We start from the raw sequence: 57671 nt of genomic DNA on the forward strand, positions 1-57671 counted from the left end.
GCGCCGCATCTTCCGCTGCTGTCGCGGCTCCCCTTACTGCTTCTACAGGCGAATCCAGCTCCAACACATTCGCATCGACACGACTGGAGGGGGCAGGCTGGACCTGATCCTGAACCGCACTGGCTACACCATCATCCGCCAAGGTGTTTTCCAGCACCGTCGCCGGGCCAAAAAACTCATAGTGAATGCGCTCACGTGCCACACCCAGACTACGCAGCACACCATAATTGCTCTGCATGAAGGCACTGGGCCCACACAGGTAAAACTCGTAATCATCCAGTGGCAGCCAACGCTGCAACTGCTCACGTGTAATCAGTCCCGCCACATGATGCAAACCGACTTGCTCATCATGTTCAGTCGGGTTGCGATAACAGAAGTAAAGCTGCACACCTTCGTGTTGTGCCACCAGCTCACGCATCTCATCGGCAAAGGCATGCACCGCGCTGTTATCGCACGCATGAATCACATACACCTTACGCTGGCCGCGTTTAAGTAGACGATGCAGCATGGCCAGCAAAGGGGTCTGGCCCACGCCACCGCTTAGCAACACCACAGGCCGCTGGCTGCTCTCGTCCAGCACGAACTCGCCCATAGGGCCGGCCGCATTCAACACATCACCTGGCTGCACGTGTTGATGCAGCCAGGTGGAAGCCACCCCATCGGCCACGTTCAAGCCTGCCGGAGCCTTCTCGTGTTTGACGGAGATACGCAGACGATCCGTGCAGTCTGGGTCCCCCGACACGCTGTAATTACGCAGCACAGTTTGCCCGTCAATCTCCAGACGGAACACCAGATACTGGCCTGGCTGATAAGGTGGCACAACACCGTCCACTGGCTCCAGCACAAACGAAGTAATCACGTCGCTTTCGCGCAGCTTTTCCAGTACCCGATAGTCCCGAAAACGGCGGTTGGCCGCGGCTTCGGTGGACACAGGTGATGCAGTCGTATTCATCGCGCTCAAGCCGTTGTTGTCTCGCTGGCGACAGCTTGTTCGGCCTGGATCATCTGGCTGATCTTGCGACGGAAGCGCAAGGGGCCTGAATCCAAGGGCAAATCCAACGCGGCAGGACGCTCTTTCAGGGCTTTGTGCACTTCTTCCAGAACCACCTTGTCTTCGAGGAAAGCGTGGCGCACGTCTTCGTTGAAAATCTTGGAGATGGCCTCGTCATCCGGGCTGAAATTGCGCAGCTGGAACCAGAAGTAACGGGTGTGTTCTTCGTCGATAGGCGTCAGGAAGTTATAGGAATCCATCAGGAAAACGTCCTGGTGGTACTCGCTAGGCTCCTCGGTAGCGGCACCGGCGGGCAGAAAGATGGCCTTGATCACGGCCAGCGACGGGAAACGCACTTCGTATTGCTGTTTGCGGTCGCAATTGCCTTCAAATTTCACAAACTGCTTGTAAAACGGCGCAACTTCCACATTTTTTGACCAGCGCGAGACCGTTACGCCGTTGTCCTCAACCTTGACAGTCAAGGGCAGACCAATGATGTCGGGGCTGCCAAACGAGCTTTGGTGTACCCAGGACACGTGCGAGGGGTCCAGCAAATTGTCGGTGACGTACAGGTAATTGCAGTCCAGTTCCATGGCGTCGCCACGGTTTACACCCCACTCGGGATTGTCCCACTCGGGAATGTCGATCAGTTTGGACGGATCAGCCAGTTCAGGATCACCCATCCAGACCCAGACCAGGCCAAAACGCTCCGTACAGGGGTAGCTGCGCACCACCGCGCTTTTAGGGATTTGCGCCACACCGGGCGCCTTGGTACAGGAGCCGCTGCAATCAAATGTCAGGCCGTGGTAGCCACATTCCACCTGGTCGCCAATCAAGCGGCCTTTGGACAAAGGCAGGCGACGGTGCGGACAGGAATCTTCCAAGGCCACGGGCTGGCCGTCTTCGCGGCGATACAGCACCAGGTTTTCGCTAAGCATACGCACGGGCTGCAAGCTGCGACCGAGCTGTGTAGCCAATGCGCCTACATACCAGGCATTGCGTACAAACATGATTTACCCCCAACTCTGAATACGGTGCATGATGGCTGAACGAGCCCATTCATGTTCTCTTGTTTGTCATGATAGTCGCAATCAAATTCAGCCTACTATCCATATCGTTTAGAATTTCTAAAGTTAAATTACTTTTCAGGACGGGGTCTGACCATCATGGATACCTTGCCTCCCTTACGTGCATTGCAAGTCTTTGAGACGCTGGGCCATAGCCAAAGCCTGCAAGAAGCCGCCCGTCGTCTGAAAATTACCCCCGGTGCCATCAGCCAGCAATTACGTTTGCTGGAAGACTCGCTGGGCTGCAGCCTGACCTACAAAGAAGGCAAACGCTTGCGGCTGACAGCGGCGGGGGTGCGCTTTCATGAAATCTGTACCCAGGCATTTGAGCTATTGCGCGACGGCCAGCAGGAAATGGAGCGGTCGCGCAACACCAGCCTGCTTTCGATCAGCGCTTTGCCGTCCATGCTTAAAACCTGGATGGCACCGCTGGCATTTCAATGGCAGGAACAGTACGACCCGGAGCTGACACTGCATCTGAAAGGCAGCCATGCCGAGCCCGATCTGGAAGCCGAGCAAATCGACTTTCGGATTACCTACGGTCAGGCCGCCGCCCGCCCCCGCAGCTTTACCGAGCTGTATACAGACCGTGTCATTCCCGCCTGCAGCCCGACCCTGCTCCAAGGGCAAGCCGCTTTGCGGCATCCCCGTGACTTATTGAGCTATCCCTTGCTGTCCTCGGACTGGCAGCCACGCTTTACCTCGCCCCCCTCCTGGCGCGACTGGTTTGAGTCCTTGGAGATAGATATAGGCGATACGCCACTGGACCGCTTCCGGGTTTTTTCCCTGTCGCACATGGCGCTGGAGTCTGCAGTGGCCGGTCAGGGTTTTGTATTGGCGCAATGCTCGATGATAGAAAAGGAAGTGCGCAGCGGGCAGTTGATCCTGCCCTTCTCCCATTCCTTGCCTCTGCCCTGGCCCTATGTGCTGACTCGACGAGCGGGTGCATTTGAGTCACCTCATAGCCAGGATTTCCATCGCTATTTATTGAACCGGGCGCGGCAGCAAGAACAGATCAATCAGGAACTGCTGCTGCAAGCATTAGCCTGAGCAATGTCGCAATACGACGAAATACGGTCAGCTTACCGGTTGACCTGCTTGCCTGACCATGGCTAAGCACTAATGAACCGTTGAGTGCTTCGGCTATGTAAGCGCAGGGCTATTCAATGGTCTAGCTCGACACTGTTCCGCTTTTCAGTTCAGGTTCAAGCCCCCAGCCAAGTGGCCAGAACAAGTCGAACGCATCAATCAGACAGGTACGTATAAGCGGCTTCCACCATACGATCAACGCAGCTGCGGATGCATTTTCAGCATTAAAAAAAGCGTGTTTACCGCCCCCGAAGGGGCCATAAACACGCTCTTTAATTCTGCGGGAAAGACCTCGGCGTCTTAGGCCACGACAGCAGCCAGCGACTCCGCAAAGTAATCCACATTGGACTGATTCAGGCCTGGCACGCTGATGCGGCCCGACTCCAGAACATACACGCCAAAATCGTCACGCAGTTTCTGGATCTGCTCTTTGGTCAGGCCGGTGTAGCAGAACATGCCTTGCTGTTTGACGAAGTAGCTGCTGTCGTACTGAGGAGCCAGCTCTTTCAGACGATCGTGTACACGCTTGCGCATGGCAGCGATACGCTGACGCATGGTTTCCACATCTGCCGTCCACTCGGCCAGCAAGGATTCATCGGACAAGATGGTGGCAATGGCCTGACCACCGTGCGATGGCGGGTTCGAGTAGATGCGACGCACCACGGCCTTGAGCTGACCCAGAACACGATCGGCTTCATCCGCGCTCTGGCACACCACCGACAAGCCGCCGCAACGCTCGGAGTAGTAGGAGAAGTTTTTGGAGAAGGAGTTGGCCAGCAAGAACGTCAGACCAGCATCGACCATGGCGCGCACGGCGAAAGCGTCTTCATCCAGGCTACGGCCAAAACCCTGGTAAGCCATGTCCAGGAAAGGAATCAGCTTGCGCTGTTGCAGCACAGGGATCAGTTGCAGCCACTGCTCGTCGCTCAGATCAGCCCCGGTGGGGTTGTGACAGCAGGGGTGCAGCAAGACAATGCTGTGCTCGGGCAGGACGGAAATGTCTTCCATCAGGCCGGTGAAATCCAGACCGCGCGTGGCTGGATCGTAGTAACGGTAAGTGTGGGTAGGAATGCCCGATCCACGGAAGATGGAGTGGTGATTATCCCAGGCTGGATCGCTGATCCACATTTCGCTATTGGGGTAGGCTTCGTGCAGGAAGTCGCCACCCACTTTCAAGGCACCCGAACCGCCCAGTGTCTGAATGGTCGCAACACGACCTTCTTGCAGCACTTTGCTGTCGGCACCAAAAACCAGTTTTTGCACGGCGCTGCGGTAGGAAGCCAAACCTTCAATAGGCAGATAGCCACGGGGCTGGCCCTTGGCCGCCCATTGTTCTTCAGCCCGGCGAGCCACATCCAGCAAAGGCAGACGGCCTTGATCGTCGTAATACAAACCAATGGTCAGGTTGACCTTGCGATCGCGCGGATCGGCGTGAAATGCCTCGTTCAAACGGAAAATCGGATCGCCACCATAGGCCTGCAAATGCTCAAACATGCTTGTTCCTTGAAAAATTACGGTTGTGGGCCGCCCGGGCTGATCGCCGGTCTATTCAAATAACCATTGACCTTATACCTTGGGCCTACTTTAGCCAATATCCTGGGGCTCTTTTTGCAGCACATGAGCACGCGAGCGCTGCGTGAATGCGTCATCAGACTTGTCCCCCCTTGGCTCGGCACGGCACCTGTTCTTGTCTAGTCGGTGCAGGCTGTCAAACGCCAGCGTCACCTTGAAGTCTTTTCACATTTTCAGCAAACCGAAGCCTCAAGAACGTGAACGCGGTGTACCAGCCTGTCTGCCTGGGCCTTGCCAGCAAAGAATATACATGGCTTTCTGAGGATACAGAACCGTGCACTTGCATTCATTGTGCTTTCGGTCCTCCCGCACTCCCCAGCTGTCACCGCATTGTCATATGCAGATCCCGTCCAAGACCGTTAACATGGGACTTTCACCGTTTCAACAGGAGTCCGCCGTGTCCGTATCGCCGCTGCCCAGTTCCCTATCCTGCCCTTTAGAAGGGGCCAGCAACTTCCGTGATATTGGCGGCTATGCCACAGACTCCGGCTCCTTTCGTAAAGGTCGCGTCTACCGTTCGGACCATTTGGCGGATTTAAGCAGCCAGGACCTGGACACCCTGCAAGAGCTGGGTATTGCCTGCTCACTGGATTTCCGGGGTGCACATGAGCGCAAACGCTCTCCCTACCAGTACAGTTTTCTGACCAGTCATGCGCTGACTGTCGAACCCACCGTATTGCCTGATTTTCTGGACATGCTTGCCAAAGGCGAAGTGGACGTCAAAGCTGCCTACGGCACCATGAACAAGACCTACACGGAATTCGTGACTGGTCATGCCGCTACGTTTGGACGGGTCTTTGACCAGTTGCTGGAAACCGATACCCCTGTCGTCATGCACTGCACGGCGGGGAAAGATCGCACCGGCTTTGCCGTCGCCCTACTGCACCGCGCCACTGGCGTACACCCTGATGATGTGATGCACGACTATCTGCTGACCAATCAGTTCTTCCGCCGCCCCAATCTGCCCGATAACCGTGGCATCAGCGAGGAAGTGCTGGATATTCTCTGGGGCGTCCAGCCCGAGTTTCTGGAAACCGCCTTCAAGACGATTGATGAAACGCATGGCAATCTGGAGAACTTCCTCCAGAACGCCTTGAAGCTCAGCCCCGCTCGACGCGAAGCCTTGCTGGAACGCTACACCGCTTAAACCACGCCTACGGAGGTCGCTGGTAGTTCCCAGTGACCTTCCAGGCTCAGGGCCGGTCCCATCACATTGCGCCAGGTCGGCAAATCATGCATTTGCGTGAACAAAGGCATGCAATAGCGTGGCTGCACCATGTCCACCAGCCAGCGTAAATCCGTCAAACGCGGATGCACATTCCAGCACAAGGTATGCGTGCCACGTGGTGCATGGGGAGCCACATAGCCGGTGTGAATCAACAAGCGCTCGCCAGACTGGGCATTGGGGTCCGCAACCCGCGCCTGGTGCTCGCGAATCAACTCCCCTGCCTTGCCCTGACAGCCGTCCGGCTCACCGGCCAGCAGCAGGTGCGCTTGCGGATCAAACGTAGCCGCACGCGGCATCAACTCACGCAAGGATTGCTGCACACCCGGCAACAACAAGTCACTGCTTTGGCTGATCATGCGGGTCAGGTTTTCGTAGCAGGACGCGTCCATGCTCCAGTCCTCAAAACCTTGCTGCTGGCGCCACAAGGCAATCTCTATCGCCCGACCTGACGGCGGCACGGGCAACAAGGCAGGATGCGACTCCAGCAAAGACTCCAGAATGCTCCAGGCCACGTGATGAGACTGATCGTACAAACCGTAAGATGCATCCAGCAAAGCCAGATACGCAGGTGGTGGCAAATCGAAGGGGAACAACAGGGATTCGCAGGAAAAGTCCCCGCTATAAAACAGGCCGCCGCCCACATCCAGATGCAACCAGACACCACCCAAAGCATGGCCGGACAAGCCGGTACGCACGGCAATATCGCCGATATAGGTCGTGCCACGGGTTGGCAGCTCACGCCAGATCCGCCCAGCAGGCAGGCTGCGCGCCGTAGAGGGCGTGGCATATATAGGTATGTGTTCAGGCAGCTTGGACAAGGAGCCAATATGATCCTGATGATCGTGCGTCACCAGAATGGCGTCTACCTCCAGCCCTTGATACCAGTCGCACACCTGTCCAGGATACAGAGGCCCGCCGGCATCCAGCAGCAATCGCAAGCCACATGCCTGCACTAGAATGGCGGCTGGCGCTTTGCCACCATAGCCGCTTAACACCGTCACCAGGGTCTGGTTCATGCTCCGTCCCCTACAAGGCATTCAGGCCAGTACATCGCCAAGCCACACCCGGCATCCTGCTTTGCGGCACGGCACAACACCGGGCACAAAAGCAAAGCATCAATAAGCGCAATGGGCCGCAGCGCACGCTGCCGGACAGAAAAAGGCATCAACTTAAAGAACCAGAGTCACCGAAGTGCCCTGCCTTAAAAAGACTACGACAGGCTCAGGTTAAACAAGTGTTCTTTCAGCCCTGTTACAGTTTTATGGCAGTTCGATGGCAGTCACCACGCCTGGAGAAAACAGACAAAATAAAAAAAGAGCGCCAACATCAGCGCTCCTAAAGTGGGGGAACTACAAACAGGAACTCAGACAATCAAAGGCGTGAGAAACACAGCCAGTACCACTGCCGTCAACAAGCGCATCACAATGCCCAGAACGGCGGCCAGCATGACTTCTTTTTCATTCAGATCCGAGCATTCAGCCCAGACCACCGGAATCTGTCCAAAGACAGCCGATAAGGGCAAACCGGACGACGCCAGTACAAATGAACCCACTACCAGAGATGGATCCAGTGTGGAAGCCATCGCCTGCAACTTGCCCATTGCCAAAGTGGGGCTGACCAGCATCGCCAGCACGCCCGTTTCAGGGTGAATATTCAGCGCAAGCAAACCGCGCTCAAGCACATCACTGATAGGTGCCCAAATGCCGATATGTTCAAGCAAACCAATGACACAGAACACCAGGGCCACAGCCGGGATCAGGACCAGTAGCAACAATTCCACCCCTTCGCGGGCGGCCTTGAACAGCATGGGCGCAAAATCGATATTCGGTGTGAAACGGGGGGCTGCCAACAGATCCACCGAGCGAACATTGCGGTAAACCAGCCGCGACAGCAATAAGGGAGACAGCAACAAGGGGCCGAAGATCGCAATCAGCACCACGGCAAAAACATTCACTCCGGCAAAGGTCAAAGCCATCATGCCCAGCATGAATGTCGAGAACGACTGCTGAGACTGCACCATCGTGGCTACCGCAATCTTTTGCTCGTCCTTGGTTGCACCAGCCTGCCGCAACAAAGGCCCCGAAATACGACCAGCGGCGTTGATATCACCAAAAATGTTGTACACGCTGGGAATAATGACGGCCGGATTGATTCCAATGGCCCGCATCGCCGGCATGAACACTCGCATCATGGCATCGGTAAAACCCAAACGCTCCAGCAAGCGTCCAATGATGACGCTGATAATGACAGCCACCCCAACCTGCCCGGTCAAAAATACATCCACCACCACGGGCTTGACCTTGTTGAGCACCGTATCAAACGCGCCCGACAAGGTAGCGGGAAAGAAAAACAGCGTCAGCATGGCGAGCAGCAGCAAGCCCAGGCCCACCGCCTCGATACGCTCCATGGGCCGACGGCCCGCAGGCGCTACATGCACTACTTTGTCTATTTCTATTGTTTTGTTATCCATGTCTCTCTCCGTTCAGGAAGCTGGACCTACTGGAAGCTCAACACGTTCTTGCCCATCAAATGAGCCGTCGAAAAATGCTGGGCGTATTCACGCAGGCGGGCCCCGCCCACCTGGTGCACAGGCGTGGACGTCACCCGATCACGGAACATGACCACCTCGACGCCATCGAGCAAGGCACTCAAGGCATAGGCCAAGGGCAGGCCATTCTCCAGGATCTCCAGCACGTGGCTATTGCCCACCAGGAAATTCAGACCCAATTCACGAGCACATTCGATAAGCGCATGACCGTCGTAGACCCGGCTGATAGAGGCCAGCACCGTGTCAACGCCCGGGTTCTCGGCCACCGCCTGACGCAGATGGTCGGGGCTGAATCCCGTATGCGGAAAAATGTGCAAAATACGACCGACGCGACTGTTGCGCTCCCCTAGCCGAATCGCACCACGCGTCAAGGTGCTGGTCTCCAGAATGTGTTCATTGCCCTTGATGCGGCGTTCGGCCTGCAAGACCTGATCCTCCAGATCCAGCCCCATGAAGCCGTCAAGCCGATCCAGCATGTCGCCCAAAGTGCTCACCCCATCCAATGGTTCGCCCACGAACATCACATTGCCATGAATGCCTCCATAGGCAATATCGCTTTTCGCTACTTTGTGGCCATGCAGATACGCGATGCCCGGATGCAGACCATGAAACGCCTCATGACATTCCAGGGCAGCCACCCCATACAGGTCCAGGTAATCCTTCAGGGTCACGCCCCCGCAACTGGCGGCATCGGCAATCGGATGATGCGCAACAATGGCATCCACCCCGGTTGCGCCCGCCAGCTCAATGCTCAATTCGGACATGGTCATGCACACCGCCACCTTGCGCACTTCCTGGTTAGGGTCCCCATGAATCAGCCCTGGAATTTCCAGTACTTCCTTGCCGTAAATTCCAGAGGACTTCCAGATCACGAAGGGATGGTGGCCGCATTTGACCTCATCCATACAGGACACCATGCGTCCCCCCGTAATTACGTTCAATGCATCCAGCAAATCGGCTACATAGGCCATGATTTTGTCTCCAAATAAAAAGCCGGCCTCGGGCCCTGGGAAATCCCAGAGTCCGAGGCCGGCGGTATGCGAGCACTTCCTGTCGGCAACTTCCCCAAGCGGACCTGTCAGGGCCTGAGCTTGGCTCCAAAGCAAATTGCACATCCGGCAATCCACTTCGGACGGAAGGACAACAAGACTGTCTACCAGTCAGCTTCTTTTTATCGGTTCGGAATTCAGGGCAACGGTTCTCACCAATGCCACTGCATTCACACTCCTTTTTGCAACAACACCATGGTGGAAGACAATTGCGCCGCGGCGTCGTAGTCCTTGAATATGGCCACCACATCCAGGCCATACTCATCCACCAAAACCTGCTTCATCTCCTTTTTGAAGGCCTTGATCAGATACAGATCCGCCAGATCAGCAATATGTGTATTTTCACGGCTCAACGTCTGCAAGGCAGGCTGGCGTTTATGAACCGCCAACATGCTGATCCGATCCTCCAGCACATCAATCTTCAGCGTCACGACACCTGATGCAAAAATACTGCTGTTGATGCGGTTGTAGTCCCGGGTCAGTGCCTGCTTGAATTCGCCTAAAGAAGAAAAGCCTGCCATCCCCATTGCCTACCCCCAACATGCTTGAATTATTGTCGTTTTCAGTGTGCGGCAAGCGCCTCCTGCGCTGTCTTGCCAAGCTGATGGCGGCGATACGCCAACCCAGCGACGGCAATATCTTCAATCGCCACACCCACTGATTTATACACGCAAATTCCCTGTGCGTCGTAGCCTTGTCCCCGGTCTAATTGCAACCAATCGCTTAACTCGCACAACTTGTCCGAAACGCCGCAATCGGACGCGGCCAGAATCAGGTCCCCCGCCTCCGCAAGAGTCTGCTCACCCCACTCCACCACAATCTTGCCTGCCCGCTGCAGGCAGGCATCATCCAATTCCCGCGCTGTTGGCAAACTGGAGCCAACGGCGGCGACAAAGCAGCCTGGCTTCAGGCTGCGTCCATCAAACAGGGGGTCGCGACTGCGGCTGGCCGTGACCAGAATATCCGCCTGTGCGGCGATCTCTTCCGCTCGGGCGGCTCGCACAGGCACACCACACTCCAGCTCCAGCTGGTGGCAGCGCTTCTCATCGACATTCGGGCTCCACACCAGCACACGTTGCAAATCAAAGGTCTGGCAAAACTGCAGGGCATGCGCCATCCCCTGGGCACCCAGACCCAGCACTCCCAAGGTTTGCGAATGGGGATTGGCGCCACGCTGTGCTGCCAGTACCGAGCAGGCTGCAGTACGCCATTGCGTGATCGCGCCAGCATCCAAGGTGGCCAAAGCCTGTCCGCTCAGTGCATCAAACAGCACAATGACAAAATTGAATGCGCCATGCACGGTCGTATAAATCTTGGCACCCGCCACTTGCTGGCCTGGGATGACCGCGCCCAAGGTCGACAAGCGGGTATCGCCCACCTGCGTGCGCACACGACGCTGCTGGGCTGCCTGACCCTGTCCAAACTCGATGAAAGCCTGCTCCAGCACCTCTTGTACGGCAGGCGCATCAAGCAGCTCGTGTAGTTGCTGATCGGTCAAATGCAGCATGGCCGCTCCTTTTACCAGCTCACCGTAACGTCACCACGAACAAAGGTCTGGCACGCCATACGAAAACCCTCTGCCAGATCCTGCTCGGACAAATGCTTGTGTTCCTTGGCCTTGACCTCATCCGTATTGCTCAGCCCTTCCGTAATTCGGCACTTGCAGGTGCCGCAGATCCCGCCCCCGCATTTGAACGGGATGCCACCGCGCTCGCGGATGGAAACCCGCAGCAAGTTACTGTTCTCGGCGGCAGACACCACCAAATCATTATTCGACGCAAATGTAATCTGAACCATATTCTGCTACCTCAGGATTGCTGCTGTGCCGGGGTCTGTGCCCCTGCCTGGTGACCGTCAAGCTCACACTGACGCAATTCGGCTTGTATGCTGCCAAAGTGCGTCAATCCGGCCAGTTCTTCATAAGCCTGTTCGACTGTTGCAAACTTTTCCATTTGCCGGGTAGGGATGTCATTGACCGTGCCATTTGGCGTCTCTTCCACAATGCGAACGCGCGAGCCTTCCTGAATACGCGCAATGGCAAACACCGCCTTGAAACGACCCTGAAAATGGTATTCATAGGCCGCCACCATCTCCACGCCCACGCCCGGTTCCGTGCGGTATTCCCCTGGCTTGCTGGTCAGCACCACATACATCACTGCACCTCCTGTGTTTCAGCTTGCTCCAGAACGATGTCCTGATTAATCCATAGCTGACAGGCCAGCCGCCAGCCCTGATCGAGTCGCTCGCCCAATTGTTTTTTCTCTTTCCAGTTGGCCGCTGGCAAATGCTCGCCCCCCTCCAGAACACGGCAGGCACACTTAGCGCACTTGCCCATGCCACAACCGTAGGTCAAATGCGGAAAGGGAAATTGCTTGATACCCGCCCGGACCACCAGATTGGTGTTCTCCTGCACCTCACCCACATGCGTCTGGCCGTTTTTATGAAAAGTAATGGTTGGCATGAAACCTCCTGCTGGCTGCCAATAATGCGACCGGATTGCGAGCCCTGACCGCCTGAAAAAACCAAGAACGGTATACCAAGATAAAAACCGCAACCTTCAAGCAACAGTTTTTCTTGTTTTTAGACACAAATATCCGTCAATTTGAGTAGAAACCCCTATTGCGGTATACTTAATTCAATTCAAACCCATTAACGAGATCATCATGAAAACCCCCGTCGAACTTCGCTATCTGCAGCGTCCCGTCGGCGAGCAGTTGCTGCCACACTTGGCCCAGCGCAAGCATCTGCGCCGTCGTATCCCGCTCATCAATCTGCCTTCGCTGACTGAACTGTTTGGCGGCCGCAAGAAGCGCGACCCCGAAGCCGGTCAGGACCAACTCCCACACCGAGCCTAGACAAGAGAAGGCTCTGCCGAGCTGGGATCAGACTGAAAGTTGAAGGCGTCGGCATACATGAACTGCTCATTGGCGCCATGCTCCTTGAACAAACCACGGGCCTGCTCAATCATCACGGGCGAGCCACACAAGTAAATGGCATGCTCTGACAGGTCAGGTTCATCCCGGCACACCTGTTGCTGCACATAGCCGCGCGCGCCTTGCCAACTCTCGTCAGCATGGGAGAGCACAGGGACAAAACGGAACTCGCACAAGCGCTCAGCCCAAGATTCAATCTCCTGGGCCAGATACAGGTCTTCGGGCCGATTCATTCCCCAATACAGGCTGACAGGCGGGCAATCATCCTTGTCCAGCAAGGACTCCAGAATCGCCTTGATGGGGGCAATGCCAGTTCCGGTTGCCACCATGACCATGGGTCGCCAGTCGCGCTCACGCCAATAGAACACGCCCAAGGGCAGTTCCAGCAGCAGCTCGTCGCCGGCTTTCAGGGTCGGCAAACATACCTGGGTGAAACGCCCACCCTCCACTTCCCGCACATGCAATTCAATGCGCCCCTGTGCGGCATCGGCATTGGCCATGGAAAAACTGCGTGCACGCCCGTCCTCGAACAAGATGTTCAGATACTGACCTGGACGGAACGACACTTGCACGTCCTGCGGCAACTGTAAAATCAGACGCCAGATCCCCTGACATGCCCTTTCCACGCTGTGAACCTGCGCCCGGACTTGCCGGGTTTCAGGCAAGTCATCTCGATGTGCGGCCAGACTGATCTCAATATCGGCATCGAGCCGTGCCTGGCAGGCGGCGGCATGGCCCTGCTCGTGTTCTTCATCAGCAATGCTCATGGGCAGGCAGTCATCCTCATAACACACCTTCCCACGGGTGACCTGAATGCGGCAGGTCCCGCAGCCACCAAACTCGCAGTCGCTATAAATGCGCACGCCTTGGCGCTGGGCGGCCTGCAAGATGGTCTCTTGCGGTTCTACCCAAAACTGCTCGCCGGTTTCCTTGATATCGACACGATGGGCCATGACCCGTCCTCCTGATGCCACTATTTCTTGATGTCCGCCTGAACCAGCACGTCCAGACCCTCTGCCTTCAAGGCCTCGGCCAAGGCCTGCAAGCCAGCAACACCGGCTGCCGTATCCTGCTCGCCGTTACCACCGCTCAGGCCTATGCCACCAATGACTTCGCCGTTGACCACGATGGGGTAGCCGCCTACAAAAGCAGCAAAGCGACCTTCAAAGCTCAACTGAATCCCGAAGGCTTCGTTACCCGGCAAGGCGGGGCCATTAGGCGGCGTGGTGAACAAATGGGTGGAGCGCTTGTGGCCTGCAGCGGTAAACGCCTTGTTCCAGGCAATCTGGGCGCCGGTAATACGTGCCCCATCCATGCGCTCCATCACGATGGGGTAGCCCCCCTCGTCAACCACGCAAACGGTCTCCAGCACGCCAATCTCCTTGGATTTGGCAATCGCCGCGTCCACCATCAAGCGCGCTTCGCGCTGTTCGAGACGTAGGATCTTTTTCATATGTCTTCTCAGTATTTCGGGTTAATAAAATTCAGATACCGCGATACACGGTCTTGATCTGGGTATAGAACTCCAGGCCCGCCCGGCCCGACTCGCGGAAGGTGGAGGTGCTGGACTGTTTCAGTCCACCAAAGGGAGCATTGATCAAGTTGCCGGTTGTGGTGCGATTGATCTTGACCGTCCCGGCCTCAATGTCATTGGCGAAGCGATGCGCATATTCAGCACTGCGCGTCACAATGGCGGCAGACAAGCCGTATTCGGTGTCATTGGCCATGGCCAGTGCCTGCTCGTAGGAATCGATTTCCAGCAAGGCAATCACCGGGCCAAAAATCTCTTCGCGGGCAATACGCATTTGCTGAGTCACGTCTGTGAACAAAGCCGGGCGCATGAACAGGCCACGTGCGTAGTCACCGTCAGTCAAGCGTTCGCCGCCCAGTAAATGGGTGGCTTCCTGCTTGCCGATGGCCACATATTCCAGAATGCTTTCCAGTTGGCTTTCGGTGGCAATCGGGCCCAGATCGGGGGTGCCATTCAAACCATTACCCACGGTCAAAGCGCTGACTTTCTCTACCAGGCGCCGCGTGAATTCTTCTTTGACCTGACGATGTACCAGCACACGGCTGGTTCCCGTGCAGGCCTGGCCGCTCAAGGAGAATCCGCCTTGAACCACCAGTTTGACGGCCAGATCCAGATCGGCGTCTTCCATGACAATCAAGGGATTTTTGCCACCCAGCTCCATTTGAGTCCGGGTGCTCATGCGTGCCTGACGACAAATGTCTTCACCCGCCTGGGTCGAACCAGTAAACGAAATAGCGCGTACCTGAGGAGATTGCACCAGCGTGGGCCCCACTTCACTGGCCCTGCCATGCACCAGATTCAGCACACCCGCCGGAATCCCGGCTTGCGCAAAGGCTTCGCACAGGTAATAGCCCGTCAAAGGTGTGTCGGATGAAGGTTTGAACACGACGGTATTACCGGTGATCAAGGCGGGGGCAATTTTGCGTGCCGGGATGGAGATAGGGAAATTCCAGGGCGCAATCACGGACACCACGCCCAATGGTTCACGCTGGGTGTACACCAGTTGCTGCGCATCATCCTGGGGGAAGGTCTCGCCGGTATAGGTCTGGCCTTCAACCGCATAAAAACGCAAGGTCTGGGCCGAGCGCCCGACTTCCATCTTGCTTTGCGCCAGCGTTTTGCCCTCTTCTCGCGTCAGGCCCTGAGCGATACGGTCCACATTGGCATCAAGCCAGGCTGCCGCCGCATTCAGCACACGAGCTCGAGCGGAGATAGGCGTGGCTCGCCATCCTGCAAAGGCAGCCTGAGCAGCTGCAACAGCCGCCTTTGCGTCCTCAGCCGTGGACAATGGGAAAGCCCCCACTACATCATCACGATCGGCCGGATTCAGATTGGGCTGCGTACGCCCGCTCTGGCTGGGCAGCCACTGCCCATCAATGTAATTGTCGAAAACGACGTCCTTGAGATTGTCCACCGCTGTACTTCCTTGTTTCTAGGTCGGCGGGCAGCCCATCTGCCCGCTCGGCTGTCTGGCTCAGGCTGCTTCCAGCTGAAGTTCTTGCAGGCTGATTTCGTCTTTGACGTAATCGTTGTACAAGGAGGTGGTATACAGTAGACGCATCTCGGCGCCAATTTCGCAGATGCGCAGGCAACGCTGTTGCAGCTCTACGGTATTGGCGTGCTCAAGAACGATCTGGTAGCCGCGCTCGCCATGAATCTCGTCGGACACGATATGCAGATCGAAAAACTCCACTTCTTCATCGGTGAAGCCGTATTTTTCACGCAGGGTCGGTGTCTGCTTGCGGTAAATGGAGGGCACCTGAGACTCCAGACCCACGACTAGCCCTGCAACGGCAACAACGGGGTCTTCACGCATGGCAATGGCGTAACACCAGGCCTGCAAGGCGCGGGTGGTGGCATTCATATTGTCAGGATCTTCGATCCGAGCCCGTGTCGTGCCACACGCTTCGCCAAAGCGGATCAACAGGTCTGTGTGACGGTCACCCCCAATTTCCTCTTCATACATATTGGCCAGCAAGAAGTCTTTGGCTTCTACATATTCGGCGGGGGTGCGGGCATACAGATAGCCCAAGTAGTCAGCAAAAGGGCCGACATAGTGGTAGTGGTTTTCAGCCCAGCGAGCCAGATGCTCACGGCTTAGTTTGCCGCTGGCCCAAGCAATGCTGAAAGGAGAAGTATTGGCACTTTTCCCTTTAATGGCGGTTTCCAATGCGGTGCGAAATTCATCGCGATTCAGCAGTTTTTCCATGACTGTTTCCTTGTTGAAAGACGTCGCCCTGACAGCAGCCGACGAAAGATGAGGTTTGGACTATTTAAGTATATTGTATACCGTCTACTATTTTAGAAAGTAGGGAATAACCCTGCCCGATTATCAATCCAGCGCCACGCAACCATCTTTGCGTGGGTCAGAAACAGCCTGCAAACGGCCGTCCCCCAAGCGCTCAACAGCTTGAGCGCCGCCAAAATCGCTGCGACCAGCAAGCTCACCTACGCCTTTATCGGGTGGCACATACCCGTGTTCACGCAGGAAGGCCGCCTGACTTGCATCAAAACCGTCTTCCAGGGCCAGACGGCCAGCTCCCTCCAGACGCCAGCGCGGTGCGAACAAGGCGTTCTCCAAAGGCCAGCCATCACGCAGAACACGAGTCCATATCTGTATCTGGCCTTGGGGTTGCATCAAACCACCCACCACACCCAGCCCCATATGGAACTGACCCGACTTCAAGGCCAAAGACGGAACAACCGTGTGATAAGGGCGTTTTCCCGGCCCAGGGCCATTCACATGCCCAGGCTCGGAGAAACCGAAACCCCGGTTTTGCAGCACAAATCCACAGCCGGGCACGGCATACGCAGAGCCGAATCGTTTAAAAATGCTGGACATGAACGTCACCGCCAACCCGTCTGCATCGACCACAACCGTGCAAACCGTATTGCCTGCCGGATCACACACGACCCGTGAAGCCTGAACCATCGCCGCTTCGGTCGCCTTGACCAGTTCCAGCTCCGCCGCATCCTGGTCAACAGGGCGTTTCCAGGCGCGTTGCACGGCGTCCAGGACTGCCACCCCATGCGTGTTGGGGGGACATTCATAAAGACTGAACTCTCCCAGCGATGCGCTGACAGGCTCGCAAAAAAACCCTTTATGGAGGCGAAAGTCCTCAGCCCTCAACAGCCCCTGTACCTGCTCCATTGCCTGCTCTGCCTGCTGCGCGGGACGCCCCAGATAGAAAGCATCGGGGCCTTGCGTGGCGATGTCCTGCAAGACAGCTGCCAGTTCAGGGTTCAGGTATTGCTCCCCCGCCCTGGGCGGCTTGCCCGCCCTATAAAGGGCGGCACACACGGGATCGCGGTGCAGTACAAAATCAAAGATTTGCCATTCACGCGCCGCCACCGGCGCTACCGCAAAACCTTCCCGCGCTGCCTGAATGGCAGGCTGAAACAAGCAGGCCCAGTCCAGACGGCCATAGCGCTGGTGCATATCCCACCACCCTCGCACCAGGCCAGGCGTGGTAATGGACAACACATGACGCTCCGGAATCCGTCCCCCAGGCAAAGCCTGAACATGCTCAGCCTTCAACAGCTGGGGCGCCGCTCCGCTGCCGTTATAAGCCACTGGCATACTGTCGGGCGATGCAATCATGGCCAACAGATCGCCACCAATGCCTGTCGCCATAGGTTCGACAACCCCCATGACAGCATCGGCAGCAATAGCCGCATCCACTGCACTACCCTTGAGTTCCAGCATGGCCTGCGCGGCCCGCACCGCCAAGGGGTGCCCGGCAGCAACGGCCCAATGTTTCCCCAAGCCCTGCTTTTCACCGGCGCGATAGGCTGTCGTACTCATATCGCTCATCCGAACACCAGCACAGCGCAAATTGTTGACAGGGCCATCCCCGCCAGCACAGGAACCGTCAGGGCTCGCACCAGATCCAGCACATGCACTCGGGCAAAGCCCGCCACGGCAATCAATGAAGACCAGGCAATCAAAGTGCCACCGCCAGTCCAGATAGCACCGATCTGTCCTACCGCAGCCAAGGTTTCAACCTCCAGCCCGGATACCGGGCTCAAGGCCGAGGCCAGGGTTCCTGTCAATGGCAGGCCCGAGAAGCCCGAGCCATCAATGCCCGAGATCATGCCTACCAACAGAACACCAAAAGCCACCAGAAAATGATTGTCCGGAATCAGATGCTGCCCCGCCGAGATCAGCTCGAACAACAGACTGGGTGTTTGTTCCAGTGGGGTGCCCAAAATGGCAGACGTTGCTTCACTGGCGCCCAGGAAGAAGAAACCGGCGATGGGCAGCACCGAACCCATGGCGCGAAAGGCGAATACAAAACCATCGGTCATATGATCCGGGCAGGTGTCCAGCATGCGACGCGGCCCTTCTGCCATACAGGTGGCAATCATCATCAACACAAAGGCCACGCCCCCTACCAAACCGGCGGCGTCGCCACCCCGCAGGACAGGCAAGGACGGGATAAAGCGGGGCAACAGCATGATGCCAATCACCGCCAGAAACGCCAGTGGCGTAATCCAGGCCAGAATGCGCGAATAGCGCTCTTCCTTGGGGCTCAGGCCGGGATGCACCGTGTGTTCATTACCCGCCGTGCCACGAGCAATCTCAGCCTTGTCATACGTCCCTTGGGATTCCACTTCATCCAGGGTGCTATCCGGCGCCTGGCGCATCCAGGCATCCAGCAAACGGCTATCTGCCGGTTTGAAATAGCGGCGCATCAACAAAAATGTCAACGTCAACGCAACGCCACCGGTAATCCAGGAAAGCACCAGCGCACGATCCGCCAGCACGGCAACATCGGCTCCGACACCGGCTGCCTTGGCGCTGATGCCAGGAGCAACGCCAATGATGTAGTCGGACGATAGCGCCATGCCCTGTCCACAGATGGCGATAGCCATCGCACCGACCAGGGGAGGCAAGCCAGCCGCAATCGCCGCCGGCAGCAAAATGGCCGACACCAGAGGTACAGCGGGTGTAGGCCAGAAGAACAGGGAAATAAAGTAGGTAGCCGCCGCAATCATCAGAAAGGACGAGGCACTATTGACCATGACCTTGCGGAAGGGGGCCACCATCTTCACATCGGCCTCCAGCCTCTTTAACGAGTTCAGCAGGGCAGTCATGAACGTGATTACCAGGAAAATATTGAACAGTTCCTGGGCCGCCACAAAGCTGGCTGAAAAAATACTGATGAAACCTTGGATAGGGCTGCCAGTCATGGCGGTGACGACCGCCAAGGTGCCAATCACCGATGGCACCACCACATTGGCCCGGAAAATCATCGTAATGATGATGACCAGAACGCTGATCAAATAAGCCCAGTGCGCCGCACTGAGCACCACGTCGCTTTGCATGTATCCCCCTTCCTTCTCTTTTTTCTGAATATCGAGCACATCTGAAACGGTATACTATCTTCAATTGTGATTTCGAGTCAGAAAAAACTATCAAAAACTGGGGAAAACTCTAAGAGTTTTATGCTTGAAACACTTAGATTGAATACCTTATACAAATGAAGAGGAAACTATGGCGGCTTTGATTGATCTGGTGGACCCGCTCTCCTGGCTGCTCATGGCTTTGCTGGTTGTGTTGGCCGCCTTTTTGCAAGGCGTTGGCGGAGTTGGCTTTGCAATGCTGGTCGCGCCGATTGCCGCCTTGATATTTCCGCAGTTGGTTCCAGGCCCTCTACTGGCCTTGGGTGGCAGCGTCTCTTTGCTGGCGGCCTTGCGAGAGCGTCAACATATCGTGCCCGATGTGGTTGTCTGTGCACTGGGTGGCCGTGCCACCGGATCGATCATTGCCATACTGGCCATGACACAACTACCCATAGAGGCGGTGAATCTGGGTTTTGCCCTGGCCATTCTGGCCGCAGTCGCACTGAGTGCTTGGGGCTTGCGTATCCTGCCTTCCAAACGAAACATGATCCTGGCGGGCATTGCCTCGGGCATCATGGGAACCCTGACCTCGGTAGGCGCTCCCGCTCTGGCAATTGCCATGCAAAATCTGGCTCCTGCACAGCTACGCGCCTCATTGGGTCTTATTCTGTTTTTAGGTGCAAGCCTGTCCTTGATCCTGCTTATGGTGGCTGGCCTGTTCTCCTGGCAACAGGCAATGCTCAGCATTGTGCTCTACCCCTTCATGCTGCTGGGCTTCGCCTTATCAGGACGATGGCGTCATAAAGTCAGCATGCCGCTAATGCGTAGACTGCTATTGGGGATTTGTTCGCTAAGCGCCGTGGTCTTGATCGCCCGCAGCGTGTGATGAGGATGCTTAGGCCGCAAACTGTATACCATATTCAGAAAAATGCGCTCACACCGTATAATCGTGGCTGGCCCTTTTGCCCAATTGCACAGGTCGCACCATGAATATCCCCAGTTTCAGCCTTCCCAACACCCTTTCCGGCGCGGAAAGCCGTCGCTTGGGCGATCAACATGCGTCATTGTTTGCGGTTATCCGTGACCAATTGCGCGAGCGCATCTTGAGCGGAGAATTTCATCCGGGGGATCGCCTTGTAGAAGGTAAATTGGCTAGCGAACTGGGCGTCTCGCGTATTCCGGTACGGGAAGCCCTGCGCGAGCTGGCCTCAGAAGGTCTGGTCACGATCGAACCACGACGTGGGGCCTCAGTGGCTATCCTGTCGACCGAAATTGCCTACAACATGGCTGAAGTGCGCGCCACGCTCGAAGGATTGAATGCAAAACTGGCCGCCCAACGCCGGGACCCAGCCAATATCGAAAAGCTGCAAACCATTCTGGGCCAGGGCCATGAAGCCATGGATGCCGGCAATCTGGATTTGCTCAAATCCCTGAACCGCCAGTTTCATGAAACCCTGGCCACCATGTCGGGCAATATTGTTCTGACCGAGCTCATGCGCTCCCTGCGTGACCGCACCGCCCTGTTATTTGCGCCCAGCAATTTGCAGCGCATCCGCCAAAACTGGGAAGATCACTCCCAGATCCTCAATGCGGTTGTGGCCGGTAATGGTGATCTGGCCAACCTGCTGGCCACCCAACACGTGCACAATGCGGCCAAAGCCTATCAGGACGCGCAAAACGGCGAGAAGGTCTGATCAAGCAGGGCGGCCCGTTCTCAATGCCGCCTCAAAGACTAGCCAAACCGATTCCAGACGCCGCTGGTACTTGCGCGCACCACCAAATAACAGCTCGCTTTGCAGGCTGTCGATCAAGGCCATGTAAGTCATGGCCAAGGTATCTACACTCAAGCCTGTTGCCGGCCTGGCCAGGGCAGACTGTGCCAGGGCCCGATGGATGATGCCTTCCAGATCCGCCATGAACACATGCATGGGTTCCATCACCACATCGTACAAATGCACAGGCGGCGCAAACAAGGTGCGAATCCAGAAACGCACTTGATGCGATTGCTCGAAACGCTCCTGTATTCCTTCCAGATAGGCCCGCAACTGCTGCTTGATCCCTTCGCCTCCTTGCAGAACCTGACGGGCATGGTTCAACTCATCTTCCACAATCTTTGGAATCAGGCTCAGGAACAGCTCGTCCTTGTTGCGAAAATGGGCATAGACCGAGGGCTTTTTAATGCCTACATCGGCGGCAATCTCGTTCATGGTGGTGGCATCAAAGCCCTGAACGGCAAAGCGCGCCAACGCGGCATCCTGCAGTTTTTCAGTAGTGGTTTTGCTCACAGTCCAACAGCTCTCAGTCAAAGGCCAAGTATCAAGGCCGCCATCGCGGCCCGCAGCAACTGCCTATTTTACAGCCCCCAGTTCACTGACCGATCTTGTCACCGTGTGGCAACGACCAGCCAGGACATACAGCAGGATCGACAGCAGTCCGCAGCCGCCAATGGCCAGCGGCAAGACCTGCGGCCCGGGCACAGCCAAGCTGACGATATAGCCCACCACCGCCGAAATCAGGTAATGGAACATGCCCATCAAGGCGGCAGCCGTCCCAGCCTGCGGGCCAGCCACATCCATGGTCAAGGCCGTTACGTTGCCAAACACCATCCCTAAGGAGCCGACCGAAATGGCGATCAAGGCGGCATACAGGATCAGGCCCGCCACGTCTGCTTGCACCGCCCCATACAAGAGCAAAGCTGAAGCCGTATGAACAATCAACCCCAAGGCCAGTACCCGAGAGGTAGGCATCCCGGCCTTCAACAAATAATTACTGACGACCCCACCCAGAACCAGCGCCACCGAGTTACCGGCAAACACATAGCTGAATACGGCCGGCGACAAGGAAAAATGCTGCGTGAACACAAAAGCCGAGCCGCTGATGTAGACAAACAAGGCAGCCAGTGCGAAACCACCGGAGCCGGTATATGCCATGAAAGCCTTGTTACCCAGCTCGCGACCGTAGGCGCGAACAATATGACCGGGGTTCAAAGGCACACGCTGGCTCACGGGCAGCGAATCCGGTATGGCTTTAAGTCCCCAGAGCAGCCCCATCGTCCCTAATGCCGCCAGCATCCAGAAAATGGCACGCCAGTCTGCATGGCTCAACAGGTAGGCACCCAGAATGGGGGCCACAATCGGTGCAATCATCATCACCTGCATCAGCAGGGAAAAGATGCTTGCCGACTCTTTTACATCGCACAAGTCCGCCACAATGGCACGCGGTGTGACCAAGCCCGCTGCGGCGCCTAACGCCTGGATAAAACGCGCCGCCAACAAGGCTTCAACCGATGTGGCCAAAGCGCCAAAAACCGAGCCCACCACAAAAATAACCACGCCCAGCAGCAAGGGCACTCGACGCCCGAAGCGATCCAGCAAAGGGCCGTAAATACCTTGGCCCAAGGCCAGGCCTGCCAGAAACACCGACAAGGTTTGCTGAATCCGGCCGGGGGAAGCCCCCAGCTCCTGCGCGATAGCAGGCATGCCCGGCAAATACATATCAATGGCCATGGCATCCAATGCCGTCAACAAGGCAAGTAACAAGATCAAGGGCCAGGCCAGGCTTCTGGCACGTGACAGCTCGCTCATGTCACACCCTCTACAGTGCGGAAGAACAGAAATTCAAACACGCTCACACCCCCGTATATAGCGACGTCAATCAAAGCTACCTACCGATAGGTAGGAAAGCCGCTACTGTACTCCTTTTCAGAATTCAGGCAGAAAAAAACCCCGGAAAATACCGGGGTTTTGGTGGGCACCTGCGCAAATTACTTAGATATCCAGCAGATCGCCCATGTCGTCGGCGTGCTCTTCTTCCACCGCCATGATTTCAACCAGCATCTGGCGAGTGGTCGGGTCGGTGTCGCCAATGCGCTCGATCATCTGACGATAGGACTCGATCGCAATACGCTCGGCAATCAGGTTGGCGCGAATCATGGATTTGATATCGTCGCTATCGTCGTACTCTGCATGGCTACGCTGGACCAGATTGGCTGGGTTGAAATCCGGCTCGCCGTTCAGTTGCACAATACGTTCGGCAATGCGGTCGGCATGCTCGGCTTCTTGCTGGGCATGTTCCAGAAACTCGGCTTTGATAGGCTCATTGTTCAAGCCAGTAGCGGTGAAGTAATGGCGCTTGTAGCGCATCACACAGACCAGCTCGGTGGCCAGGGCCTCATTGAGCATCTGAATGATTTCTTCACGATTACCCTTGTAGCCGGATGCCACCGCCCCGTCGTCCACAAACTTCTTGGCAGCTGCACGGATAGCGGCAACATCGATTGGACCTTGGCTTGCTTGGACTGCTTTCTGCTTACTCATTGCATTCCTCCGTATTGATTCCCACCGCGAAAGTGCGGCGCTGTATCGCGCAACAACCGGAAACGAACACACTGACTCCATAACCAACAAGAGCTTGTCCAAGGACAAGCGCTTTACCTAAACCTGGGCTTGAAGTCTGCACGCTGCTTGTGGTTGAGACCGGTCGTGCAAGAAACTGAACAAAGTGGATAGGTGTTGTCATGGTAGCCATTGCTCCTTGGCTTGGAAAGCGCAAAACCGCGGCCACCAGTAGCAAATAGACCCGCATTTCAAGGCCAGAAAGCCAAAAATCTGGCCGTCTGAAAACTGTTCAACCTCACACGGCATGCGGGCTTGGCACGAAATTTTTTACTGGTTTTCCCCAAGATAAAGAGCCGCGTTCTTGTTCAAGCAGAGATACAAGACCAAACACTTGGATACAGAATCCGGGCTCTGTTCAGACGACAGCAGGCAAATCCCTGCTCCAGCGCTCATACCTCACTGCTTCTTTTCAGATTCATTCAGTTCAATTGATATGAAACGGTCGTTACTTTAAAATCAAGATCATGACTTCAATGAGCTGGCTGTTACTGACCTATAAAGTCCCCCCTGAACCCAGTGCAAAACGGCTGGCCTTATGGCGGCGCCTGAAAGCGCTGGGTGCGGTGTATCTGCAAAATGGGGTATGCGTCCTGCCCAAAACCGACGAGCATGTGCGCCGTCTGAAGGTGCTGGAAAACGACATCACCACCATGGAAGGTGAATGCGTCTTGCTGGAGACCATTGCTCTGGACAAGGCACAAGAGGACAAAGTCATCGCCCGTTTTACGGACGACCGCAATGAGCAATACCAGGAGCTGCTGGGGCGCTGCAAAGACTTTGAAGTGGAAATCGCCAAGGAAATTTCGATTCAGAAATTCACCTACGCCGAGCTGGACGAAGAAGAAACCGACCTGAAAAAGCTGGAAAACTGGTACGAGAAAATCCAGAAGCTGGATTTTTATGGCGCCCCCCTGGCACAGGTCGCTCAAGAACGCCTGCAAGACTGCAAGGCACGGCTGGATGAGTACGCCCAAATGGTCTACGACGCTCATGAAGAAAACCGCTAATCCGGCGTTCACACCGGCTGCCGACGTGCCTCGAGCCAAAATTCACCGCAGCGTCTGGGCGCTGGGTTTTGTGTCCATGTTCATGGATATTTCTTCGGAGCTGATCCACGCCCTGCTGCCCATTTACATGGTTACCGTCCTGGGCACATCGGTACTGGCCGTCGGCTTTATCGAAGGTATTGCCGAAGCCACCGCCTCCATCATGAAAGTGTTTTCCGGCGCGGTCAGCGATCGTTTTGGAAAGCGCAAACTGCTGGCAGTCATTGGCTATGGCTTGGCCGCCCTGACCAAACCCATTTTTCCACTGGCGAACTCGCTGGACTGGCTGGTCGGTGCCCGCTTTGTAGACCGCATCGGCAAAGGCATACGCGGTGCGCCGCGCGATGCTTTGGTCGCCGATGTCACCCCACCCGAGCTGCGCGGCGCGGCCTATGGCTTGCGGCAAACGCTGGATACCATTGGCGCCTTTGTAGGGCCCCTGTTGGCCATCGCCCTGATGTGGTGGACAGCAAACAACTATCAGCTGATCTTCTGGGTTGCCGTGCTGCCTGCCTTTGCGGCCATCGCCGTTCTGGTGTTCTTTGTACGCGAACCGAAAATCCCGGCCACCACCCGCCCCCGCAAACTGCCTCTGAACCGGGAAGACCTGGGCCGCTTAGGTTCCCGCTACTGGTGGGTTGTAGCAATTGGGCTGGCCTTTACCCTGGCCCGTTTCAGCGAAGCCTTTCTGATCTTGCGCGGTGAATCCAGCGGACTGCCGCCCATGTGGGCCCCAGCCGTGCTGGTCGTCATGAGCGTGGCTTTTTCCCTGTCCGCCTACCCTGCCGGGGTGCTGTCAGATCGTATGCGTAAAACTGACCTGCTCCTGATCGGTGTGGCCCTACTGATCGCAGCGGACCTGATCCTGGCTTTCGTGCCCGGCTTGCTGGGTCTGGGCCTGGGCGTTGCCTTGTGGGGCCTGCATATGGGCTTTACCCAGGGCCTGTTCAACGTCTTGATCGCTGACAGCGCCCCCGCCGAACTGCGCGGCACCGCCTTTGGCATGTTCCACCTGCTAACCGGCATCGCCCTGCTGTTGGCCAGCGTCATTGCTGGCGTGCTCTGGGATACCATAGGTTTCCAGGGTACCTTTGCCGCCGGTGCGATCTTTGCGGTTTTGACTGGCGTAGGTTTGATTACCTTGCGACGTTCCGCTCAAGGAGCGTTCTGAAACAAAAAGGCCGACTTCATGTCGGCTTTTTTACGACCCTATAATCCCCACACACTGCCCCCAGCAGCAACATAAAAACTCACAAAGAAAAATCACTCGCAACCGTCTTACATAACAAAAAATCAACAAAAAAACCTTTTACACGAAAGTTTTTTATGTACAATTCCCGATATTGAATACGACCATACGGGTTATGTAATGAATATGGCACCTGTCGATCTCAACGAACTCGAACGCTTAATCATCGAGAGCATCCCTCGTGATGCTCTTATGGCATGCGAAGACGCTTATTTCAATGGTGATGCAAAAGGCCGTTTACACGCCGCAGCGTTCGAATTAGGTCATCGGCCATCCGCCGCTGGCCAAGTGAAGCACTTCTTTACTAACGAAGCATTTCACGAAGCACTAAGGGCTCACGGAGCAGAGCCAAGCCCACTTCGTGGAACACAATTGGTAGTGGGACGTTTAGGAGGTTTCAACATAGCTCGCCTCAATGTACCGGGCCACAAATGGACAAACCTACGAAGAAGTGCAACACGAAAAAGACTCGCAGAACTCAATGAGTCCATCGAAAATAAATACGTACAGGGCGATTTATTCACCTCCCCAGCAGAGGTATCTGGCGGAACGCTGTTCATTCTTGGTGTAGTAGATGGCATAGACACCAACGGGATTGCCCAACTCACCCATGTAATGGTCGCTCTTCCTGCTCCGAACATGAAATCCTGGCTATATATCAGTACTATGGCTGAATTTCTCAAACTCTACGACCGACTCGATACTAGCGTACAGCCAGACAATGCAGTACCGAAGTTGAAGAAACAACCTAAGAAGAAAACTAGTGATGACTAAAGGGATCAATGACCTTCAACCCATGCGGCTTGAGCAAGCTCTTTCCGCTCGCGGCCTCACAAAAGGTCAACTTGCGAGTCTAGTTGGTGTAGTGGCGTCCACTGTCACAAAATGGTGTAAAGGCGACCAATCACCTGAGGCTGAAACATTTGAACGTTTGGCTTCAGTTCTGAATGTTCAGCCAGAATGGCTTACAAGGGCACCACTACCGACAGTATCAACACCACTGTATCGTAGCAACGCATCAGCTCTGAAAGCCGCACGCGCAAAACTAGAAGCACGGACGGAATGGGTTCAAGAAGTGGCTTACCTCCTTGAAGACTACGTTGACTATCCTGCTGTAAATTTACCTACCAGATCTTTTCAAGACCCTGAACAGATAAGTGACGCTGACATAGAGACTGCAGCAGAAGAATGCCGATCCTTATGGCAATTAGGGCGAGGGCCTATTCAAAATCTTGCGTTAGCCGCAGAAAGTGCCGGTATTCTCATTGTTCGTGAAGAAACGGAAGTCTCAGCAATTGAAGGACTGTCTAGCTGGAGCGAGCCATTGGGCCGACCCATTGTGCTTCTTTCCGCAGACAAGGCAAATGCTTTTCGCAGCCGTTTTGACTTAGCACATGAAATTGGACATCTGATTCTCCATAAACACATCCCAAGAGCAGAGGAACGCGATCGCTACAATCAAATGGAAAAACAAGCGCATCGATTTGCTGCCGCATTGTTACTTCCTGCAGAGGCCTTTGCTAATGAAGTACGAATCCCCCCAAACTTAGACAACTTACTCATTCTCAAACAACGTTGGGGAGCGTCGGTTGCTGCGATGATGATGCGTTGCCACGCATTAGGGCTTCTTAATGACGATGAAAAATTAGCTCTTTTTAAACGACGCTCTGCTCGTTGGGGCTCTAAAGCAGAGCCTGGCGATGACAAGTGGCCACCGGAGAGTCCATGCCTCCTTCGCCGCACAGTAGAACTTCTTATCAGTGAAGGTATTTTCCCAGCTGAGGGTATCCCACGCTATTTGGGGCTCGGCGACCGTGATGTTGAAAAGCTTTGCCATTTGAGAGACGACTATTTTTCTGCGCCGGGTCAAGTAGTTGAATTAGCAACTTTGCGAACTGCCAAAGAAGAAACTAGCCAACAAACCAACCTTCCCACCGCCTCCGTAGTGCCACTTTTTAATTACCGACGATAACTCCTGACTGCCGGGATACAGACTAGTCTCTTTAGCAGCACTTACAAGGGAAAGACTAGTAAAACTGGCTTTGATACACGAGCCAAGAGTGGGCGCTGTAAAGCTCTAGCTAGGACTGCGCACCCGTCGTACCATATACAATCAACGACGCGTAATTACACCCAAACCAAAATTACAAGAACTCCGCCTTTCTTTGCTAGGTTTATACACAAAGAAAGGCGGCTGGGTTAGAAGACACCAGTCTCATGCTCAAAGCATGAACAATACACGCGCTTACTAAACTCCCCCTTTTTTCTAGCTTTTTCTATTTCATCATTCCGCAACAGCGGCGATGCATTCAATTTCCAGCAAGAACAATGGATTTCCCATGTCTGCGGCAATCGTCGTGCGCGCCGGGTACTCACCGTCCTTGAAGTAAGTGCGATAGATCTCGTTCATGCGAGCAAAGTCACCAGCGTTCTTCAGAATCACATTGGCTTTGACGATATGGTCCAGGGTGGAGCCCGCCTCTTCCAGCAGGGCTTTCACATTGGCCATGACCTGATGCATCTGGGCGTCGAAATCGTTTTCAGCAATCTGGCGATCGTCAAAAAAGCCTGGCTGGCCCGACACAAACACAAAGCCATTGGATCGCACAGCAGGCGACAAGGGGGCACGAGGGGGAGTCACTTTGTCGGACCGGATAATTTCTTTGATCATGTTCATCTCCTGGTTAGTAGCTTGAGCTCTCTGGGCTCTTTCGTATTCGTTAAAGGTTTACTGCACGCTGGCGCCGGAGGCTTTTACCACTGTGGCGGCCATTTCCATTTCAGACTTCAGATACTCGGCAAACTCGGCCGAGGTCGTACCCGCCGGTTCCAGACCTTGAGCCAACAAGCGCTCGCGGATTTCAGGCAGGTTCACAATGCGGACAAATTCAGCACTCAGTTTCTCCACAATCGGTGCTGGCGTACCGGAAGGCACAATCACGCCATACCAGGAGTTGGAGTTCATATTGTCCACGCCTGCTTCTTTGAAGGTAGGCACGTCCGGGATGGATTCCAGACGAGCGTCATTCGCCAGTGCAATCGCACGCAGCTTGCCGGATTTCACGTGGGGCAAAACATCGGGCGTATTGGCAAACATCATGTCCACATGACCGCCCAGCAAATCGTTCAACGCCGGGGCCTGGCCTTTGTACGGGATATGCAGCACATCAATCTTGGCTTCTGACTTCAAACGTTCGATGGCGATATGCGGTGACGTACCTGCACCAAAGGACGCAAAGGACAGCTCACCCGGTTTGGATTTCGCCGTAGCAATGACATCCGCCAGACTCTTGACCGGCACATCCGGGTTCGCCACCAACAAATGCGGCGTGTAGGCCACCCAGCTAACCGGCGTAAAGTCCTTCACCGTGTCGTAACGCAGGTTGTCGTACAGGCTGGGATTAATGGCAAAACTGTTTGCCACCATCCCCAAGGTGTAGCCATCCGGCGCGGCGCGGGCCACGATTTCAGTACCAATCACCGTACCGGCACCGGGTTTGTTGTCGATGATGACGGGCTGCTTGAAATCATCCGACATTTTCTGCGCCAGACTGCGGGTCAGGTTATCCAGCGTGCCGCCCGCCGGGAACGGAACAATGATGGTGATAGGTTTGGTGGGATAGTCCTGTGCCGCCGCAAGCGAGGGCACAGCCGTTAAAGCGCTTAATGCAGCCACGCCTGACAAAATTAACTTAAAGCGCATAGTCGTCAACCTTACTCAATAGTAGTGACCAGCTCGCCAATAGCGGGGATGCGAGCTTTGATGACATCGCCTGGTTCCAAAGAGCGCGGAGGTTGCATGGCAAAACCCACCCCGGAAGGTGTACCTGTCGCAATAATGTCTCCCGGCTCCAAGGTCATGCCCGCCGACAACTGGGCGATGATGTTGGGCACATCGAACAACATGTCCGACGTATTGGCCGATTGGCGCAGTTCGCCATTCACTTCCAATTCAAGATCCAGCGCGTTGGGATCTGCGATGGACGTTTTCAATGCCACTACTGGCCCAATCGGGCAGGTGCCGTCCAAAGACTTGCCCTTGAACCACTGGCCATGCAGTGCTTGCAGGTCGCGCGCCGTAATATCGTTGATCACCGTGTAGCCAAAGACGTAATCCAGCGCGTCTTCAACCGGAATGTCCCGGCCTTCCTTGCCGATCACAATGCCCAGCTCCACTTCGTAATCCAGCATTTTTGTGTGGGCCGCATGGCGGCTGACCAGGGCCTGATGGCCCACCACCGTGGTGGGCGGTTTGCTGAAAAACTCCAATGCTCTGGGGAAATCATCCGCCGCGCGACCACGTGCCAGATTGCCTTCCACGATGTGGGCACGGTAATTGCGCCCCACACAGAAAATGTTTTTGGCCGGGTTCGGCACAGGAGCCAGAAAGCACAGATCCTGAGCGGCATGGACGGGAGCCTTGGCCTGGCTTGCCTGCTCCATCAAAAGCTGCAGGCTGATCAGGATCTCGTCACCCATAAAAATGGCATCGATGACTTCAGTGGGCGCTTGCCGAGCACTTAAGGGATGCTCGTACATCCCCCAGGCCTGCGTCAGGTCTACCACCCGATCATCGCCCAGCATTCCGCCCAAATGCGTTTCCCCTGCGGCTACAAAGGTCAGTAACTTCATGACAGCAAACCTCCTTATCAGATGTTGTTGGAACTGTTCAAGGTTTGCGTCAGCAGCCCTTGAACGTGCTCACGCGCCAGGCGATCTGCCAGCGCCGCGTCCCGTTTTTCAATCGCGTCGATCATGGCCAGGTGCTCGGCCAAAGACTCATGTGCACGTTTCAGGCGCTCGATGGTTTTGGTCTTGAGCATGTCGCGGTGCCCAAAGGACTTCCACACCTTCTCCAGCAAGCTGTTTGCAGCCAGACGCATGATGGCCGCATGAAACTCCACATTGGCTGCCGCATATTCGCTGACACGCTCTTCCACATTGTCTTGATTGAAGGGCGCAAACAGAGCACGCAAGGCATCCACATCCCGCTGCGAGGCATTCAATGCGGCTTCACGTGCTGCAAAGGCTTCCAGTTCAATGCGCAGCTTCAGCCATTCGATGTAGTCCTGCCTGGTCAAGGGCGAGAGCAAGGCTCCACGCCGAGGCTCCATGGTCAAAATGCCCTCCTGCCCCAGACGCAGCAGCGCTTCGCGCACCGGCGTGCGGCTGACATTAAGCATCTTGGCCAGCTCTTCTTCCCGAACCCGCACGGGTTCATCAATATCCTTCACCAGGCCAAGAACGTGAGCCCGCACCGACTCATACACCCCATCGCTGTGACTTGCTGTTTTGATCGTGGTCATTGCTTTCCTATTTTGCATTCATTTTTTATGAATTGTATACAAGAATGGATACTGGTACACATTAGTGTTTGTACGAACAAAAAAAAGCCCTGGCAAGCAGATGCTTGCCAGGGCTTTGATCTTGAGTCCCGCTAAGAACTAAGCCTTAGAACGGAATATCGTCATCCATATCGGCCAGATTGTCCGACATAGGCGCGTTATTACGTGGGGCCTGTTGTTGCTGCTGTTGCTGAGGCGCTGGGCGCTGAGCACGTTGCGGAGCTGGTGCACCACCACCGCCGCCACCGTATTCGCCACCACCCATGCTGCCGCCGCCCATATCACCACCGTCACGGCCACCCAGCATTTGCATTTGCTCGGCAATGATTTCGGTCGTGAAACGCTCCTGACCGTCCTGACCTGTCCATTTACGGGTGCGCAGACGACCTTCTACGTAGACGGGACGACCTTTACGCAGGTACTCACCTGCAATTTCAGCCAGACGGTTGTAGAACACCACACGGTGCCATTCGGTTTCCTCACGGCGCTCGCCGGAGGTACGGTCTTTCCACTGCGAAGTCGTGGCAATGGAAATATTGCAGATGGCCGAGCCTTCTGCGCTGTAGCGTACTTCTGGGTCGCGGCCAAGATTGCCCACCAGAATGACTTTATTTACCGATGCCATGAAAAAATCCTGTAGTCAAAAATTCTAAATCAAGCCGTATTATCGTGGATTCGTGCCTTAATTAACACTCCCTCCCCGCTCCGGGAAGGGCAGTTTTATCCATGCCATCGATCCTGTTACGGCACCTTGAACGGCGTATATGGCTAAGCACCTGATGGTGTCACCTGTTCCGCCCAGCTCTTGATTCTTGCGGCCAATCCAGCCACTTTACTTGTTGCTGCCTGCCACGTCTTTGCACAAGCGTAACAGGCAATGCCTTTTAATATTTGTCTTTGAAACCACGCGCTGTCAGCAACCAGAGCAAAGCCAGGGCAGCGCCGGTCCACAAGACCCATTGGGTGAGCCCTCGCCCTGCCAGGATGCCGCCGATCAGGCCGCCGGCAAACACGCCCAGGGACTGAGAGGTGTTGTAAAAACCCAGCGCCAAACCTTTGTATTCTGGTGGCGCCACACGCGACACCAAGGAAGGCTGCAAGGCTTCCAGCACATTAAAGCCGATGAAGAAAAACGTCAGCGCGGCCACCATGGGAACCAGCGAATCGCGCGCCCATGGCATCACGGCCAGCACCACAATCAGCAGCAACACAGACAGTTCCAGCGCATGCTTGTGACGCTTGCGGGTCTCTGTCCAGAACACCGCAGGAACCATCAGCACAAAAGAAACCAGAATAACGGGCAGGTACACCTTCCACAAATCCTGAGTACCGTAGCCACCCAAGGTCGCCAGAATGCCCGGTACGACGATGAACAGGGACATCAGGATAAAGTGCAGACAGAACACGCCAAAGTTCAGGCGCAGCAAGTCCAAATGACGCAACACCTGTCCGGCCGTAACCTGCACAATCGAGGCGGGTGCTTTAGGCGCGCTGGGCACGACAAAAGCGGCAATCAACAAGCAGACAAAGCCCAGCAAACTGATGGCCCAGAACAGTCCCGACAAACCAAATTGCCCCACCAGCACTGGCGAGAGCACCAGCGAGACAGCAAAAGACAGCCCAATGGAGCCACCCACCATCGCCATGGCACGTGTGCGCACTTCGGGACGGGTGGAGTCGGCAACCCAGGCGGAAATGGCTGCTGAAACTGCCCCCAGACCTTGAATACAGCGGCCTACCGTCACCCAGTCAATATTCTGGGCCAGCGCGGAGATCACCCCGCCGATCACGAACAAGGCCATGCCGATGACGATAATCGGTCGGCGTCCGAAGCGATCCGATGCCATCCCCAAGGGGATCTGCAAGACAGCCTGCGTCAGACCATAGGCCCCCAATGCCAGACCCACACGGGCGGCATCATTACCGCCGGGCAAGGAGTGCGCGGCCACTGCAAAGACCGGGGTCAGCAAAAACAGACCCAGCATTCGACAGGCAAACAACAGGGCAAGCAGGATGCTGGCCTTGCGCTCTTGCTGAGTCAGACTCAGGCGCGCTGGGCGCGATCCGGCCGTATTCATGGTTTGGTGTGTACTCATTTAATACTCTGTCACAACTGGGCTAGCAGAGAGCCCGGATACCCGTTCACATAAATTCTGACGCAACGCGCTATAGTAGCAAGTTGCCTTTTGACAAGCCTAAATAAAGCGATGGAAGCCATCCGCATTCGTGGTGCCCGTACCCACAACCTGAAAAATGTCTCCGTAGACCTGCCACGCCACCAGTTGGTCGTGCTGACGGGGCTGTCCGGTTCTGGGAAATCCTCTCTAGCCTTCGACACTTTGTATGCCGAAGGCCAGCGGCGCTATGTGGAAAGCCTGTCCGCTTATGCACGTCAGTTCTTGCAACTGATGGACAAGCCAGATGTGGACTTGATCGAAGGTTTGTCGCCTGCCATTGCCATCGAGCAAAAGGCAGCAGGCCATAACCCGCGTTCCACCGTGGGGACCACTACCGAAATCCACGATTATTTGCGCCTATTGTACGCGCGGGTCGGGACTCCTTACTGCCCGGAACACCACTTGGCCTTGCAGGCTCATAGCGTGAGCCAGATGGTAGACCAGATTCTGCAATGGGAACCTGAAACCCGTATTGCTGTGCTGGCACCCATGCATCGTGGCCTGGTTGGTGACCTGCAGCTTGAACTGCGCGGCCTGCAAGCCCAAGGCTTTATACGGGTACGCGTCGATGGCGAGATCTCCAGTATTGAAGATCTGCCTGCACTCAATGCCCAACAGGCACACGACCTGGACCTGGTCATAGACCGTCTGCGCATTCGGCCCGATAGCCAGCAGCGTCTGGCAGAAAGCCTGGAAACCGCCCTGTCCACCAGCAATGGCCGTTGTCTGGTGGTCAATCTGGACAATGGAGTGGAGCAGCCCTATTCCAGCCACTACGCCTGCCCGGTCTGTGACTACTCCCTGCCCGAGCTGGAGCCACGCCTGTTCAGCTTCAACAATCCGGCAGGTGCCTGCCCGGACTGTAGTGGCTTGGGGCAAGTAGATGTATTTGATCCTGAACGCGTGGTGGCCTTCCCGGAACTGAGTCTGGCGGGCGGTGCCATTGCGGGCTGGGACCGACGCAATGCCTTTACCTACACCTTGCTGACCAGTCTGGCGGCTCATTATCACTTTGATATAGAGGCTCCCTTCGAGTCTCTACCCGAAGAACTGCGCCGCACCGTGCTGTATGGCTCCGGCGCGGAGGAAATTCCCTTTCTCTATTTGAATGAGAAGGGCCGCACCACGGTAAAAACGCACCCATTTGAAGGGGTGATTCCGAATCTGCAGCGTCGCTGGGCGGAAACCGATTCCAGCGCCGTGCGCGAGGAACTGAACAAGCTGCGTCGCACCCAGACCTGCCCGGCCTGCCATGGCGCACGTCTGCGTCTGGAGGCGCGTCACGTCCGCATTGGGGACGATCCAGTTCCCAACCATGCGGGGTGCAAGCATCATGCAGGCACCGCGCCTGCCAACTCGGCAACCCTCAATGTCGACCAGCTGTCTGACAATGCCGCACAATGCACGCAGACTCACTCCGCAGCGCAAGGACAAGCCAAAGGACTGGCCATTTATGAAGTCGAAGCCCTGGCCCTGTCCGACTGCCTGGCCTGGTTCGAGCGCCTGTCGCTGACGGGTGCGAAAAAAGAAATTGCCGACCGCATCGTGCGTGAAATCCGCCTGCGGCTGGAGTTTTTGAACAATGTGGGTCTGAACTACCTGTCTCTGGACCGCAGCGCCGACACCATTTCCGGTGGCGAGGCCCAGCGCATTCGTCTGGCCAGCCAGATCGGTTCCGGTCTGACCGGCGTGATGTACGTGCTGGACGAGCCTTCCATTGGCCTGCACCAGCGCGATAACGACAAGCTGATCCAGACCTTGCAGCACCTGCGGGACCTGGGCAATAGCGTGATCGTGGTCGAGCACGACGAGGACATGATACGCACCGCCGACTATGTCATCGACATGGGCCCCGGCGCAGGTGAGCATGGTGGTCAAATTACCGCTCAAGGCTCGCCCGCAGAGCTGGCCCAGAACCCCGACTCTCTGACCGGTCAGTACCTGTCTGGCAAGCGTCAGATTGCCGTGCCCAAACGACGTCCTGTTGATGACAGCCTGAACTGGCTGCGTCTGTATGGTGCCAGCGGCAATAACCTGAAGTCTGTTGATCTGGCGATTCCAGCTGGACGACTGGTCTGCATTACCGGCGTGTCCGGTTCGGGCAAATCCACGCTGATCAACGACACGCTGGCAACCGCCTTCTCGCATTTGCTGCACCGTGCCCACGCCGAACCGGCGCCCTACGATCGTATGGAAGGGCTGGAGCATTTCGACAAGATCATCAACGTCGATCAAACCCCGATTGGTCGTACCCCACGCAGTAATCCAGCCACCTACACGGGCATGTTCACTGCCATTCGTGAGCTGTTCGCCAGCGTGCCCGAGGCGCGTTTGCGTGGCTACGACCCAGGCCGCTTCTCCTTTAACGTTAAAGGCGGCCGCTGCGAGGCTTGTCAGGGCGATGGCGTGGTCAAGGTAGAGATGCACTTCCTGCCTGACGTCTATGTACCTTGTGATGTCTGCCAGGGCCGTCGCTACAACCGTGAAACGCTGGACATTCGCTACCGAGGCCGCAATATCAGCGAAGTGCTGGACCTGACGGTTGAGCAGGCGCTGGAATACTTTGATGCGGTGCCAGCGGTCGCGCGTAAATTGACTACCTTGATTGATGTGGGCTTGTCCTACATCCGCCTGGGTCAAAGCGCGACTACCCTGTCTGGTGGTGAGGCGCAGCGGGTGAAATTGTCACTGGAGCTGTCCAAGCGCAGTACCGGTCAAACCTTGTATGTGCTGGACGAGCCCACAACCGGCCTGCACTTTCAGGACATTGCTGTCTTGCTGGAAGTGCTGGACAAACTGGTTGAGTCGGGCAATAGCGTGGTCGTAATTGAGCACAATCTGGATGTGATCAAAACGGCAGACTGGATTGTGGACATGGGACCGGAAGGTGGCCAGGGCGGTGGGCAGATTGTGGTGCAAGGCACCCCGGAGACTGTTGCCGCTTGCGAGCAAAGCCATACCGGGCGCTATCTGAAGCCTTTATTGCAGCGCTAAAGGCTGTCTCTCTTAAAAGACCACGCTGTTCAGGCCTCGAGCACCAAAACATGGTTTTTTGGCGCTTTATCAATGAAGAAGAGCTCCTGAACAGCACACGGCTACTGGCCAATAGCAGGTCGCGTAACTCCACCACAGGCTGCAAGAGCTACATCTTGAAGATAGCGTCGTGCTCGCGAATGGCATGGCGGTCCGTCATGCCAGCGATGTAATCAGCAATGGCACGGGCCTGAGCAATCGGGTCTTCACGGCGATGCTCCGCCGCCAGCAAACGAGGATCATCCAGAAAAGCGTGGAACAGTTCACGCACAATATTCTGCGCCTTGCTCATCATGCGCACCACCTTGTAGTGGCGATACAGATTCGCGTGCAAGAAGCGTTTTAGCTCATCAGCCTGCGCCCGCATCTCTGGCGAGAATCCGGCCAAACGGGGCAAATGACGAATCGCATCCACGCTGTCCGGGCGATGCTCTTCCAGCTTGGCGCGCGTGGTTTCCGTTAAATCCACCACTAGCGTGTTGATCATGCCGCGGATAATCTCCGCCACCAAACGTTGACCGCTCAAGCCCGGATATTGGCCTTGTACATGCTCGTAATGACTGTTGAACAGGCGCAGTTCCAGCAATTGTTCCAAGCGGATCAGGCCGGAGCGCAAACCGTCATCAATATCGTGATTGTTGTAAGCAATTTCATCGGCCAGATTGGCCATTTGAGCTTCCAGCGACGGTTGGGTACGATCAATAAAGCGCTGGCCGACCTCGCCCAATTCACGGGCGTGCTTCAGCGAACAATGCTTCAAAATCCCCTCGCGGGTTTCAAAACACAGGTTCAGGCCATTGAAGGCGGCATAGCGCTCTTCCAGCTCGTCCACCACCCGCAGACTTTGCAGATTGTGCTCAAAGCCCCCGGCCTCGGGACGCAGGCTTTGCATGCAGCTATTCAAGGTGTCCTGACCTGCATGGCCAAAAGGAGTGTGGCCCAGATCATGGGCCAGGGAGATCGCTTCGATAAGGTCTTCGTGCAAACCCAGATTGCGGGCAATGGCCCGCGCCAGCTGGGCCACTTCCAGACTATGCGTCAATCGTGTTCGGAATAAATCACCTTCGTGGTTAATGAAAACCTGGGTTTTGTATTCCAACAAGCGAAAGGCATTGCAGTGAATGATCCGGTCGCGGTCCCGCTGAAAGGCGTTACGGCCTTGGGGCGCTGCCTCTGCATAACGCCGACCGCGGGACTGTTCAGGGTGACAGGCATAAGCGGCAAGCATTTGCATAGGTTTTACTCCTGTTCCACCGTTGTAAAGCGGGCCAATGCCTGGCGTACCACATCAGGCGCGACCGCCTGCACCTTGGCATGGCCTAATTTATCCAGCAGCACAAAACGCAGCTGGCCACCTTCATTTTTCTTGTCCACCTGCATCAATTCCAGCCAACGGTCCGCAGGCCATTGTGGTGGAGTGATCGGACATCCGCTGGCTTGCACCAGGGCCTTGATACGAGCCACGTCCTGAGCAGGCAAGCCGCAGACCAGGGCGGAGAGCTCGGCAGCCATAATCATGCCGCAGCCCACAGCTTCGCCATGCAGCCATTGGCCGTAGCCCATGCCGGACTCGATCGCGTGGCCAAAAGTGTGACCAAAGTTCAAAATGGCGCGCAGACCAGATTCGCGTTCGTCCTGGGAAACGACTTCAGCCTTGACCTCGCAGGAGCGACGAATCGCATAGACGATTTGTTCTTGTTCCAGCGTACGCATGGGCGCAATCTGCTCTTCACACCAGTTGAAGAAGTCCAGGTCGTAAATCATGCCGTATTTGATAACCTCCGCCAGACCGGCGGAGATCTCACGAGCAGGCAAAGTCTTGAGTACGTCCGTATCCACCTCTACAGCGATAGGCTGGTAGAACGCGCCCACCATATTCTTGCCCAGCGGGTGGTTGATCGCCGTCTTGCCGCCCACCGAGGAGTCCACCTGCGCCAGCAAGGTCGTCGGCACTTGCACAAAGCGCACACCCCGCATGAAGCAGGCCGCAGCAAAACCGGCCATATCGCCGATAACGCCACCGCCCAAGGCCACAATCAGGGCCTTGCGATCCAGGTGACCGCCCAGCAGCGCGTCAAAAATCAGGTTCAGGGATTCCCAGTTCTTGTAGGCTTCGCCATCGGGCAGCTCGATCACATGAACAGGCTTGCCGGTTGCAGCCAGGGCTTCCTTTGCAGGTGCCAGGTACAGGGCGGCCACCGTAGGATTGGTGACGATTGCAATGGCAGACGTATCGGCTGGCACCGTGTCTGCAAGATGCGCCAGACGCCCGGCGGCGATATGGATGGGATAAGCGCCACCCTGGGCGTCAACATGCACTACAGACATTTAGCAACCTCGTTCTTTCAACAGGGACAATAAGTGGCGCACCGCATGATGAACTGGCGCCGAGCCAGTTTCAAAGCGGACATCCGCCACTTCTTCATAGAGGGGTTCGCGCGCTTGCAACAGTTCCTGGATGCGGGCGCGTGGGTCCGCTGTTTGCAACAGCGGCCGGTTACGGTCTCGGGCCACGCGACGGTACAGCTCGTCTACGGTGGCACACAAGTACACTACGATACCGCGATCTTTGATGATCTGGCGATTGGCCTCGGACAAAATGGCCCCGCCCCCCGTTGCCAGCACAATACCGGTCTGGCGCGAACAAATATCGAGCACCGCAGATTCCCGTTTGCGGAACCCTTGCTCGCCTTCGAACTCAAAGATAGTGGCCACTCGCACACCGCTACGGGCTTCCAGCTCGTGGTCCAGGTCCATAAACTCGCGCTTGAGTTCCCGCGCCAATTGGCGACCAATGGTCGTTTTACCGGCTCCCATCATGCCTACCAAAATAATGGGGCGTGGGCCAGTCTGTTGTAAATGGAGCAGCTCGGCGTCTGTTAAGGGATCAGGATGTTCTACAGGCATCAGCTCAGCGGGTAAAGAGTGGTTCATTTGTGTATTATCCCATTAGCCTTCCCTAAGCACAGTCCGCTTGCTTAGTATTATTTTGTTACATTGATACTTGGTTTGAGGCCCAGTCCTGCTGCGTTTGGACTTTAAAATCAGCCCTAATGAGTTCCTCTTCCCGCTCCCCCAATTCTAAACCCGAGCAAAGCTCCGGTTCCTGGCTTGCCCGCCTCATCATCAAGACCTCGGTCTTTTTTGTGGGGCTTGGTCTGTGTGCCGTCCTGCTTGGGTCGCTTGCGCTGGCTTTGGCCTGGCCAAACCTGCCTGACCTTAGCGCCATGATCGACTACCGCCCCCGAGTGCCGCTGCGCATTTACACGGCGGATAAGGTGTTGATCGGCGAATTTGGTGAAGAACGCCGCAATGTGTTGCGTTTTGACGAAATTCCCGATGTCATGAAATCGGCCATTCTGGCGGCCGAGGACGATCGCTTCTACCAGCACGGCGGTATTGACTGGATGGGTGTTGGCCGCGCTGCCTTGGCCAATATGACCCATATGTCCAAGACCCAGGGAGCCAGTACGATCACCATGCAGGTAGCGCGTAACTTCTACCTGTCATCGGAAAAGACCTATACCCGCAAGTTCTACGAACTGCTGCTGACCTTCAAGATTGAAGCCACGCTAACCAAAGACCAGATCCTGGATCTGTACATGAACCAGATCTATCTGGGACATCGTGCTTATGGTTTTGCCGCAGCCTCACGAACGTATCTGGGCAAGCAACTGGGCGAAATCACCACAGCAGAAGCCGCCATGCTGGCCGGTATTCCCAAAGCCCCCTCGCGCTTCAACCCCATTGCCAACTTCGAGCGCGCCAAAACTCGCCAAGCCTATGTGCTGGGCCGCATGCGTACCCTGGGCTACATCACTGAGCAGGAATACCAGGACGCGATGGCACAGGAAATCGTCGTGAAATCGGCTCTGGGTACGCCTGCAGGTGGCTACGCCATCCACGGTGAATACGCCGCTGAACTGGCTCGCCAACTGCTGTACGGCGTCTACCAGGACAATGTGTACTCGCGCGGCTTCAATATCTACACCACGATCAAGTCCACCGACCAGGAAGCGGCTTACCTGGCCGTACGCAACGGTATTCTGGATTACACCCGTCGTGCTCCTTACACCGGCCCGCAAGGCCAGGTGGATCTGCCTGCCGGTATTGAAAACGATCACGCCCAGCTGGACTCCATTCTGGATGACTTGCAGGACAAGTACCCCGACACAGGCGACTTGCTGACCGGTGTGGTGCTCGATGCCAGCCCCAACCAGATTCGCGTGGCCCGTACCGCCCAGCAAATTATTGATGTCAACGACAAGCGCGCCCTGAAGATTGTCGCTCGTGGCCTGGTGAAAAACGCCAAGGCAGACGTGCGCATTCAGCGCGGTTCCGTGGTCTATCTGTTCCGCAATGGCGATTACTGGGAAGTGATCAATATGCCTGCGGTGCAAGCGGCTTTTGTGTCGGTACGCCCGCAAGACGGCGCTATCCAGGCCATGGTGGGCGGTTTCCACTTCTCGGACGGGAAGTTCAACCGCGTCACGCAAGCCTGGCGTCAACCCGGCTCGGCCTTCAAGCCCTTCATCTACGCCTCCTCGCTGGAGCGTGGTCTGACTCCAGCCACGCAGATTTCGGACGAACCTTTTGTTCTGACGGCTGCCCAGACCGGCTCCAAGCCCTGGACACCCAAGAACTACGGTCGCACCTACGAGCCCATGCTGACCATGCGCCAAGGCTTGTATAAATCCAAAAACATGGTGTCCATCCGTATCATGCAGGCCGTCGGTCCCAAGTATGTGCAGGAATACGTGACCCGCTTTGGTTTCGACAAAGCCCGTCAGCCCGCCGTGCTGCCACTGGCTCTGGGTGCCGGCAGCGTAACGCCTCTGCAAATGGCCGGTGCCTACTCGGTCTTTGCCAATGGCGGTTACCGCACCGAGCCCTACCTGATCGATTACGTAACCGACAGCACCAACAAAGTCATCATGCGTGCCAAGCCCATTGTGGCCGGTGATGCGGCTGCCCGTGCCATCGACCCCCGTACGGCTTACGTCATGAACGATTTGCTGCGCGGTGTGGCAACTTCCGGTACTGGTGCCCGCTCCTCGCGCGAATTGAAGCGTACGGACATTGGTGGCAAGACAGGGACCACCAACGATTCCCAGGACGCCTGGTTTGCCGGTTACACGCCAGATCTGGTCGGTATTGCCTGGATGGGCTTTGACAAGCCACGCAGCCTGGGTTCGGGTGAAACCGGCGGTGGCGCTTCTATGCCTATCTGGATCAACTACATGCGCGCCGCGCTGAAAGACAAGCCTATCGTGCCTCCAGGCCCCATGCCTTCCGGCCTGTCGCGCATCAACGGGGACTTCTACTTTGACGAATTCCCACCCGGACAAGCGATTGCCCGTGTTGGTCTGCCCGCTCCAGGTGACGGTGCCCTGCAACAAGGCGGTAGCGATCAAAGCGATGGTATTGGCGACCTGCTGCGACAACTGGACTCTGACTCCGGTTCTTCGGGCACGCAAGCCCAGCCCTTCGTCCCCTTCTAAATCCAGTACCCAAACGCCGGCCTAGCCGGCGTTTTTTATGCTTTGTCCCTCACAATGGCATAATGCTCTGCATTGTCCGCACTAGCTCAACACCTTATGAACAAACTACGTTCCTCCCGCCTGCTGGCCTTGCTGGCACTTAGCGTTTTTCTTAGCGCTTGCGGCTACAAAGGCCCCTTGTACCACCCTCCTGCGCAGGAAGCAGCGGACGCCCAAACAGCGCCGCGCTGATTTCCGCCCTGCTCGCTTAACCTCTGTTATTTGACGACACCATGACCGTTGCACCTCACTTCCAATTTCAGAACAACACGCTGCACGCCGAGCAAGTTCCCCTGAACAAGCTGGCTGAAGAATTCGGCACCCCTCTGTATGTGTATTCCCGCCAAGCCTTGCGCGACGCCTGGGAGTCCTATCGAGTGGCAGGCCAGGACCGCAAGTTGTTGGTGTGCTATGGCATGAAGGCCAATTCCAACCTGGCCATTCTGCAAGAATTCGCCCGTCTGGGTACCGGCTTTGACATTGTTTCGGGCGGTGAGCTGGCCCGTGTCATCGCCGCCGGTGGCGATCCAGGCAAAGTGGTGTTCTCCGGTGTCGGCAAACAGGTTTGGGAAATTGAAGCTGCCCTGAAAGCAGGCGTGAAGTGCTTCAACGTCGAATCCGAAGGCGAGCTGGAGCGCGTTGCACAGGTTGCTGAACGCATGGATGTGAAAGCGCCTGTTTCCTTGCGCGTGAATCCGGACGTGGATGCTCGCACCCATCCCTACATTTCCACCGGGCTGAAAGACAACAAGTTCGGCGTGCCTATTGATCAGGCTCCCCGCATCTATGCACGCGCCCAAGAGCTGCCCAGCCTGAATATTGTGGGTGTCGACTGTCATATCGGCTCGCAGATTACCGAAGTCAGCCCCTATCTGGATGCGCTGGACAAGCTGATCAAGCTGATCCTGGCACTGAAAGAGCAAGGAGTGAACCTGACTCACCTGGATTTGGGCGGCGGTCTGGGCATTCGCTACACCGACGAAACCCTGGTGACCCCGACCCAGTTGCTGACCGAAGTATTCGCCGCTTTGGACAAGAACGGTCTGGGCCATCTGGAAATCGTGCTGGAACCCGGCCGCTCCATGGTGGGCAATGCCGGTGTGCTGCTCAGCCGCGTGGAATACCTCAAGCATGGCGAGACCAAAAACTTCGCCATCATTGATGCCGCCATGAACGACTTGATTCGTCCCACTCTGTACGACGCCTGGCACGGCGTGGAAGCGGTAGAGCCTCGTCCAGTGACCGAGTCCACTCCCCGCTACGATCTGGTTGGCCCCATCTGCGAAAGCGGTGACTGGCTGGCTCGTGACCGTCAGCTGGATCTGAAACAGGACGATCTGGTCGCCATCATGTCCGCCGGTGCCTACGCCTTTACCATGGCCAGCCAGTACAACACCCGCCCCCGTGCGGCTGAAATTCTGGTCGACGGCGATCAGGTTCATGTGATCCGCCCCCGCGAAAGCCTGGAAAGTTTGTTTGCCACCGAACGATTGCTCCCTTAAAGGCGGGCAAGAATGCAGGTAACAACCATTCAGCCTTAAAGAACTCTCGAATCTGACCGTAAAACAGGCCGGGACTGCGCTGCCATCAGCAGGCATCGCAGTCCCGGCCTGTTGCGTCCTGTCCTAGCCAGGAACGCACAGATTTCGCTGTCAGTGGCCAGACAGTTCGATGGTAAGCGCTGGAGGCTGTACCACCATCATGACCACCCCAGGGATACCGACACACGGCTTTGAGCCTGTTACTTCGGCCAGCGAGCGCCTGATTCGCGGCTTGAGTCTTTACGTCATCCCTTTGTTTCTGATCATGCTCACTTTATGGGCATTACTGTTCCTGCCGAATCGCTACCCTACCGTTCCCGGTCAAAGTTTGGGCATTCAGGCGCTGGCCAGCCAGCAAGAGCATGCGGATCCAGAGTTACTGACGCAATTGGAAAATGCCCCGACCCGGCAACGATTGCACCTGAGCGAGCCCCATTGGCTGCTGCTGACCCTGCCCGCCCCCTTCCCCCAGCAGGACCAGGTCCTGCACTTTCCGGCCTCCCCGATTTCTTCGCTGCACTGCCAAGACGCCCGCAGCGGCCAAGCCCTGCGTAACAGTGAGCTGGACCCGCCTACCCCGCTGTCACCCGCCCCGGTAAAAAGCTACACCCTGGAATTAGGCCAGGCGAACCACCCCGACACCGTGCTGTGCCGTGTCGAGACCTCCCGCCCCACCCTCCTGCAAGCTCAGCTCTGGGCCAGCGCTGACGTCACCAACTCCTCGATCCGTCTTAGCCGTGGCATAGGGCTGCTGGAAGGCGGCTTGCTGACCATGGCCATGTTCATGCTGGTGCTGGCCGCCACCAACCGCGCCTGGATCTACCTGCTGCTGTCAGTCTGGTTGATTGGCAACCTGCGCCTGGGTTCGATGGCCATGGGCTGGGATACCCAGTGGCTAGGCCAGATTCTGCCCTCGCAGTACATGCCGGTGCTGCGTCAGGTGACCATCGCCTGCTACTTCATCCTGAGCTATTCCCTGTTTACGGTATTGCTGGGCAACTCGATTACCACCGCCCGCCTGCAACGCTTGCTGCCTACGGTGGGCATACTGGGCCTGATCCTGTTACCCGTGTCCCTGCTGGCCCCGGCGTCCGTGTTCCAGCCCGTCATGTGGGTCAGCACCATCTACGCGCTGTGCTGCGTGTCTGCCGTGCTGCTGTCCATCCTCCTGCACACCCGCTCGCGCATCTTGCTCTGGCAGCTGGTGCTGCTCAGCATGGCCCTGTGCATGCTGATTTCAGCCATCTTTCTGGTGACCTTTGGTCGCTCCAGCTTTGTAGAGAACTTCAACGGTGTCATCGCCTTCCTGCTCTCCAATCTGATGGTGGCCCTGGCCGTAGGTGAACGCTTGCGAGAAGACCGCAGCGAATCCCTGCGCGCCCGTAACGAACTCATGGCCCACTACCTGCTGACTCCCGTCGGCATGTTCACCCTGAACGAATCCGGCGTCTTTCTGCGCATCAGTCCCATTCTGGCGCGCATGCTCAACATAGACGCAGACCCGAACGAAAGCACCATACACTGGACCAATTTCTTTCCCGAACAAGACTGGAAAGCTGTCGCCCAAAACACACAAAATGGTCAGGACGTGACCATTACCTACTACGACGCCGATGCCCAGCCCTGCCAATTTGCCTTGCGTGTGGCCATCGTCAATCAGTGCATTGAAGGATCTCTGCAAGACATCACCGCCCGTGCCGAGACCTACCGCCAACTGCGCCTGATGGCCGACAACGATCCGGTTACCAATGTCCTGAACCAGCGCGGTATCGAAAAAGCACTGGACGGCCTGCTCAGCCGCAGCCAGGACGACAAACCCTGCCTGCTGGCCTACTTGGACCTGAACCACATCAAATATGTGAACGGCACCTTCGGCCATTCCTCGGGTGATGCCCTGCTGCTGAAAGTCTGCGAGCAACTGGAATCCGTCCTGCGCAGCAAAGACAAGATTGGCCGCATCGGCAACGACGAATTTGTCATCATCTTTGAAGACTGCGAACCCGACCAGGCTCGCACTCTGGCCAATAGCGTGCTGGAATCGCTGAACAAAAGCCCCTTGCTGGCTGGCAACCGCAGTTTCAACCTGCGCAGCACACTGGGGCTGGTCGAAGTCGCCCCCGGCATGGCTCCGCAAGAAGCCATCTCCGCCGCCAGCCGAGCTGCCCGCGACGCCCGCCGCCTGCATCAGGACATGATTATCTACGGGCAGGACTCCAACGTCCTGCAAGAACACGCCGAAGAACTACGTTTATTTGAAGAGCTGGAAGGTGGCTCTTCTCGCGCGCTATACCTGGAAATGCAGCCTATCGCTGCCTTGCGTCGCCCCATGGACAGCCTGAACTTCGAGGCCTTGCTGCGCGTGCGCGACTCCTCTGGCCAGCTCATCCCTACCGGCCGCATCATCGCAGCAGCAGAAGAAAGCGGCACCATCACCATCATCGATAAATGGGTGTTCTCCGCCACCCTGGAATGGATGTCCAAACACGAAGCCCAGTTGAGCAAGACCCAATGGGTCACCATCAACCTGAGCGGCGTGTCCCTGAACGACGACACCTTCATCAAATGGCTCTTCGACATCCTGGCCCGATTCGAACACCTGGCCCGCCGACTGTGTGTAGAAATCACCGAAGGCGTCGCGCTGGACGACCTGGAGCACACACGTAATTTCATGCGTCGCCTGCAGAAAATGGGCGTGCGCATCGCACTGGATGACTTTGGAGCGGGGTACACCTCCTTCTCCTACCTGCGCGAACTGCCCGCCGATGCCATCAAGATCGACGGTGCCCTGATTTGCGACATGCTGAAAAAAGAAACCAACGTCGCCATTGTCCGAACCATTGTTGAACTGGCCAACAACCTGGGCATGATCAGCATCGCCGAATGGGTCGAAGACGTCCCCACCCTGAAAGCCCTGCAAGAACTGGGCGTAGACTACGTACAAGGCTTCATCATCTCCAAAGCCTGCACCCCTGCAGACCTGCTCAAAGCCCAAGCCATGACCGACTTGGTCAACGACCCGGCAGCCCGCCAGTTCCTGATCGAATCCCAGGATAAATTCCCGCCCGCCATGTAACTCAAATAGCTACCCAAGGCCCACAGAGGGCCTGACCGCTCAACAAGAAGAAATAGGCGAATCCAGCTCCAAGCCCCGCTTCGAATCAGCCGCAGCGTGCAACGCAAGCTCAGACATGATGAAAGCAACAGAGGCTACTTCTTTGGCAACCCTGCAGGTGGATAAGCCTGTATTGAACCCAGCTCTGGATACACAGATAGGGATGGCTCATAAATAAACACTGTGAGCCGCTGGTGTGCGGGTCGGGGTCTCGGGGCGATTCAGAGTGCTTGCCGCGGGCAGAAGATCGCGTAGGGGTTCAAGCACCCTGCTGTTTGAGCACGACGCTTATGGTTTGTCCGGGGGGACAAACCATCGTGCGAGTTCAGGATGCGCCCTACGCGATCTTCTGCCAAGGGCACCGGTGCGCAGCACCGGCAAGCGCTCAAGCCCCGACACCCCGACCCGCACACCAGCGGCGTCTCCCAGCGCTTATGTCACCCCACAAAGCACCATTCAAGCCCCTACCAGGCACCCGCCCCTAAAAGAACAAATAAACAGCCACAAAAAAACCCGAGTCCGGCACTCAGCCAAACTCGGGTTTCCCAATTCTACAACCGCCATTCCGAAGCCCAAACACAAGCACCCCAGAACAGCAGAAACCTTACAGCTCCCCGTAGGAATGCAGCCCCGACAAGAACATATTCACGCCCAAGAACGCAAAGCTGGTAATCAGCAGCCCACCCAGCGCCCAATACGCTGCCATCGTGCCACGCAGCCCTTTAAGCAAGCGCAAGTGCAACCAAGCCGCATAGTTCAGCCACACAATCAAAGCCCAAGTCTCTTTCGGGTCCCACTGCCAGTAAGTGCCCCAAGCATCAGCGGCCCACAAAGCCCCCAACACCGTTGCCACCGTAAAGAAGGCAAAACCCACCGCAATCGCCCGGTACATGATGTCATCAAGCACCTCCAGCGAAGGCAGCTTGCGCGAAATCGGACCACGGAAATACAGAATCGTACCCACGATCACACTACCGATACCGAAATACAGCATCCAGGTAGGCGACAACTCGCGCGAACCAAAAATCATGGGCTCGGCACACAGAATCGCACCCAGCAAAAACACCGGAATCAGCTTGGCACGCGAACGCGTCTCGCCATTTTCCTTAACCAGATACGCAAAACCCACCATGGCCGCCAACGAGAACGTACCGTAACCAATAAAGTTGGCCGGCACGTGCAGCTTCATCCACCAGCTTTTCAGCGCAGGCACCAAAGGCTGGATCTGGTGTGCATCACGCGTGAAGGAATACCACAGCAGAAAAATAACCAGCGAACTGATCGCCAACAGCACAAAGCCACCCAAGGCACGCGTGTTGTAACGACGCTCGTAATACATGTAGAACAAGGCAGTAATCAGCGCCAGCAGCACAAACACTTCATACAGATTACTGACCGGGATATGACCGATGTCCGGACCCAACAAGTGACCTTCGCGCCAGCGCACCAGCAAACCCGTCATCCCGGCATAGATCGCCGCCCAGGTCAGCCCCGACCCCATCCAGGCCGCCGTATTACTGAAAAAACCAGCCCAGTACATCACCGTAGCCAGAATGAACAGCGCGCACATCCACAAAATGGCGGACTGGGAAGAGAACAAATACTTCAGCAGAAAAACCGAATCGGCCTTTTCAATATCGCCGGTGCCCAAACCATCACCCGTGCTGTACAGCCAGACCGCCAGCAAAGCCGTCAAACCAGACAACACCAGCAGCGTGCGCAGCGGACGCCACAACCACCCCAGCCAGGCCACAAACGGCACGAAAGCCACCAGAATGATCTTCTCGTAGTAATCCATGCTGGTGCTGTACACATTGAGCGCATACGCCGCGCCCAAAGCCAGTGCCACCAGAAACAGCACATCCGTCCAGTCCGGACGGCCACGGATACCGCGCCGGTCACCACTGGAAGCGATATTGTCTTGCCACATCGAAGGAGTGGCCGAAGAAAGGGTCTGCGCCATAGTAGCTACACCTTGTCAGACAGATAGCCGGTTGAACGCCGCTTTAAGGCGATCAAACTCGAGGTTAAAGTCCAAGTTGCGACGTTGAGATGTCATGGCAGCCATGACACTGCTGCCTTGGTTGTGAGGGCGAATCCAGACCCACACACGGCGATCCCGGATATAGAACATCGAGAACACGCCAATAATCAGAAACAAGCAACCCAAGTACACAATGTACATGCCTGGGCTGCGCGCCACCTGGAATACGCTGGCTTGAACTTGCTCAAAGCTGTCCAAGGTCAACATAACCGGTGCCGGGTAATCAGGCAGGTTGGCAAACGCCAGTACAGCAGACTGAATCCAGCGATTGGCATCGCTATTTTCCTGACTGTAATCCAACTCCGGCAAACCTTGTTGCTGCCTGATCAAGTCACGCAATTCCGACAGTGTGAACTGAATCATGGGAATTGCAAAACCCAGAATACGCTCGCGCTCGGCCTCGGGGACACGGCTGATCAAGCCATCAAAACCGGCACGCACAAACGTCTGCAAAGCAGTTCTGGACGCGGAGAGCATCAGCTCTTTTTGCTCGGGCGACGAAGAGTTACGCTCGGCAAAGCGCTCGGCCGCCTGGGTCACCAGGGCCTCGTTCTGCGTGGCCGCACGCAAATCCATGAATTCTTTCAAGGAACCCTTGTCGTCAGCCGGGAAACGCACATAGCGGAACGGCTCGGCGGGCGAAAAGCGCATACCGGCCAGAAACACCAGGGTGCCATCCAGCTCCACCGGCAGCATGTAGTTCACAAACTCGCGGGACTGGCCCTGATCGTCGATCAAGCGATAGTTCACGCTGGGGCCGACGTTCTTCAGATGCTGATCTTTCTTGTTGGCAGCGCTACCAGTAACAGCGGCTACGTGTTCAATCATGGCCTTGGGCTGAGGATCACCCTCACTCAGGTTCTCCACGTTGATGGGGCGCAGCTCGGTCAACTGAACCGTCAAAGCGTGTTCGTTGGGGCTTTCCTGGGCCGCAATGCCTACGGTTTCGCCCACTTTGCCATTTAGCGCAAAGGTCTTGGAACCAGGGCCTACCAAGGGATAGCCCTTCAGGCTGAGGATACTGCCGCCATCGTCAAAACCGGACTGGTAAACCGTGACCCCCTTGTAGCGCAGCGGCTCGTTCACCTCGATGGTGCGCTCGAACGTATCGCCCGTGACGGGATCGGTAACTTCCACTTCACTCTTGAAGCTGCTGGGCATGCCGGTTGAGTAGTACTCCACCAGGAAACGCTTGAGTTCCAGGGCAAAAGGCAGAGGCTGAATCAGGACGCCTTCACCGGAATTGACCACGGCAGTAGCCGTACGGGCTCCCTCTGGCACCAGCATATTGGCGCGGAAGCTGGGATTGCCCAAGCCCAGTCGACCCGACTCGGGCACCTGGGAAATCAGCATGTTTTCAGTAATGGGCTGTTTACCACCCAGCCACACCTGCAGGCGCACGGGCAATTCGCTGTCGAGCAGGCCGCCCACACAGATCACCACAATCGCCAAGTGGGCAAAAATGTAACCCAGCTTGTTGGCGCTGCCCTTCTTGGCTGCCATCATCATGCTGCCGTCGTCATCCTGACGCACGCGCACGGCGTAACCCTGGGACTGCAACCAGCCTTGCACCTGCTCGCGATTATGTTCGGGAGCACCGGCGCTTTCCAGTTCAACACGGTGGGGAAAGGCTTTCAGACTGCCGCCGCGCACATGCTCTTTGAACGTGCGCATTTCACGGATCATCTTGGGGGCATTACGAATGACGCACAGCGTGGTCGAGACCACCAGAAACGTCATGATGACCATGAACCAGCCACTGTTGTAGATGGACCAGATCGAAAAATGGTCGAAAAATTCAAACCAGTACGGCCCGAATTGATCGATATACGTATTGGCGGGCTGATTTTGCGCCAGAACAGTGCCGATCAGACTAGCTACGCAAATGAACATCAGCAAGCTGATGGCAAAGCGCATCGAACCGAGCAATTCCAGGAAATCGGCCGCAAAGCGACGTACGGGGGATACTTTTTTCACAAAGGCTAGCTTAGGAGGTGGGGGGTTTCACCGGAAACATCCAGACTTTGAACGCAGAACGCACACAAAGTTCGATCGCTGGACAAAACACCAACACGAGACCCGGCCCAAATCGGCACTGCCCGTTGTTAAGGCTTCCAAACTGCCATGACTATCAGGAAGCTGGGGCCAAAAAGCGAATGTCAGGCTTCAGACAGTCAGGGGGCCAATGGCCCCCTTGGACTGATTAACGCAGGCCAGCTGCGAAATCTGACACGGCTGCAATGTCGGCGTCCGACATGCGATCCGCGATGTCATGCATCATCGGGCCATTGGCACGGTCGCCGCTGCGGAACAATTTGAGCTGTTCGGCAATGTAGCCAGGGTGCTGGCCAGCCAGACGGGGGAACTGACCGGGCATACCAGCGCCATCAGGCGAGTGGCAAGCGGCACAGGCCGCAACACCGCGCTCGGGCAAACCGCCGCGCCAGATCTTCTGGCCACGTTCCATGGTGTCTTCTTTGGTAGCGTTAGCTGCCTGATCCCAGTTCACGGGCTGTTGGGACAGGAAGAAAGCCACGTTTTGCATGTCTTCTTCGGTCATGCCGGCAGCAATGGCGGTCATCAGGCTGTTGGCGCCTTCAGGGCCGCGACGGGAAGGCACAGACTTCTCGTCCTTGGCACGGAAATCGTGCAGCTGCTTGACCAGGTACTCGTACGGCTGGTGAGCCAGCGACGGGTTGACCGGGATAATACTGTTGCCGCCATCCCCGTGACAGGTCACACAGGCCAGCACGCCACGCGACATCTCACCTTGCAGGTAGAGCTGCTCGCCTTTGGCGGCATCTGGCTTGGGCAGACCAGCTGCATTGGCCACGTTAGCGGTAAAAACCACAGAGCAAGCCATCGTCAGGCTGCTTGCGATAACGACTCGGGAAAGCGCACGCTTCATTTGGACCTCGATAATCGCGAATCAATCGGGGTGCCGCATGCGCCCCGCAAAAGCCACCGTAAGCCGCTGGTCAGTACCCAGTGGACTACGACATTACTGTTTCAAATCGAGAGATTATACAATAGGCGCTGAACCAATATGGAATTACGCTGCAACCATGTCGATACTGCACCGCGCTCACTTCACGATTTCAGCTGCTCAGATCGATCAGCTGCCTCCTCCCGGACCGCCAGAGGTCTGTTTTGTGGGGCGCTCCAATGCGGGCAAATCCTCCGCCATCAATGTGTTGGCCAACCAACGGAAACTGGCTTTTTCCAGTAAAACGCCGGGACGAACACGCCTGATCAATATGTTCGGTATCCCCGACCCGCTCTCGCCGGGCGACTTTCTGGGCCACCTGGTGGACTTGCCCGGCTACGGCTACGCCGCCGTGGCGCGCCACGAAAAGCAGGACTGGGCCGAAATTCTGGGCGAGTACCTGGTCTCCCGCCCCTCGATTGCCGGCATTGTGTTGCTAATCGACATCCGACGCGGCGTGACCGACCTGGATATGCGTCTGGCCGACTGGATTGCACCTACCGGCAAGCCCGTACTGGCTCTTTTGACCAAGGCCGACAAACTGCCGTATGGTCAACGCATCAAGGCGGTGGCCGAAGTGCGCCGCCAACTCCGGGAAATTGGCGCCCTGCATGCGCTGCCCTTCTCCTCCACTGATCGTATCGGCTTGCCCGAAGCGACCGAATGCATCGAAAACTGGATTTCTCCGAAGGTTGTTCCATGACTCGTTTTATTCCTCCTGCCGACTTTCCAAACACTCGCCTGCGCCGTAACCGCCGCGACGAGTTTTCCCGCCGTCTGGTGCGTGAAAACCGCCTGTCCACAGACGACCTGATCTACCCGGTCTTTGTGCGTGAAGGCGAGAGAGTTCAGGAGCAAGTGGGCTCCATGCCCGGCGTCATGCGCTATTCGCCTGATGAACTGATGCGCGTGGCCGAACAGTGTCTGGAGCTGGGCATCCCCGTGTTGTCCCTGTTCCCGTCCATCGACCCGTCCCTGAAAACGCCGGATGGCAGCGAAGCCGCCAACCCGAACGGCCTGATTCCGCGCGTGGTGGGCATGCTCAAGCAGCAATTCCCCGAGCTGGGCGTGCTGACTGACGTGGCTCTGGACCCCTACACCAGCCATGGCCAGGACGGCATTCTGGACGAAGCCGGTCACATCCTGAACGAAGAGACGGTCGCCATGCTGATCCGCCAGGCCCAGACGCAAGCCCAGGCTGGCGTAGACATTGTGGCCCCCAGCGACATGATGGACGGCCGCATCGGCTCCATCCGCGCTGCTCTGGACAAGGACCAGTTCATCCACACCCGCATCATGGCTTACTCGGCCAAGTACGCCAGCGCCTTCTACGGCCCCTTCCGCGACGCGGTGGGCTCGGCTGCCAATCTGGGCCGTTCCAACAAGAACACCTACCAGATGGACCCCGCCAACCGTAACGAAGCCCTGCGCGAAGTGGCCGCCGATATCCGCGAAGGTGCCGATATGGTCATGGTCAAACCTGGCCTGCCTTACCTGGACATCCTGCGCGACGTAAAAGACGCCTTTGGCATGCCAACCTACGCCTACCAAGTCAGTGGCGAGTACGCGATGATCAAGGCTGCCGCCCAGAACGGCTGGCTGGATCACGACAAGGTCATGATGGAGTCTCTGCTGGCATTCAAGCGTGCTGGTGGCGACGGCATTCTGACCTATTTCGCCATCGAAGCCGCCAAGCTGATGCGCGAACAGAACTGCTGATTCACATCAATCAGAACGCAAAAAACGCAGCCTGTGAGCTGCGTTTTTTGTTGTGTGTACGCGACGACCTATCGTCTGTTAAGCCCTGATAAGCCCGATTTCGGGCAAATCAGAGTCTTCAGGCACCGGCCAGGACCTCATCGAGCACCTTGGAAAAGCGGCTGGCGTCCTGAAAACCGATCACGCGCAGTTGCTCCAGCTGCTGCCCCTTGGAATCAAAAAACATGATGCCGGGGGGCCCAAACAGACGGAAATGTTTCAGCAATTCCCTATCTTCAGGGGTATTGGCCGTCACATCCACCTGCAGCAAATCAAACTGTGCCATGCGCTGCGCGACCGCTGGGTCACTAAAGGTGAAATTCTCCATTTCAATGCAGGACACGCACCAGTCTGCGTAGAAATCCAGCATCACGGGGCGGGTGGCCTTGGCCAGGCGTTCTTCCAGCTCCTGCAAACTGCTCACACGCTGAAACTCCACCTTGCTTTGCGCAGCGGCTACCGTACCGGACGACTTCAGCCCTTCCAGAGGGCGAATCACACTGGGGCGACCCAGGGCAATGCTGATCATCATCATGATGGCCCAGACCGCCAGCATCATGCCTACGCCCTGGCGCAAACCCGACCAAGGTGTGCGCGCTGCCGTACCGCGCCCAAATGCACCCAACAAGGCCGCGGCCCACAAAGCCAAAACGACCCAGCCAAAGACCGCGATCGTGCCGGACATCAAGGGCGAGACCATCCACCAGGCCGTAGCCAACAGCAAGACACCAAATGCGGTTTTGACACTTTCCATCCAGGCACCGGCCTTGGGCAACACACTGCCAGAACCCGCGCCCACAATCAGCAGCAACACGCCCGACCCCCAGGCCAAGGCGAACAGAGCCGAGCCGCCCAGGACCACATCACCCGTCTGCGAGATAAACAGCAGCACACCCGCCAAAGGCGCTGCTACGCAAGGGCCGACGATCAGCGCAGACAGCATGCCCATCAGGAACACGCCACCCATCTGCCCGCCCGGCAAACGGTTCATGGTTTCATTCAAACGATTTTGTAGCGCCGCCGGAGCCTGTACCGTAAAGACATCCAGCATGGACAAGGCCAGCACCACCAGGATCAGGGCGAACAAGCCCAAGACCCACGGATTCTGCAACCAGCTTGCCAAGCCTGCGCCCAGCAAACCTGCCGCCACACCCAGCAAGGTGTAGACCAGAGACAAGCCCAGCACAAAGGCAAAAGCCATTTTCAAACCATGCCAGCGCGATGGCGCAGGCTGATTACGGCCCGCAATGATGGACAGCAGAATCGGCACCATCGGCAAGACGCAGGGTGTAAAGGACAGCAGCAAGCCGAACACAAAGCTCAGCAGCACAATCTGCCCCCAACCTGCTTGCTTGAGGTAATCCGCCAGGCCCACATCACTCAGGCTCAAGGCCGACGCGACACCACCTGTGCTGGCAGATGTAGCCGTAGACGTCGTGGCTGCGGTGTCTGCTTTCTGATCCGAGCCTTCACCCGGCGCAGGCACCGACACCACACCAAAGGGGCCTGCCACTTCCCAGCCCTGTCCGGTGGGGATCAGGGTCAAGGTTTGCGTAGAGGGGGAATAGCACAGGCCAGCATCGGCACAACCCTGGCTGACCACATCAATTTTCAGATCCTGGCCCGTACCGCTATCGGCCAGAACAGGCACTCGCAGGGTGACCGAGTTGCGGTAGACCTCCATGACTTCGTCAAAGGTAGGGTCGTACACCTTTTCGCCATCGGGAAGCTGGGGAGTACCCAAATGCTCAGCCTTCTCGGTCGAGATCCCGAAGCGCTTGCGATACATATAGTATTCAGGCGCAATCTGGAAATGGATATCCAGCTGATCGGGCTGGCTCATGGCCGCGGTCAGTACAAAAGCCTGTTCCGGGTCCAGAAACTCTTCTTCTGCCTGCGCCGTCAATGGCGTTGCCAGCCAGGCCAGCATCAGGACAAAGAAAACAGCAAACCACGCGCCAAGACGCTGGGCAGAAAACGGAGAACGCTTCAAAGACAAAGGCACAAATCTATTCCGGTTTTTTAGGCTGGGCTATCTGAGATCACGCTGGACGCGTCTGGGTGCGGACCCAATCCAGATAAGCGGTGAAACCACCAACAACCGGAAGCACAATCAATTCAGGCAGTTCGTAAGGATGCTGCTCTCGCAAGCGATCTGCCAGTTCCGGTAGCCGGGCCACTGTGGTTTTGAAAGTCAGCGTGATTTCCTCATCACCCTGTAACTCCCCTTGCCACATGTACATAGACAAACTGGCGGGCGCAAGGTTCGCACAAGCGGCAATTCCATCTTCAACCAGGTGATGAGCCAGGTACTTGGCCAGCATCATATCGGGCACCGTCGTCTGCACCAGCACCAATTGCTGTGCATCCAGATCGGGCAAGGTCAAGGCCAGTTTGGGTTTGGAACTGGAGGAATTCTCAGAGGACATGCAGGGCTCCTAATCAAGCCCTTAGTGTAGCGCCGGATGCCGGCGCTTAGATGCTGGACCGAGGTCGAGTCAGGCCGCTTAATGTTTCAGAGGGGCGCTCGCCATAGCGATAGCGATAGTCAGCAGAGAACTGTCCCAGGTGGGCAAAGCCACAGGCCAGGGCCACTTCGGTGACTGACATGCCACCTTCCTGCAAATATCGGCGGGCCGCTTCCAGACGCATCTGCTTTAGACGCGCCATCGGTGCGACACCCAAATGTTCCCGGAACCCCGCATACAGACTGCGCACACTAACACCTGCCGCTTGGGCTATATCGCCAATCGTGATGGGCTGGCCGGTCTGACTTTCCATGAAATCCAGGGCACGTCGCAAAACATGCGGCAAGGCTGCCGCGGTCTTATGGGCGGGCTGATTGTGCTGGTGCAGCTCGAACAAGGCATAAATCAGGGTCTGCTCGAATTGGCGTACCTGACGGGGCTGATCAAACAAAGAGCCGTCCGACACTTCGGCAAACTGCCAATCCAGCAAGCGGCGCAAACTGGCTCCGCCAGGCGCATCCAAAGGAATGGAAGGCTGAAACTCCAAGGGGCCGCGTACAGGCTGCGCAAAATAATCCTGATAGTGACGCTCCAGCCCTTGGCGTCCAATACGCACAAACAGCTTATCGGCCTCCAGACTATGTTCCATGCTGAAGTCTTGAGTCGGGCTGATGATGGAAGCCAGACGCGAGGTAGACGCGAAACGTCCGTGCGCCGTATGAATCTGCTCTTGTCCCGACAGAGGGATTTGCAAGAGATAGAAGTCGTCCAGTGGCTGGGGCTGAATCTGCACCTGCGCGCCATAGCGCAAACGACCATAGGCCACATCCTGGCCTTGGCGTAGATACAAGCGTGCATTCAGACGCTGACGAGTATCCGCCAGGGTCAGACTATGCGGGCAGAAAACCTGGGAGATATAGTGCTGAACGCAGTCCACATCCTGCGAATGCAGCTGGGCATAGCGATTCAGTATGGTGGTCATGAGCGTCGCAACAAGCGATAAAAAAGCTGTGCCTTAGTGTGGCACAGCCTCTTGCACTGCAACATCGAGACTATCCCTAGGCCCGGTTAAGGTGCCAAGACAGAGACAGCGATCCCGACGATTTACTGGCCCTGAAAACGGCCAAAACGTCCCTGCCAATACAGCAAAGGCGAATCCTGTGCCTGCTCGGCATGGTGCACCTGCAAGACACGGCCCAATACCAAAGCATGGCTATGACGTTCAATTACTTCCACGATCTGGCAGGCCAAAGCGGCAGGAGCTTGTCGTGCCAACCAGATACCGTGCTCGGTACGCAGCCAATCATGTCCGGCATAACGCGCATCGCCTTGCTCGCCTTTGAAACCGGCAAACTGCAAAGCCATGCCTGCCTGCTCGACACCCAGAATATTCACACCGAACAGGCCACTGTCACGCATTAAAGGCCAGGACGAGGAGCTTTGATTCACACAGACCAGTACCTCTGCCGGATCTGCGGCTACCGAGGTGACCGACGTTGCCGTCAGGCCGCTACGCTGGCCCTGGTGTTCGACCGTAATCACATTGGCCGTGCCACCCAGATGGCGCATAGCAAGTTTGAACTGCTCGGCAGAAACTCCAGGCGCGTGCAGCGCTTGGTCT

General features: G+C 56.5%; 52 protein-coding genes (2 of these 52 only partly in view). 16 read left to right on the forward strand and 36 right to left on the reverse strand.

Translation table 11 applies throughout. From position 1 onward, the window contains the following. Positions 1-952, reverse strand: the 5' portion of a protein-coding gene (locus ACU6HM_RS17145) for a 2Fe-2S iron-sulfur cluster-binding protein (protein WP_446764119.1). The gene continues 254 nt to the left of window position 1, outside the view; the window shows 952 of its 1206 coding nt (coding positions 1-952); its start codon is at positions 950-952; its stop codon lies beyond the left edge, outside the window. Between the two features lie 5 nt (positions 953-957). Continuing rightward, positions 958-2001 carry an aromatic ring-hydroxylating dioxygenase subunit alpha gene (locus tag ACU6HM_RS17150; RefSeq protein WP_060185507.1) on the reverse strand — a complete coding sequence of 348 codons (1044 nt, stop codon included), beginning with the start codon at positions 1999-2001 and terminating at the stop codon, positions 958-960. Positions 2002-2157: 156 nt separating this feature from the next. Between ACU6HM_RS17150 and ACU6HM_RS17155 the strand changes: the two genes are divergently transcribed. Beyond that, positions 2158-3108 (forward strand): LysR substrate-binding domain-containing protein, encoded by a 951-nt coding sequence (locus tag ACU6HM_RS17155; protein WP_302357401.1) that lies wholly within the window; start codon positions 2158-2160, stop codon positions 3106-3108. A gap of 339 nt (positions 3109-3447) precedes the next feature. Here ACU6HM_RS17155 and ACU6HM_RS17160 read toward each other — a convergent pair whose 3' ends face one another. Continuing rightward, positions 3448-4641 (reverse strand): amino acid aminotransferase, encoded by a 1194-nt coding sequence (locus ACU6HM_RS17160; RefSeq protein WP_026483545.1) that lies wholly within the window; start codon positions 4639-4641, stop codon positions 3448-3450. A gap of 475 nt (positions 4642-5116) precedes the next feature. Here ACU6HM_RS17160 and ACU6HM_RS17165 point away from each other — a divergent pair, with 475 nt between their 5' ends. After that, the gene (locus ACU6HM_RS17165) at positions 5117-5866 is read left to right on the forward strand and encodes a tyrosine-protein phosphatase (RefSeq protein WP_022983671.1); all 750 of its coding nucleotides are present in this window, start codon (positions 5117-5119) and stop codon (positions 5864-5866) included. On the opposite strand, the gene ACU6HM_RS17170 is transcribed toward ACU6HM_RS17165, so the two are convergent. The 8 genes from ACU6HM_RS17170 to ACU6HM_RS17205 form a co-directional block, all read right to left on the reverse strand. After that, positions 5863-6963 carry an MBL fold metallo-hydrolase gene (locus ACU6HM_RS17170; protein WP_446764120.1) on the reverse strand — a complete coding sequence of 367 codons (1101 nt, stop codon included), beginning with the start codon at positions 6961-6963 and terminating at the stop codon, positions 5863-5865. The two genes, ACU6HM_RS17165 and ACU6HM_RS17170, sit on opposite strands and share 4 nt — an antisense overlap. A gap of 347 nt (positions 6964-7310) precedes the next feature. Continuing rightward, a complete protein-coding gene (locus ACU6HM_RS17175; protein ID WP_022983672.1) occupies positions 7311-8417 on the reverse strand; it encodes a hypothetical protein in 1107 nt (368 codons plus the stop codon). Between the two features lie 26 nt (positions 8418-8443). Then, positions 8444-9466: a Nif3-like dinuclear metal center hexameric protein gene (locus ACU6HM_RS17180; RefSeq protein ID WP_446764121.1), complete on the reverse strand. Its 1023-nt coding sequence runs from the start codon at positions 9464-9466 to the stop codon at positions 8444-8446. Positions 9467-9714: 248 nt separating this feature from the next. Then, on the reverse strand, positions 9715-10065 hold the full coding sequence (locus ACU6HM_RS17185; protein ID WP_009457380.1) for a hypothetical protein: 351 nt from the start codon (positions 10063-10065) through the stop codon (positions 9715-9717). A 41-nt stretch (positions 10066-10106) separates the two neighbouring features. Beyond that, positions 10107-11051, reverse strand: coding sequence for an ornithine cyclodeaminase family protein (locus ACU6HM_RS17190; RefSeq protein WP_009457379.1), 945 nt, complete (start codon positions 11049-11051; stop codon positions 10107-10109). Positions 11052-11062: 11 nt separating this feature from the next. Next, positions 11063-11341: a 2Fe-2S iron-sulfur cluster-binding protein gene (locus ACU6HM_RS17195; protein ID WP_009457378.1), complete on the reverse strand. Its 279-nt coding sequence runs from the start codon at positions 11339-11341 to the stop codon at positions 11063-11065. Between the two features lie 11 nt (positions 11342-11352). Then, positions 11353-11697 carry a hypothetical protein gene (locus tag ACU6HM_RS17200; RefSeq protein WP_035269651.1) on the reverse strand — a complete coding sequence of 115 codons (345 nt, stop codon included), beginning with the start codon at positions 11695-11697 and terminating at the stop codon, positions 11353-11355. Next, positions 11697-12005 carry a 2Fe-2S iron-sulfur cluster-binding protein gene (locus ACU6HM_RS17205; RefSeq protein WP_009457376.1) on the reverse strand — a complete coding sequence of 103 codons (309 nt, stop codon included), beginning with the start codon at positions 12003-12005 and terminating at the stop codon, positions 11697-11699. The genes ACU6HM_RS17200 and ACU6HM_RS17205 overlap by 1 nt, the downstream gene beginning before the upstream one ends. Positions 12006-12207: 202 nt before the next feature. Between ACU6HM_RS17205 and ACU6HM_RS17210 the strand changes: the two genes are divergently transcribed. Continuing rightward, positions 12208-12399 carry a hypothetical protein gene (locus ACU6HM_RS17210; RefSeq protein WP_009457375.1) on the forward strand — a complete coding sequence of 64 codons (192 nt, stop codon included), beginning with the start codon at positions 12208-12210 and terminating at the stop codon, positions 12397-12399. Here the strand turns inward: ACU6HM_RS17210 and ACU6HM_RS17215 are convergent. The 6 genes from ACU6HM_RS17215 to ACU6HM_RS17240 all read right to left on the reverse strand — a co-directional run bounded on the left by ACU6HM_RS17215 (position 12396) and on the right by ACU6HM_RS17240 (position 19336). Continuing rightward, positions 12396-13430, reverse strand: coding sequence for a 2Fe-2S iron-sulfur cluster-binding protein (locus tag ACU6HM_RS17215; protein ID WP_137430499.1), 1035 nt, complete (start codon positions 13428-13430; stop codon positions 12396-12398). The two genes, ACU6HM_RS17210 and ACU6HM_RS17215, sit on opposite strands and share 4 nt — an antisense overlap. 20 nt (positions 13431-13450) lie before the next feature. Next, positions 13451-13930 carry a GlcG/HbpS family heme-binding protein gene (locus tag ACU6HM_RS17220; RefSeq protein WP_022983673.1) on the reverse strand — a complete coding sequence of 160 codons (480 nt, stop codon included), beginning with the start codon at positions 13928-13930 and terminating at the stop codon, positions 13451-13453. A gap of 31 nt (positions 13931-13961) precedes the next feature. After that, positions 13962-15422 carry an aldehyde dehydrogenase family protein gene (locus tag ACU6HM_RS17225; RefSeq protein WP_446764122.1) on the reverse strand — a complete coding sequence of 487 codons (1461 nt, stop codon included), beginning with the start codon at positions 15420-15422 and terminating at the stop codon, positions 13962-13964. A 60-nt stretch (positions 15423-15482) separates the two neighbouring features. Beyond that, positions 15483-16217, reverse strand: a complete 735-nt coding sequence (locus ACU6HM_RS17230; protein WP_022983674.1) for a TenA family transcriptional regulator — start codon at positions 16215-16217, stop codon at positions 15483-15485. Between the two features lie 123 nt (positions 16218-16340). After that, positions 16341-17813: a gamma-glutamyltransferase family protein gene (locus tag ACU6HM_RS17235; RefSeq protein WP_446764123.1), complete on the reverse strand. Its 1473-nt coding sequence runs from the start codon at positions 17811-17813 to the stop codon at positions 16341-16343. 5 nt (positions 17814-17818) lie between these two features. Further along, complete coding sequence (locus ACU6HM_RS17240; RefSeq protein ID WP_009461936.1) at positions 17819-19336, reverse strand: hypothetical protein; 1518 nt, start codon at positions 19334-19336, stop codon at positions 17819-17821. A 169-nt stretch (positions 19337-19505) separates the two neighbouring features. Between ACU6HM_RS17240 and ACU6HM_RS17245 the strand changes: the two genes are divergently transcribed. Further along, the gene (locus tag ACU6HM_RS17245) at positions 19506-20240 is read left to right on the forward strand and encodes a sulfite exporter TauE/SafE family protein (RefSeq protein ID WP_035269638.1); all 735 of its coding nucleotides are present in this window, start codon (positions 19506-19508) and stop codon (positions 20238-20240) included. Between the two features lie 100 nt (positions 20241-20340). Beyond that, entirely contained in the window at positions 20341-21048 is a 708-nt protein-coding gene (locus ACU6HM_RS17250) for a GntR family transcriptional regulator (RefSeq protein WP_446764124.1), read from the forward strand. On the opposite strand, the gene ACU6HM_RS17255 is transcribed toward ACU6HM_RS17250, so the two are convergent. From ACU6HM_RS17255 to ACU6HM_RS17265, 3 genes are all read right to left on the reverse strand, one after another. Continuing rightward, the gene (locus ACU6HM_RS17255) at positions 21049-21639 is read right to left on the reverse strand and encodes a TetR/AcrR family transcriptional regulator (protein ID WP_086069763.1); all 591 of its coding nucleotides are present in this window, start codon (positions 21637-21639) and stop codon (positions 21049-21051) included. Positions 21640-21702: 63 nt separating this feature from the next. Beyond that, positions 21703-22938: a multidrug effflux MFS transporter gene (locus tag ACU6HM_RS17260; RefSeq protein ID WP_446764125.1), complete on the reverse strand. Its 1236-nt coding sequence runs from the start codon at positions 22936-22938 to the stop codon at positions 21703-21705. Positions 22939-23121: 183 nt separating this feature from the next. Further along, complete coding sequence (locus tag ACU6HM_RS17265) at positions 23122-23670, reverse strand: ferritin-like domain-containing protein (protein WP_009461955.1); 549 nt, start codon at positions 23668-23670, stop codon at positions 23122-23124. A 554-nt stretch (positions 23671-24224) separates the two neighbouring features. Here ACU6HM_RS17265 and ACU6HM_RS17270 point away from each other — a divergent pair. The 4 genes from ACU6HM_RS17270 to ACU6HM_RS17285 all read left to right on the forward strand — a co-directional run bounded on the left by ACU6HM_RS17270 (position 24225) and on the right by ACU6HM_RS17285 (position 28018). Then, positions 24225-24758: a Chromate resistance protein ChrB gene (locus tag ACU6HM_RS17270; protein WP_081251504.1), complete on the forward strand. Its 534-nt coding sequence runs from the start codon at positions 24225-24227 to the stop codon at positions 24756-24758. Then, entirely contained in the window at positions 24742-25968 is a 1227-nt protein-coding gene (locus tag ACU6HM_RS17275; RefSeq protein WP_446764136.1) for an MFS transporter, read from the forward strand. The genes ACU6HM_RS17270 and ACU6HM_RS17275 overlap by 17 nt, the downstream gene beginning before the upstream one ends. Before the next feature lie 198 nt (positions 25969-26166). Further along, positions 26167-26820 (forward strand): hypothetical protein, encoded by a 654-nt coding sequence (locus ACU6HM_RS17280; RefSeq protein ID WP_446764126.1) that lies wholly within the window; start codon positions 26167-26169, stop codon positions 26818-26820. Further along, on the forward strand, positions 26813-28018 hold the full coding sequence (locus tag ACU6HM_RS17285; protein ID WP_446764127.1) for an XRE family transcriptional regulator: 1206 nt from the start codon (positions 26813-26815) through the stop codon (positions 28016-28018). The genes ACU6HM_RS17280 and ACU6HM_RS17285 overlap by 8 nt, the downstream gene beginning before the upstream one ends. A 312-nt stretch (positions 28019-28330) precedes the next feature. Here ACU6HM_RS17285 and ACU6HM_RS17290 read toward each other — a convergent pair whose 3' ends face one another. The 6 genes from ACU6HM_RS17290 to ACU6HM_RS17315 all read right to left on the reverse strand — a co-directional run bounded on the left by ACU6HM_RS17290 (position 28331) and on the right by ACU6HM_RS17315 (position 33487). Further along, complete coding sequence (locus ACU6HM_RS17290; protein WP_172400387.1) at positions 28331-28717, reverse strand: RidA family protein; 387 nt, start codon at positions 28715-28717, stop codon at positions 28331-28333. 57 nt (positions 28718-28774) lie between these two features. Continuing rightward, positions 28775-29749: a Bug family tripartite tricarboxylate transporter substrate binding protein gene (locus ACU6HM_RS17295; RefSeq protein ID WP_042485367.1), complete on the reverse strand. Its 975-nt coding sequence runs from the start codon at positions 29747-29749 to the stop codon at positions 28775-28777. Positions 29750-29760: 11 nt separating this feature from the next. Further along, positions 29761-30678 (reverse strand): fumarylacetoacetate hydrolase family protein, encoded by a 918-nt coding sequence (locus ACU6HM_RS17300; RefSeq protein ID WP_446764128.1) that lies wholly within the window; start codon positions 30676-30678, stop codon positions 29761-29763. A 17-nt stretch (positions 30679-30695) separates the two neighbouring features. Next, positions 30696-31352: a GntR family transcriptional regulator gene (locus ACU6HM_RS17305; RefSeq protein ID WP_060185520.1), complete on the reverse strand. Its 657-nt coding sequence runs from the start codon at positions 31350-31352 to the stop codon at positions 30696-30698. Positions 31353-31497: 145 nt separating this feature from the next. After that, positions 31498-32016: a single-stranded DNA-binding protein gene (gene ssb, locus ACU6HM_RS17310; protein WP_063692165.1), complete on the reverse strand. Its 519-nt coding sequence runs from the start codon at positions 32014-32016 to the stop codon at positions 31498-31500. A gap of 259 nt (positions 32017-32275) precedes the next feature. Beyond that, a complete protein-coding gene (locus ACU6HM_RS17315) occupies positions 32276-33487 on the reverse strand; it encodes an MFS transporter (protein WP_022983677.1) in 1212 nt (403 codons plus the stop codon). A 111-nt stretch (positions 33488-33598) separates the two neighbouring features. Between ACU6HM_RS17315 and uvrA the strand changes: the two genes are divergently transcribed. Continuing rightward, the gene (gene uvrA / locus ACU6HM_RS17320; protein WP_446764137.1) at positions 33599-36562 is read left to right on the forward strand and encodes an excinuclease ABC subunit UvrA; all 2964 of its coding nucleotides are present in this window, start codon (positions 33599-33601) and stop codon (positions 36560-36562) included. Positions 36563-36710: 148 nt separating this feature from the next. On the opposite strand, the gene ACU6HM_RS17325 is transcribed toward uvrA, so the two are convergent. From ACU6HM_RS17325 to ACU6HM_RS17335, 3 genes are read right to left on the reverse strand one after another with little or no spacing between them, the layout of a single operon-like run. Beyond that, complete coding sequence (locus ACU6HM_RS17325) at positions 36711-37835, reverse strand: deoxyguanosinetriphosphate triphosphohydrolase (RefSeq protein ID WP_446764129.1); 1125 nt, start codon at positions 37833-37835, stop codon at positions 36711-36713. A gap of 5 nt (positions 37836-37840) precedes the next feature. Beyond that, positions 37841-38929, reverse strand: a complete 1089-nt coding sequence (aroB, locus tag ACU6HM_RS17330; protein WP_022983678.1) for a 3-dehydroquinate synthase — start codon at positions 38927-38929, stop codon at positions 37841-37843. Beyond that, positions 38930-39535 carry a shikimate kinase gene (locus ACU6HM_RS17335; RefSeq protein ID WP_009461975.1) on the reverse strand — a complete coding sequence of 202 codons (606 nt, stop codon included), beginning with the start codon at positions 39533-39535 and terminating at the stop codon, positions 38930-38932. Positions 39536-39654: 119 nt separating this feature from the next. On the opposite strand from ACU6HM_RS17335, the gene ACU6HM_RS17340 reads away from it, so the two are divergent. From ACU6HM_RS17340 to ACU6HM_RS17355, 4 genes are all read left to right on the forward strand, one after another. After that, positions 39655-42102 carry a penicillin-binding protein 1A gene (locus ACU6HM_RS17340; RefSeq protein ID WP_250756307.1) on the forward strand — a complete coding sequence of 816 codons (2448 nt, stop codon included), beginning with the start codon at positions 39655-39657 and terminating at the stop codon, positions 42100-42102. Between the two features lie 96 nt (positions 42103-42198). After that, on the forward strand, positions 42199-42333 hold the full coding sequence (gene lptM, locus ACU6HM_RS17345; protein ID WP_080655585.1) for an LPS translocon maturation chaperone LptM: 135 nt from the start codon (positions 42199-42201) through the stop codon (positions 42331-42333). A 41-nt stretch (positions 42334-42374) separates the two neighbouring features. Continuing rightward, positions 42375-43643 carry a diaminopimelate decarboxylase gene (lysA, locus tag ACU6HM_RS17350; protein ID WP_446764130.1) on the forward strand — a complete coding sequence of 423 codons (1269 nt, stop codon included), beginning with the start codon at positions 42375-42377 and terminating at the stop codon, positions 43641-43643. A gap of 199 nt (positions 43644-43842) precedes the next feature. Further along, positions 43843-46755, forward strand: a complete 2913-nt coding sequence (locus ACU6HM_RS17355; protein ID WP_250756309.1) for an EAL domain-containing protein — start codon at positions 43843-43845, stop codon at positions 46753-46755. Positions 46756-47398: 643 nt separating this feature from the next. Here the strand turns inward: ACU6HM_RS17355 and ccsB are convergent. The 3 genes from ccsB to ACU6HM_RS17370 all read right to left on the reverse strand — a co-directional run bounded on the left by ccsB (position 47399) and on the right by ACU6HM_RS17370 (position 51746). Then, positions 47399-48757, reverse strand: coding sequence for a c-type cytochrome biogenesis protein CcsB (gene ccsB / locus ACU6HM_RS17360; RefSeq protein WP_009459951.1), 1359 nt, complete (start codon positions 48755-48757; stop codon positions 47399-47401). A gap of 15 nt (positions 48758-48772) precedes the next feature. Next, complete coding sequence (locus tag ACU6HM_RS17365) at positions 48773-50815, reverse strand: cytochrome c biogenesis protein ResB (RefSeq protein WP_009459953.1); 2043 nt, start codon at positions 50813-50815, stop codon at positions 48773-48775. Between the two features lie 226 nt (positions 50816-51041). After that, positions 51042-51746: a c-type cytochrome gene (locus tag ACU6HM_RS17370; RefSeq protein ID WP_031232587.1), complete on the reverse strand. Its 705-nt coding sequence runs from the start codon at positions 51744-51746 to the stop codon at positions 51042-51044. 157 nt (positions 51747-51903) lie between these two features. On the opposite strand from ACU6HM_RS17370, the gene yihA reads away from it, so the two are divergent. Beyond that, positions 51904-52527 (forward strand): ribosome biogenesis GTP-binding protein YihA/YsxC, encoded by a 624-nt coding sequence (gene yihA / locus ACU6HM_RS17375; RefSeq protein WP_009459957.1) that lies wholly within the window; start codon positions 51904-51906, stop codon positions 52525-52527. After that, positions 52524-53543, forward strand: coding sequence for a porphobilinogen synthase (gene hemB, locus ACU6HM_RS17380; protein ID WP_022983335.1), 1020 nt, complete (start codon positions 52524-52526; stop codon positions 53541-53543). The genes yihA and hemB overlap by 4 nt, the downstream gene beginning before the upstream one ends. Positions 53544-53661: 118 nt before the next feature. On the opposite strand, the gene dsbD is transcribed toward hemB, so the two are convergent. The 4 genes from dsbD to ACU6HM_RS17400 all read right to left on the reverse strand — a co-directional run. Then, entirely contained in the window at positions 53662-55587 is a 1926-nt protein-coding gene (dsbD, locus tag ACU6HM_RS17385) for a protein-disulfide reductase DsbD (protein WP_446764131.1), read from the reverse strand. Between the two features lie 37 nt (positions 55588-55624). After that, positions 55625-56011 (reverse strand): divalent-cation tolerance protein CutA, encoded by a 387-nt coding sequence (gene cutA / locus ACU6HM_RS17390; protein ID WP_009459966.1) that lies wholly within the window; start codon positions 56009-56011, stop codon positions 55625-55627. Positions 56012-56057: 46 nt separating this feature from the next. After that, complete coding sequence (locus tag ACU6HM_RS17395) at positions 56058-57032, reverse strand: AraC family transcriptional regulator (RefSeq protein WP_446764132.1); 975 nt, start codon at positions 57030-57032, stop codon at positions 56058-56060. 122 nt (positions 57033-57154) lie between these two features. Then, a protein-coding gene (locus ACU6HM_RS17400) for a flavin reductase family protein (RefSeq protein WP_009459970.1) crosses the window boundary here: on the reverse strand, positions 57155-57671 show its 3' portion. Its footprint extends 29 nt past the window's final position; 517 of the gene's 546 nt are visible here — the last part of the coding sequence; its start codon lies off the right edge, out of view; the stop codon is at positions 57155-57157.

The organism is Alcaligenes sp. RM2 (genome assembly GCF_052931795.1).

Coding starts and splice junctions, on each gene's coding strand:
- ACU6HM_RS17205 (WP_009457376.1), bottom strand. CDS start 12,005: ATGCCAACCATTACTTTTCATAAAAACGGCCAGACGCATGTGGGTGAG.
- ACU6HM_RS17295 (WP_042485367.1), bottom strand. CDS start 29,749: ATGCGCTTTAAGTTAATTTTGTCAGGCGTGGCTGCATTAAGCGCTTTA.
- ACU6HM_RS17170 (WP_446764120.1), bottom strand. CDS start 6,963: ATGAACCAGACCCTGGTGACGGTGTTAAGCGGCTATGGTGGCAAAGCG.
- ACU6HM_RS17215 (WP_137430499.1), bottom strand. CDS start 13,430: ATGGCCCATCGTGTCGATATCAAGGAAACCGGCGAGCAGTTTTGGGTA.
- lysA (WP_446764130.1), top strand. CDS start 42,375: ATGACCGTTGCACCTCACTTCCAATTTCAGAACAACACGCTGCACGCC.
- ACU6HM_RS17180 (WP_446764121.1), bottom strand. CDS start 9,466: ATGGCCTATGTAGCCGATTTGCTGGATGCATTGAACGTAATTACGGGG.
- ACU6HM_RS17370 (WP_031232587.1), bottom strand. CDS start 51,746: ATGAAGCGTGCGCTTTCCCGAGTCGTTATCGCAAGCAGCCTGACGATG.
- ACU6HM_RS17290 (WP_172400387.1), bottom strand. CDS start 28,717: ATGATCAAAGAAATTATCCGGTCCGACAAAGTGACTCCCCCTCGTGCC.
- ACU6HM_RS17250 (WP_446764124.1), top strand. CDS start 20,341: ATGAATATCCCCAGTTTCAGCCTTCCCAACACCCTTTCCGGCGCGGAA.
- ACU6HM_RS17340 (WP_250756307.1), top strand. CDS start 39,655: ATGAGTTCCTCTTCCCGCTCCCCCAATTCTAAACCCGAGCAAAGCTCC.
- ACU6HM_RS17355 (WP_250756309.1), top strand. CDS start 43,843: ATGACCACCCCAGGGATACCGACACACGGCTTTGAGCCTGTTACTTCG.
- ACU6HM_RS17155 (WP_302357401.1), top strand. CDS start 2,158: ATGGATACCTTGCCTCCCTTACGTGCATTGCAAGTCTTTGAGACGCTG.
- ACU6HM_RS17260 (WP_446764125.1), bottom strand. CDS start 22,938: ATGAGCGAGCTGTCACGTGCCAGAAGCCTGGCCTGGCCCTTGATCTTG.
- ACU6HM_RS17325 (WP_446764129.1), bottom strand. CDS start 37,835: ATGCAAATGCTTGCCGCTTATGCCTGTCACCCTGAACAGTCCCGCGGT.
- ACU6HM_RS17220 (WP_022983673.1), bottom strand. CDS start 13,930: ATGAAAAAGATCCTACGTCTCGAACAGCGCGAAGCGCGCTTGATGGTG.
- uvrA (WP_446764137.1), top strand. CDS start 33,599: ATGGAAGCCATCCGCATTCGTGGTGCCCGTACCCACAACCTGAAAAAT.
- ACU6HM_RS17265 (WP_009461955.1), bottom strand. CDS start 23,670: ATGAGTAAGCAGAAAGCAGTCCAAGCAAGCCAAGGTCCAATCGATGTT.
- ACU6HM_RS17285 (WP_446764127.1), top strand. CDS start 26,813: ATGACTAAAGGGATCAATGACCTTCAACCCATGCGGCTTGAGCAAGCT.
- ACU6HM_RS17335 (WP_009461975.1), bottom strand. CDS start 39,535: ATGAACCACTCTTTACCCGCTGAGCTGATGCCTGTAGAACATCCTGAT.
- ACU6HM_RS17175 (WP_022983672.1), bottom strand. CDS start 8,417: ATGGATAACAAAACAATAGAAATAGACAAAGTAGTGCATGTAGCGCCT.
- aroB (WP_022983678.1), bottom strand. CDS start 38,929: ATGTCTGTAGTGCATGTTGACGCCCAGGGTGGCGCTTATCCCATCCAT.
- ACU6HM_RS17210 (WP_009457375.1), top strand. CDS start 12,208: ATGAAAACCCCCGTCGAACTTCGCTATCTGCAGCGTCCCGTCGGCGAG.
- ACU6HM_RS17185 (WP_009457380.1), bottom strand. CDS start 10,065: ATGGCAGGCTTTTCTTCTTTAGGCGAATTCAAGCAGGCACTGACCCGG.
- ACU6HM_RS17280 (WP_446764126.1), top strand. CDS start 26,167: ATGAATATGGCACCTGTCGATCTCAACGAACTCGAACGCTTAATCATC.
- ccsB (WP_009459951.1), bottom strand. CDS start 48,757: ATGGCGCAGACCCTTTCTTCGGCCACTCCTTCGATGTGGCAAGACAAT.
- ACU6HM_RS17300 (WP_446764128.1), bottom strand. CDS start 30,678: ATGAAGTTACTGACCTTTGTAGCCGCAGGGGAAACGCATTTGGGCGGA.
- lptM (WP_080655585.1), top strand. CDS start 42,199: ATGAACAAACTACGTTCCTCCCGCCTGCTGGCCTTGCTGGCACTTAGC.
- ACU6HM_RS17235 (WP_446764123.1), bottom strand. CDS start 17,813: ATGAGTACGACAGCCTATCGCGCCGGTGAAAAGCAGGGCTTGGGGAAA.
- ACU6HM_RS17245 (WP_035269638.1), top strand. CDS start 19,506: ATGGCGGCTTTGATTGATCTGGTGGACCCGCTCTCCTGGCTGCTCATG.
- ACU6HM_RS17150 (WP_060185507.1), bottom strand. CDS start 2,001: ATGTTTGTACGCAATGCCTGGTATGTAGGCGCATTGGCTACACAGCTC.
- ACU6HM_RS17305 (WP_060185520.1), bottom strand. CDS start 31,352: ATGACCACGATCAAAACAGCAAGTCACAGCGATGGGGTGTATGAGTCG.
- ACU6HM_RS17315 (WP_022983677.1), bottom strand. CDS start 33,487: ATGAGTACACACCAAACCATGAATACGGCCGGATCGCGCCCAGCGCGC.
- ACU6HM_RS17395 (WP_446764132.1), bottom strand. CDS start 57,032: ATGACCACCATACTGAATCGCTATGCCCAGCTGCATTCGCAGGATGTG.
- ACU6HM_RS17195 (WP_009457378.1), bottom strand. CDS start 11,341: ATGGTTCAGATTACATTTGCGTCGAATAATGATTTGGTGGTGTCTGCC.
- hemB (WP_022983335.1), top strand. CDS start 52,524: ATGACTCGTTTTATTCCTCCTGCCGACTTTCCAAACACTCGCCTGCGC.
- yihA (WP_009459957.1), top strand. CDS start 51,904: ATGTCGATACTGCACCGCGCTCACTTCACGATTTCAGCTGCTCAGATC.
- cutA (WP_009459966.1), bottom strand. CDS start 56,011: ATGTCCTCTGAGAATTCCTCCAGTTCCAAACCCAAACTGGCCTTGACC.
- ACU6HM_RS17160 (WP_026483545.1), bottom strand. CDS start 4,641: ATGTTTGAGCATTTGCAGGCCTATGGTGGCGATCCGATTTTCCGTTTG.
- ACU6HM_RS17240 (WP_009461936.1), bottom strand. CDS start 19,336: ATGCAAAGCGACGTGGTGCTCAGTGCGGCGCACTGGGCTTATTTGATC.
- ACU6HM_RS17190 (WP_009457379.1), bottom strand. CDS start 11,051: ATGCTGCATTTGACCGATCAGCAACTACACGAGCTGCTTGATGCGCCT.
- ssb (WP_063692165.1), bottom strand. CDS start 32,016: ATGGCATCGGTAAATAAAGTCATTCTGGTGGGCAATCTTGGCCGCGAC.
- ACU6HM_RS17275 (WP_446764136.1), top strand. CDS start 24,742: ATGAAGAAAACCGCTAATCCGGCGTTCACACCGGCTGCCGACGTGCCT.
- ACU6HM_RS17230 (WP_022983674.1), bottom strand. CDS start 16,217: ATGGAAAAACTGCTGAATCGCGATGAATTTCGCACCGCATTGGAAACC.
- ACU6HM_RS17270 (WP_081251504.1), top strand. CDS start 24,225: ATGAGCTGGCTGTTACTGACCTATAAAGTCCCCCCTGAACCCAGTGCA.
- ACU6HM_RS17200 (WP_035269651.1), bottom strand. CDS start 11,697: ATGTATGTGGTGCTGACCAGCAAGCCAGGGGAATACCGCACGGAACCG.